This is a genomic window from Streptomyces sp. NPDC051576 (genome assembly GCF_040681835.1).
Taxonomy (GTDB): Bacteria; Actinomycetota; Actinomycetes; order Streptomycetales; family Streptomycetaceae; genus Streptomyces.
On the sequence record NZ_JBFAZO010000007.1, the window covers coordinates 112,892 to 168,949 of the forward strand.

The 56,058-nt window shown below is 70.7% G+C and carries 51 protein-coding genes (2 of these 51 only partly in view); 24 read left to right on the forward strand and 27 right to left on the reverse strand.

What is annotated here, in order from left to right; genetic code table 11:
• Together AB0M63_RS23795 and AB0M63_RS23800 are read right to left on the reverse strand one after the other, a co-directional pair.
• Positions 1 to 737 carry the 5' portion of a hypothetical protein gene (locus AB0M63_RS23795; RefSeq protein ID WP_366020779.1) on the reverse strand. The gene continues 91 nt to the left of window position 1, outside the view, so only the first 737 of its 828 coding nucleotides appear in the window; it begins with the start codon at positions 735 to 737; its stop codon lies off the left edge, out of view.
• 58 nt (positions 738 to 795) lie between these two features.
• On the reverse strand, positions 796 to 1,743 hold the full coding sequence (locus tag AB0M63_RS23800; RefSeq protein WP_366020780.1) for a helix-turn-helix domain-containing protein: 948 nt from the start codon (positions 1,741 to 1,743) through the stop codon (positions 796 to 798).
• Positions 1,744 to 1,814: 71 nt separating this feature from the next.
• On the opposite strand from AB0M63_RS23800, the gene AB0M63_RS23805 reads away from it, so the two are divergent.
• Complete coding sequence (locus AB0M63_RS23805; RefSeq protein ID WP_366020781.1) at positions 1,815 to 2,765, forward strand: NADP-dependent oxidoreductase; 951 nt, start codon at positions 1,815 to 1,817, stop codon at positions 2,763 to 2,765.
• A 67-nt stretch (positions 2,766 to 2,832) separates the two neighbouring features.
• On the opposite strand, the gene AB0M63_RS23810 is transcribed toward AB0M63_RS23805, so the two are convergent.
• Complete coding sequence (locus tag AB0M63_RS23810; RefSeq protein ID WP_366020782.1) at positions 2,833 to 3,939, reverse strand: NAD(P)-dependent alcohol dehydrogenase; 1,107 nt, start codon at positions 3,937 to 3,939, stop codon at positions 2,833 to 2,835.
• 25 nt (positions 3,940 to 3,964) lie between these two features.
• A complete protein-coding gene (locus AB0M63_RS23815; RefSeq protein WP_366020783.1) occupies positions 3,965 to 5,419 on the reverse strand; it encodes an aldehyde dehydrogenase family protein in 1,455 nt (484 codons plus the stop codon).
• Positions 5,420 to 5,534: 115 nt separating this feature from the next.
• Between AB0M63_RS23815 and AB0M63_RS23820 the strand changes: the two genes are divergently transcribed.
• Positions 5,535 to 5,984, forward strand: a complete 450-nt coding sequence (locus tag AB0M63_RS23820) for a MarR family transcriptional regulator (RefSeq protein WP_355911045.1) — start codon at positions 5,535 to 5,537, stop codon at positions 5,982 to 5,984.
• Between the two features lie 81 nt (positions 5,985 to 6,065).
• Positions 6,066 to 6,503, forward strand: a complete 438-nt coding sequence (locus AB0M63_RS23825; protein ID WP_366020784.1) for an anti-sigma factor antagonist — start codon at positions 6,066 to 6,068, stop codon at positions 6,501 to 6,503.
• Here AB0M63_RS23825 and tuf read toward each other — a convergent pair.
• Both tuf and AB0M63_RS23835 read right to left on the reverse strand, forming a co-directional pair.
• Positions 6,496 to 7,689: an elongation factor Tu gene (tuf, locus tag AB0M63_RS23830; RefSeq protein WP_355911038.1), complete on the reverse strand. Its 1,194-nt coding sequence runs from the start codon at positions 7,687 to 7,689 to the stop codon at positions 6,496 to 6,498. The genes AB0M63_RS23825 and tuf overlap by 8 nt on opposite strands.
• Positions 7,690 to 7,744: 55 nt before the next feature.
• Positions 7,745 to 8,698, reverse strand: coding sequence for a ribose-phosphate diphosphokinase (locus tag AB0M63_RS23835; RefSeq protein ID WP_366020785.1), 954 nt, complete (start codon positions 8,696 to 8,698; stop codon positions 7,745 to 7,747).
• Between the two features lie 195 nt (positions 8,699 to 8,893).
• On the opposite strand from AB0M63_RS23835, the gene otr(A) reads away from it, so the two are divergent.
• The 4 genes from otr(A) (at position 8,894) to AB0M63_RS23855 (ending at position 13,682) form a co-directional block, all read left to right on the forward strand.
• Positions 8,894 to 10,753, forward strand: a complete 1,860-nt coding sequence (gene otr(A) / locus AB0M63_RS23840; RefSeq protein WP_366020786.1) for a tetracycline resistance ribosomal protection protein Otr(A) — start codon at positions 8,894 to 8,896, stop codon at positions 10,751 to 10,753.
• Positions 10,754 to 11,019: 266 nt separating this feature from the next.
• Positions 11,020 to 11,682 carry a DUF4230 domain-containing protein gene (locus AB0M63_RS23845; protein WP_366020787.1) on the forward strand — a complete coding sequence of 221 codons (663 nt, stop codon included), beginning with the start codon at positions 11,020 to 11,022 and terminating at the stop codon, positions 11,680 to 11,682.
• A gap of 42 nt (positions 11,683 to 11,724) precedes the next feature.
• Positions 11,725 to 12,318 (forward strand): VanZ family protein, encoded by a 594-nt coding sequence (locus tag AB0M63_RS23850; RefSeq protein ID WP_366020788.1) that lies wholly within the window; start codon positions 11,725 to 11,727, stop codon positions 12,316 to 12,318.
• A gap of 131 nt (positions 12,319 to 12,449) precedes the next feature.
• Entirely contained in the window at positions 12,450 to 13,682 is a 1,233-nt protein-coding gene (locus AB0M63_RS23855; protein ID WP_366020789.1) for a family 16 glycosylhydrolase, read from the forward strand.
• Positions 13,683 to 13,693: 11 nt separating this feature from the next.
• On the opposite strand, the gene AB0M63_RS23860 is transcribed toward AB0M63_RS23855, so the two are convergent.
• A complete protein-coding gene (locus AB0M63_RS23860) occupies positions 13,694 to 13,930 on the reverse strand; it encodes a hypothetical protein (RefSeq protein WP_355911019.1) in 237 nt (78 codons plus the stop codon).
• An 82-nt stretch (positions 13,931 to 14,012) separates the two neighbouring features.
• On the opposite strand from AB0M63_RS23860, the gene AB0M63_RS23865 reads away from it, so the two are divergent.
• Positions 14,013 to 15,035 (forward strand): PHP domain-containing protein, encoded by a 1,023-nt coding sequence (locus AB0M63_RS23865; RefSeq protein WP_355911016.1) that lies wholly within the window; start codon positions 14,013 to 14,015, stop codon positions 15,033 to 15,035.
• A gap of 293 nt (positions 15,036 to 15,328) precedes the next feature.
• Positions 15,329 to 16,291, forward strand: a complete 963-nt coding sequence (locus AB0M63_RS23870) for an SDR family NAD(P)-dependent oxidoreductase (protein ID WP_366020790.1) — start codon at positions 15,329 to 15,331, stop codon at positions 16,289 to 16,291.
• A 14-nt stretch (positions 16,292 to 16,305) separates the two neighbouring features.
• Here the strand turns inward: AB0M63_RS23870 and AB0M63_RS23875 are convergent, their stop codons facing one another.
• The 4 genes from AB0M63_RS23875 to AB0M63_RS23890 all read right to left on the reverse strand — a co-directional run bounded on the left by AB0M63_RS23875 (position 16,306) and on the right by AB0M63_RS23890 (position 22,560).
• A complete protein-coding gene (locus AB0M63_RS23875) occupies positions 16,306 to 16,962 on the reverse strand; it encodes a M15 family metallopeptidase (protein WP_366020791.1) in 657 nt (218 codons plus the stop codon).
• A gap of 37 nt (positions 16,963 to 16,999) precedes the next feature.
• On the reverse strand, positions 17,000 to 18,289 hold the full coding sequence (locus AB0M63_RS23880; RefSeq protein ID WP_366020792.1) for an ROK family transcriptional regulator: 1,290 nt from the start codon (positions 18,287 to 18,289) through the stop codon (positions 17,000 to 17,002).
• Positions 18,290 to 18,402: 113 nt separating this feature from the next.
• Positions 18,403 to 19,368: an aminoglycoside phosphotransferase family protein gene (locus AB0M63_RS23885; RefSeq protein ID WP_366020793.1), complete on the reverse strand. Its 966-nt coding sequence runs from the start codon at positions 19,366 to 19,368 to the stop codon at positions 18,403 to 18,405.
• Between the two features lie 24 nt (positions 19,369 to 19,392).
• A complete protein-coding gene (locus AB0M63_RS23890) occupies positions 19,393 to 22,560 on the reverse strand; it encodes a cytochrome P450 (protein ID WP_366020794.1) in 3,168 nt (1,055 codons plus the stop codon).
• Between the two features lie 192 nt (positions 22,561 to 22,752).
• Between AB0M63_RS23890 and AB0M63_RS23895 the strand changes: the two genes are divergently transcribed.
• Both AB0M63_RS23895 and AB0M63_RS23900 read left to right on the forward strand, forming a co-directional pair.
• Complete coding sequence (locus tag AB0M63_RS23895) at positions 22,753 to 23,184, forward strand: DUF6234 family protein (protein WP_366020795.1); 432 nt, start codon at positions 22,753 to 22,755, stop codon at positions 23,182 to 23,184.
• A gap of 38 nt (positions 23,185 to 23,222) precedes the next feature.
• A complete protein-coding gene (locus AB0M63_RS23900) occupies positions 23,223 to 23,858 on the forward strand; it encodes a PAS domain-containing protein (protein WP_366021016.1) in 636 nt (211 codons plus the stop codon).
• Positions 23,859 to 24,102: 244 nt separating this feature from the next.
• Here AB0M63_RS23900 and AB0M63_RS23905 read toward each other — a convergent pair whose 3' ends face one another.
• A complete protein-coding gene (locus AB0M63_RS23905; protein WP_366020796.1) occupies positions 24,103 to 25,017 on the reverse strand; it encodes a DUF3626 domain-containing protein in 915 nt (304 codons plus the stop codon).
• An 86-nt stretch (positions 25,018 to 25,103) separates the two neighbouring features.
• Between AB0M63_RS23905 and AB0M63_RS23910 the strand changes: the two genes are divergently transcribed.
• Positions 25,104 to 25,598, forward strand: coding sequence for an FBP domain-containing protein (locus tag AB0M63_RS23910; protein ID WP_366020797.1), 495 nt, complete (start codon positions 25,104 to 25,106; stop codon positions 25,596 to 25,598).
• A 2-nt stretch (positions 25,599 to 25,600) separates the two neighbouring features.
• Here AB0M63_RS23910 and AB0M63_RS23915 read toward each other — a convergent pair whose 3' ends face one another.
• Positions 25,601 to 26,602, reverse strand: coding sequence for a zinc-binding dehydrogenase (locus AB0M63_RS23915; protein ID WP_366020798.1), 1,002 nt, complete (start codon positions 26,600 to 26,602; stop codon positions 25,601 to 25,603).
• 151 nt (positions 26,603 to 26,753) lie between these two features.
• Between AB0M63_RS23915 and AB0M63_RS23920 the strand changes: the two genes are divergently transcribed.
• Positions 26,754 to 27,320, forward strand: a complete 567-nt coding sequence (locus AB0M63_RS23920) for a CGNR zinc finger domain-containing protein (protein WP_366020799.1) — start codon at positions 26,754 to 26,756, stop codon at positions 27,318 to 27,320.
• A 24-nt stretch (positions 27,321 to 27,344) separates the two neighbouring features.
• On the opposite strand, the gene AB0M63_RS23925 is transcribed toward AB0M63_RS23920, so the two are convergent.
• The gene (locus tag AB0M63_RS23925; RefSeq protein WP_366020800.1) at positions 27,345 to 27,938 is read right to left on the reverse strand and encodes a TIGR03086 family metal-binding protein; all 594 of its coding nucleotides are present in this window, start codon (positions 27,936 to 27,938) and stop codon (positions 27,345 to 27,347) included.
• A gap of 125 nt (positions 27,939 to 28,063) precedes the next feature.
• Here AB0M63_RS23925 and AB0M63_RS23930 point away from each other — a divergent pair, with 125 nt between their 5' ends.
• From AB0M63_RS23930 to AB0M63_RS23940, 3 genes are all read left to right on the forward strand, one after another.
• Positions 28,064 to 29,317 carry an FUSC family protein gene (locus AB0M63_RS23930; protein WP_366020801.1) on the forward strand — a complete coding sequence of 418 codons (1,254 nt, stop codon included), beginning with the start codon at positions 28,064 to 28,066 and terminating at the stop codon, positions 29,315 to 29,317.
• 29 nt (positions 29,318 to 29,346) lie between these two features.
• Positions 29,347 to 30,384 (forward strand): hypothetical protein, encoded by a 1,038-nt coding sequence (locus AB0M63_RS23935; RefSeq protein WP_366020802.1) that lies wholly within the window; start codon positions 29,347 to 29,349, stop codon positions 30,382 to 30,384.
• Positions 30,385 to 30,498: 114 nt separating this feature from the next.
• Positions 30,499 to 31,707 carry a lactonase family protein gene (locus AB0M63_RS23940; RefSeq protein ID WP_366020803.1) on the forward strand — a complete coding sequence of 403 codons (1,209 nt, stop codon included), beginning with the start codon at positions 30,499 to 30,501 and terminating at the stop codon, positions 31,705 to 31,707.
• On the opposite strand, the gene AB0M63_RS23945 is transcribed toward AB0M63_RS23940, so the two are convergent.
• Together AB0M63_RS23945 and AB0M63_RS23950 are read right to left on the reverse strand one after the other, a co-directional pair.
• Positions 31,675 to 32,400 (reverse strand): DUF2470 domain-containing protein, encoded by a 726-nt coding sequence (locus tag AB0M63_RS23945; protein ID WP_366020804.1) that lies wholly within the window; start codon positions 32,398 to 32,400, stop codon positions 31,675 to 31,677. The genes AB0M63_RS23940 and AB0M63_RS23945 overlap by 33 nt on opposite strands.
• 86 nt (positions 32,401 to 32,486) lie before the next feature.
• Positions 32,487 to 33,095, reverse strand: a complete 609-nt coding sequence (locus AB0M63_RS23950) for a TetR/AcrR family transcriptional regulator (protein ID WP_355910966.1) — start codon at positions 33,093 to 33,095, stop codon at positions 32,487 to 32,489.
• A gap of 108 nt (positions 33,096 to 33,203) precedes the next feature.
• Here AB0M63_RS23950 and AB0M63_RS23955 point away from each other — a divergent pair, with 108 nt between their 5' ends.
• The gene (locus AB0M63_RS23955) at positions 33,204 to 34,730 is read left to right on the forward strand and encodes a cytochrome P450 (protein ID WP_355910963.1); all 1,527 of its coding nucleotides are present in this window, start codon (positions 33,204 to 33,206) and stop codon (positions 34,728 to 34,730) included.
• On the opposite strand, the gene AB0M63_RS23960 is transcribed toward AB0M63_RS23955, so the two are convergent.
• Positions 34,692 to 35,522, reverse strand: a complete 831-nt coding sequence (locus tag AB0M63_RS23960) for a pentapeptide repeat-containing protein (RefSeq protein ID WP_355910960.1) — start codon at positions 35,520 to 35,522, stop codon at positions 34,692 to 34,694. The genes AB0M63_RS23955 and AB0M63_RS23960 overlap by 39 nt on opposite strands.
• A gap of 5 nt (positions 35,523 to 35,527) precedes the next feature.
• Positions 35,528 to 36,433 carry an RNA polymerase sigma factor SigJ gene (sigJ, locus tag AB0M63_RS23965; protein ID WP_355910957.1) on the reverse strand — a complete coding sequence of 302 codons (906 nt, stop codon included), beginning with the start codon at positions 36,431 to 36,433 and terminating at the stop codon, positions 35,528 to 35,530.
• Between the two features lie 136 nt (positions 36,434 to 36,569).
• Between sigJ and AB0M63_RS23970 the strand changes: the two genes are divergently transcribed.
• Positions 36,570 to 38,735 (forward strand): PI-PLC domain-containing protein, encoded by a 2,166-nt coding sequence (locus AB0M63_RS23970; protein WP_366020805.1) that lies wholly within the window; start codon positions 36,570 to 36,572, stop codon positions 38,733 to 38,735.
• Between the two features lie 12 nt (positions 38,736 to 38,747).
• On the opposite strand, the gene AB0M63_RS23975 is transcribed toward AB0M63_RS23970, so the two are convergent.
• From AB0M63_RS23975 to AB0M63_RS24015, 9 genes are all read right to left on the reverse strand, one after another.
• Positions 38,748 to 39,359 (reverse strand): FxLYD domain-containing protein, encoded by a 612-nt coding sequence (locus AB0M63_RS23975; RefSeq protein ID WP_366020806.1) that lies wholly within the window; start codon positions 39,357 to 39,359, stop codon positions 38,748 to 38,750.
• A gap of 77 nt (positions 39,360 to 39,436) precedes the next feature.
• Positions 39,437 to 40,741 (reverse strand): alpha/beta fold hydrolase, encoded by a 1,305-nt coding sequence (locus tag AB0M63_RS23980; protein ID WP_366020807.1) that lies wholly within the window; start codon positions 40,739 to 40,741, stop codon positions 39,437 to 39,439.
• A gap of 102 nt (positions 40,742 to 40,843) precedes the next feature.
• A complete protein-coding gene (locus tag AB0M63_RS23985; RefSeq protein ID WP_366020809.1) occupies positions 40,844 to 41,875 on the reverse strand; it encodes a LacI family DNA-binding transcriptional regulator in 1,032 nt (343 codons plus the stop codon).
• 88 nt (positions 41,876 to 41,963) lie between these two features.
• A complete protein-coding gene (locus tag AB0M63_RS23990) occupies positions 41,964 to 43,325 on the reverse strand; it encodes a BNR repeat-containing protein (RefSeq protein WP_366020810.1) in 1,362 nt (453 codons plus the stop codon).
• On the reverse strand, positions 43,322 to 43,642 hold the full coding sequence (locus AB0M63_RS23995; protein WP_355911338.1) for an L-rhamnose mutarotase: 321 nt from the start codon (positions 43,640 to 43,642) through the stop codon (positions 43,322 to 43,324). The genes AB0M63_RS23990 and AB0M63_RS23995 overlap by 4 nt, the downstream gene beginning before the upstream one ends.
• 32 nt (positions 43,643 to 43,674) lie before the next feature.
• Positions 43,675 to 44,757, reverse strand: a complete 1,083-nt coding sequence (rhaS, locus tag AB0M63_RS24000; protein WP_355910939.1) for a rhamnose ABC transporter substrate-binding protein — start codon at positions 44,755 to 44,757, stop codon at positions 43,675 to 43,677.
• A gap of 80 nt (positions 44,758 to 44,837) precedes the next feature.
• Entirely contained in the window at positions 44,838 to 45,824 is a 987-nt protein-coding gene (locus AB0M63_RS24005) for an ABC transporter permease (RefSeq protein WP_355910936.1), read from the reverse strand.
• Positions 45,817 to 46,857 carry an ABC transporter permease gene (locus AB0M63_RS24010; RefSeq protein WP_366020811.1) on the reverse strand — a complete coding sequence of 347 codons (1,041 nt, stop codon included), beginning with the start codon at positions 46,855 to 46,857 and terminating at the stop codon, positions 45,817 to 45,819. Before AB0M63_RS24010 ends, AB0M63_RS24005 begins: the two co-directional genes overlap by 8 nt.
• Positions 46,854 to 48,371 carry a sugar ABC transporter ATP-binding protein gene (locus tag AB0M63_RS24015; RefSeq protein WP_366020812.1) on the reverse strand — a complete coding sequence of 506 codons (1,518 nt, stop codon included), beginning with the start codon at positions 48,369 to 48,371 and terminating at the stop codon, positions 46,854 to 46,856. Before AB0M63_RS24015 ends, AB0M63_RS24010 begins: the two co-directional genes overlap by 4 nt.
• A gap of 262 nt (positions 48,372 to 48,633) precedes the next feature.
• On the opposite strand from AB0M63_RS24015, the gene rhaI reads away from it, so the two are divergent.
• The 6 genes from rhaI to AB0M63_RS24045 all read left to right on the forward strand — a co-directional run.
• Positions 48,634 to 49,794: an L-rhamnose isomerase gene (gene rhaI / locus AB0M63_RS24020; protein WP_366020813.1), complete on the forward strand. Its 1,161-nt coding sequence runs from the start codon at positions 48,634 to 48,636 to the stop codon at positions 49,792 to 49,794.
• A 135-nt stretch (positions 49,795 to 49,929) separates the two neighbouring features.
• Positions 49,930 to 51,969 carry a bifunctional aldolase/short-chain dehydrogenase gene (locus AB0M63_RS24025; protein ID WP_355910924.1) on the forward strand — a complete coding sequence of 680 codons (2,040 nt, stop codon included), beginning with the start codon at positions 49,930 to 49,932 and terminating at the stop codon, positions 51,967 to 51,969.
• Positions 51,966 to 53,429 carry a rhamnulokinase family protein gene (locus AB0M63_RS24030; RefSeq protein ID WP_366020814.1) on the forward strand — a complete coding sequence of 488 codons (1,464 nt, stop codon included), beginning with the start codon at positions 51,966 to 51,968 and terminating at the stop codon, positions 53,427 to 53,429. Before AB0M63_RS24025 ends, AB0M63_RS24030 begins: the two co-directional genes overlap by 4 nt.
• A 73-nt stretch (positions 53,430 to 53,502) precedes the next feature.
• Positions 53,503 to 54,276: a (Fe-S)-binding protein gene (locus AB0M63_RS24035; RefSeq protein ID WP_366020815.1), complete on the forward strand. Its 774-nt coding sequence runs from the start codon at positions 53,503 to 53,505 to the stop codon at positions 54,274 to 54,276.
• A complete protein-coding gene (locus AB0M63_RS24040; protein WP_366020816.1) occupies positions 54,273 to 55,760 on the forward strand; it encodes a LutB/LldF family L-lactate oxidation iron-sulfur protein in 1,488 nt (495 codons plus the stop codon). Before AB0M63_RS24035 ends, AB0M63_RS24040 begins: the two co-directional genes overlap by 4 nt.
• Positions 55,757 to 56,058, forward strand: partial view of an LUD domain-containing protein gene (locus AB0M63_RS24045; protein WP_366020817.1) — the start only. Its footprint extends 367 nt past the window's final position; only the first 302 of its 669 coding nucleotides appear in the window; the start codon lies at positions 55,757 to 55,759; its stop codon lies off the right edge, out of view. The genes AB0M63_RS24040 and AB0M63_RS24045 overlap by 4 nt, the downstream gene beginning before the upstream one ends.

Genomic DNA, 56,058 nt, shown 5'->3' on the forward strand with positions numbered 1-56,058 from the left:
CACAACTGCCAGTGGCGGTACCGGTATCCGGTGTCGCGGGCCGTCGCGGGCATCGGGACGTCGCCGTCGTAGGGGGCGGTGAGCATGCCGGACGGCAGCACCCCGTCCGGATCGCGGGCGTACAGCCTGCCCTTCTCGCCCTGGCCGGTCTGCAGGAAGTGCGCCTTCTGCCAGTCGCAGTGCGCGGCGCCGACCGAGCTGCTCACCCGGGTGGTCGGCACGCGATGCCCGTCCCGGTCGGTCCAGATCTCGTACCCCTGTGCCTCGGCGAAGCCCGCCGGGAGCTCGGCCGGGTCGCAGGAGGCGCTGCTCTCCGGGCCCCAACCCGGCCTGTTCTTCTGGTCCTTGGCGACCACGACGGCGACCTTCGTACGACCGTCGACGTCGTACGAGAACAGGACGCGCCCGCCCTCTTCACGCTCGACGCGATAGCCGGTGCGCGGCACGTCCGGCTGCTCGATGTCGAAGTACGCCCGCAGGCCGCCCTCGGGGGTCTTGCCGCCGTCGCCCTTGCTCCACGCCTCGGCGCCGTCGCCCGAGTACATCTCGCCGTCGCACTCCAGCGCCCGGCCCGCGGCGCCCCACTCGTCGGAGCCGGTGGCCGGCACGTACAGCGGTCCGGCGTAGGGCGTGGCCGGCGGGGTGCCCGCGACCACGACGTCCGCCCCGTCCTCGGCGCCACATCCCACCGCAGTCGCGGCCACCAGCGCGGCGACCGCCGCGAGTCCTCTGCGCATGACCCACCCCCCTAGCGTGTTGTTCCTACGACGTGCGGGTGGCCCGGAACGTTCGGGATCAGCGGGTTTCCTGGAAGGTACGCCGGTATGCCTGCGGGGACACCCCGATGGCCGCGTGCAGGTGCTGACGCAGGGACGCGCCGGTCGCGAAGCCGACGCGGCCGGCGATCTGGTCGACCGAGAGGTCGCTGGCCTCCAGCAGATCGCGGGCGCGGACGACACGCTGCTGGATCAGCCAGCGGCCGGGGCTGAGGCCCACCTCTTCGTTGAAGCGGCGGGCGAAGGTCCGCAGGCTCATTCCCGCGTGGCGGGCGAGATCGGTCAGCGCGAGGGGTTCGTCGAGGCGGGTGAGGGCCCATTCGCGGGTGGCGGCCGTGCTCGTGGCACCGGACTCGGGCACCGGCTGCCGGATGTACTGGGCCTGGCCGCCGTCCCGGAACGGGGGGACGACGCAGCAGCGGGCCACGAAGTTGGCCAGTTCGCTGCCGTGGTCCGTGCGCACGATGTGCAGGCAGACGTCGACGCCGGAGGCCGCTCCGGCGGAGGTGAGGATCCGGCCGTCGTGGACGAAGAGCACGTCCGGGTCGACCTCGACCTTCGGGTACTCGGCGCGGAGGCGGTCGGCGACATGCCAGTGGGTGGTGGCGCGGCGGCCGTCGAGGAGCCCGGCGGCGGCGAGCACGAAGGCGGCCGTGCAGATCGAGACGATCCGGGCGTCCGGGCGGATCCGGGCGAGGGCGTCGGCGATCTCGGCGGGGAGCCCGGTCGGGATGTGCGAGGTCGCCATGGAGGCCACCACGACCGTGTCCGCCGTTTCGAGGATCTCGGGTCCGTGGTCCACCGCGATCGAGAAGTCGGCGTTGGTGCGCACCGGCCGGCCGTCGACCGTGCAGGTCAGCACCTCGTAGCGGCCACCGGCCGCGCCGAAGATCCGGCTGGGGATGCCCAGTTCGAAGGGGTAGACGCCGTCGAGCGCCAGGACCACGACCCGTTCCACATGCTGCATGGCACGATTCTATCGAAGGTTGGCCATCGTGCCATTTTCTTGCCGTGCGGCGACCGGCAGGCTGGACGACCATGAGCACTGTGAACACGATGCGCGTCATCACTCAGCACGTCCTCGGCGGTCCCGAGGTCCTGGAAGAAGTCGAGGTGGAGCGGCCCGCGCCGCGCCCGAACGAGATCCTGGTCCGGGTGCGGGCCGCCGGGGTCAACCCCACCGACTGGAAGCACCGCGCCACCGGCGGTTTCCTCGGCGAGCCGCCCTTCGTCCTCGGTTGGGACGTCTCCGGTGTCGTCGAGGCGGTGGGCATCGGCGTCGCCCGTTTCTCGCCCGGCGACGAGGTCTTCGGGATGCTGTCCTATCCGTTCGGGCACGGATCGCACGCCGAGTACGTCTCCGCACCCGCCCGCTTCTTCGTCCTCAAGCCGGCCGGGATCGACCACGTCCAGGCGGGCGCGCTCCCTCTGGTCTCGCTGACGGCATGGCAGGCGCTGGTCGAGGCGGCCGAACTGCGTTCGGGACAGCGGGTGTTGATCCATGCGGCGGCCGGCGGGGTCGGGCATGTGGCCGTGCAGATCGCGAAGGCACGGGGCGCGTACGTGATCGGCACGGCGAGCGCGGGCAAGCACGACTTCCTGCGCGAGCTGGGCGTGGACGAGGCGATCGACTACCGGGAGACGGACTTCACCGAGGCCGTGAAGGACGTGGACGTCGTCCTGGACATACTCGGCGGCGACACCTCGCTCCGCTCGCTGCGGGTGCTGCGGCCGGGCGGAGTCGTGGTCTCGATCTCGCCGATCGGCAAGGAGGACTTCTACGAGGAGGCCGAACGGCTCGGGGTACGGGCGGTGCGTATGCTCGTCGACTCCGATCGCGCCCATATGGAGGCCATCGCGGACCTCGTCGAGGCGGGAAAGCTGCGCGCGACGATCGCCGGGACGTTCCCGCTGGCCGAGGCCGCCGAGGCACACGCGCTCGGCGGCACCGGCCGCACCGCGGGCAAGCTGGTGCTGACGGTCGACTGAGCCGGAGAACGGCCGGGCCGGCCCGCCTGTCGTAAACGGCTGCCCCAGTCGGAGGCGGTCGGCCCGGTCAGAAGGTGAGCACGGGCTTGATGGCCTTGCCCGCGCTCATGTCCCGCACCGCCTGGTCGATGTCCGCGAAGGGATAGGTCGTGATCAGGCGGTGCAGCGGGAGCCGCCCCTCCTTCACCAGTCGCACCAGCGCGGGGATGAAGCTCTGTGTCTCGCTGTCGCCGAGGGTGAGACCCTCGATGCGCTTCCCGGGGAGCAACCCGTTGACGTCCAGGGCGACTTCGCTGCCGAACGGCGGCGCCCCCACGACGACCAGCGTGCCCCGGGCGGCGAGCGCGTCGGCGCCCTGGCGGAGGACGGCGACACTACCGGTGGTCTCGACGATGCCGTCGGCACCCTGTCCGTCGGTCAGCACCGCGAGGGTCTCGCCGAGGTCGGCCTCACCGGCGTTGACGGTGTGGGTGGCGCCCAACTCCTTTGCCAGCAGCAGGCGTTCAGCGATCCGGTCGACGGCGATGATGCGGGTGGCGGGGGTGAGGGCGGCGGCCATCACGGCGGAGAGGCCGACCGCCCCGGCGCCGAGCACCACCACCGTGTCGCCGAGTCGCGGCTTGAGCACGTTCCAGACGGCGCCCACTCCCGTCTGAACTCCGCAGCCCAGCGGCGCGATCGACTCCAGCGGCACGTCCGGGTCGACTTTGACGAGGCTGCGCTCGTCGACCAACGCCCGCTCCGCGAAGGAGGATTGGCCGAAGAAGTGGCCGCCGAGGGGCTCCCCGTCCCGGCTGATGGTGCTGCTGCCGTCGGCGCGGCGACCGCCGATGAGGTTCAGCGGCAGCCAGGTCGCGCAGTAGGCGGGGTGGCCGCCCTGGCAGTTGCGGCAGTCGCCGCAGGACGTGAAGGACAGGACGACATGGTCGCCGGGTGCGACACCGGTGACGGCGGAGCCGACCTCCTCGACGACTCCGGCCCCCTCGTGACCGAGAACTCCGGGGAGCGGGAAGGGCAGTCCGCCGCTCGCGACGCCGAGGTCCGTGTGACAGAGGCCTGTTGCGACGACGCGGACGAGTGCCTCGTGCGGGCCGGGCTCGGCCAGCTCGACGTCGGTGAGGGTGAACGGTGCGCCGCCCGACTCGACGACGGCCGCGCGCGTGGTGGTGGACATCGTAGGAACTCCTAGGTGGTGGCGGTCAGTCGAGCGAGACGACGACGGACTTGGTCCGGGTGTACGCGGCGAGGCCCTCGGGGCCGTACTCGCGGCCGAAGCCGGAGTCCTTGACGCCGCCGAAGGGGACGGCGGGGTCGAGCATCGCCCAGTCGTTGACCCAGACGATGCCTGCCTGGAGCCGGTCCGCGATGCGGTGGGCGCGGGCGAGGTTGCCGGTCTGGACGCCCGAAGCCAGGCCGTAGGGCGTGGAGTTGGCGAGTTCGACGGCCTCGTCCTCGGTGTCGAATGGCTGCACGGTGAGAACCGGGCCGAAGATCTCCTCCTGGATGACCCGGGAGTCGCCCGCGAGGTCGGCGATGACGGTGGGCTTGTAGTAGTAGCCGCCGTCCAGATCGAGCCGTTCGCCGCCGCAGACGATGCGCGCGCCTTCCTTGCGGGCGAGGTCGACGTACTCCTCGACCTTCCGCAGGTGCTTCTCCCCCGCCATCGGTCCTACGACGGTCTCGGGCAGCCGGGGGTCGCCGAGCGGTACGCCGGGAACGGCGTCGGCGAGGATGTTGAGGAGGGTGCTGTAGACGGGGCGGGCCACCAGCAGGCGGGGACCGCCCATGCAGAACTGGCCGGTGTTGAAGACGAAGCCCTTGATGACCGCGCCGACGGCCTTCTCCAGGTCGGCGTCCTCGAAGACGATGTGAGCCGCGTTGCCGCCGAGTTCCATGGTCACGGGGGTGAGGTTCTCGCCGGCGACGCTCGCGGCGTGCCGGCCGACGGCGGTGGAGCCGGTGAAGGCGATCTTGTCGACGCCAGGGTGCCGCAGCAGGGCCTCGCCCGCGACCGGTCCGGCGCCGGTGACGACGTTGACGACACCGTCCGGGACGCCCGCCCGCTGGAGCAGTCCGGCCATGTAGAGGGCGCTGAGCGGGGTCTCGTCGGCGGGCTTGTGGACCACCGTGTTGCCGGCCGCGAGCGCGGGCGCGAGCTTCGAACCGGCCAGGATCAGGGGGAAGTTGAAGGGGGTGATCGCGGCGACCACGCCGAGCGGCTCGCGCTTGGTGTAGGCGAGCGCGTTGAGGGGGGTGTCGCGGGTGGCGCCGTCCAGGGAGTACGCGAGGGCGGCGTAGTGCTCGTAGTCGTTGGCCGCGTTGGTCACGTCGACGGCGTGGCACAGGGTGATGGGCTTGCCTACGTCGAGGCTCTCCAGCCGGGCGAGTTCGTCGGCGTTCTCGCGGATGAGTTCGGCGACGCGGTGCAGGATCCGACCGCGCTCGCGGCCGCTGCGCCCGGACCAGTGGCCGCTGTCGAAGGCCTCACGGGCGGCGCGGACGGCCGCGTCCACGTCGGCGGAGCCCGCCTCGGCGACCGTGGTGACGACCCGGCCCCGGGACGGGTCGACCACCTCGGTGCGCGCTCCGTCGGCTGCCTCGCGCCACTGCCCGCCGACGAACAGGCGGCCGGGTTCGATCTCGAAGGCGGTCATCGCCACTCCTCAGCATCGTTGCCAAGATTTCAACCAACAGGATTCCTGTTGGTTGCTCGTCTGGTCCGCAGTCTCATTACAGACAGGTTTCCTGTCAATGCTCTAGGCTGAATCCATGGTCGGCACCCAGGCAACATCCCAGCCAACGAAGGCACCCCCGTCCCTGCTGTACATGGTCAAGCAGGTGGAGCTGGTCGTCCGCTCGCACCTGGACGAGCTGGTCAGGCCGTACGGGATCACCGCACTCCAGTACACCGCGCTCACGGTCCTGGAGCGACACGACGGCCTGTCGGCGGCACAACTGGCCCGGGACTCCTTCGTCACCGCGCAGTCCATCGCCGACCTCGTCCGCTCACTGGAGGGGCGCGGGCTGATCCGCCGGGAGCGCAATCCGCGCAACCGGCGCGAGCTGCTGATCCTGCTGACCGGTGAGGGGCGCGATCTGCTGGCGGGCTGCGCGGAGCCGGTGCGGGAGCTGGAGGGGCGGATGGTGCGCGAACTCACGGCGCACCAGAGCGAGCAGTTCCGCCTGGCGCTGACCAAGGCCTGGCACGCCCTGTCGTAGGCCGGGCGCACGCTGGGGGCGGCCATGCCGCGCACATCACAGAAAGCTCTGGCTCGATTCGAAGACATATGTCAATCGAACATGCTCAAATTCACTCCATCGAGGGTAACTTGCAGGGCGGGGGCTGTTGGAGGGGATGTGGTCGTGCAGCAGGAACCCGCACCGCTCACCCGGTTTCTGCACATTCACCAGGAACGGGGGTTCACGGTGCTGGAGTTACGCGGCGAGATCGACATCGCCGCGGCGATGGAGATCATCCCGCATCTGGACCGGGTGACCGGCAGGCAGGGCGCACGGGTCGTGCTGGACCTGCGGCACGTCGAGTTCTTCGACTGCTCGGGCCTGCGCCTGCTCTTCCGTGCCCGGCTTCGGATGCTCGACCGGGGCGGCAGTCTGTACCTCGTCTGCACCCATCCGCTGACACTGCGCATCCTCCGGATCACCGGACTCGCGCAGCTGCTGCCGCCCCGCCCCACGCTGGACGCGGCCCTGGAGCAGGCGGAGACCACGCCTACCTGACAATGCGGGTGACCTGCCCCGCCCCCACCGTCCGGCCGCCCTCGCGGATCGCGAACTTCAGTCCTTCCTCCATCGCGATCGGCTGGATCAGCTCGACATGCATGGTCGTGTTGTCGCCCGGCATGACCATCTCGGTGCCCTTCGGCAGGGTCACCACACCGGTCACGTCCGTGGTGCGGAAGTAGAACTGCGGGCGGTAGTTGTGGAAGAAGGGCGTGTGCCGGCCGCCCTCGTCCTTGGAGAGGATGTAGGCGCGGGCCTCGAACTCCACGTGCGGGGTCACCGATCCGGGCTTGATGACGACCTGGCCGCGCTCCACGTCCTCGCGCTTGACCCCGCGCAGCAGCAGTCCGACGTTCTCGCCGGCCCGGCCCTCGTCGAGGAGCTTGCGGAACATCTCGATACCGGTGACGGTCGTCCTGGTCTTCTGCTCGTGGATGCCGATGATCTCCACCTCGTTGTTGACCTTCAGCACCCCGCGCTCGATCCGGCCGGTGACGACCGTGCCGCGTCCGGTGATGGTGAAGACGTCCTCGATCGGCAGCAGGAACGGCCGGTCCACGTCCCGTACCGGCTCGGGCACGAACTCGTCGACGGCCGCGAGGAGTTCGAGCACCGAGGCGGTCCACTCGGGGTCCCCTTCGAGGGCCTTGAGCGCGGACACCTTGACCACCGGGACGTCGTCGCCGGGGAACTCGTACTCGGTGAGCAGTTCCCGCACCTCCAGCTCGACCAGTTCCAGGATCTCCTCGTCGTCGACCATGTCCGTCTTGTTGAGGGCGACGACGATGTACGGCACGCCGACCTGCCGGGCCAGCAGCACGTGTTCCTTGGTCTGCGGCATGGGTCCGTCGGTGGCCGCGACGACCAGGATCGCGCCGTCCATCTGGGCGGCGCCGGTGATCATGTTCTTGATGTAGTCGGCGTGCCCGGGGCAGTCGACGTGCGCGTAGTGCCGGTGCTCGGTCTGGTACTCGACATGGGCGATCGAGATCGTGATGCCGCGCTGCCGTTCCTCGGGCGCCTTGTCGATCTGGTCGAACGGCGTGAAGGGGTTGAGGTCGGGATACCGGTCGTGCAGCACCTTCGTGATGGCCGCCGTCAGGGTGGTCTTGCCGTGGTCGATGTGACCGATGGTGCCGACGTTCACATGGGGTTTCGTCCGCTCGAACTTCGCCTTCGCCACGGCGAGTCCTCCTGATCGCCTCGGTGCTGCCGAGCGTTGCTCCGTCCCTTCCTGTCTATTCGTTCGGCGGCGCGTCGAACAGGGCGCTGACGGACTCGCCGTTGTGAATGCGGCGGACAGCCTCGGCGAGCGCCGGGGCGATGGACAGGATGCGCAGCTTCTCCGTGCGCTCCTCCTCGGGCACCGGCACCGTGTTGGTGCAGACGATCTCCAGTACGTCGGGCTGCTCCCCGATCCGCTTCAGCGCGCCCGCCGCGAACAGGCCGTGCGTACAAGCGACTCGGATCGAGCGCGGCCCCAACTCCCGCAGCCGGTCGAGCAGTTCGAGGACCGTGCTGCCCTTGGCGATCTCGTCGTCCAGGACGATGACGTCCCGTCCGGCGATGTCGCCGATGACGGAGCTGATGACGACCCGGTCGTCGGCGTACCGCTGCTTGGCACCGGCCGCCACCTGGGCGCCGATCAGCCGCGCGAACGCGGCGGCCTCCTTGGCGTTGCCGAGGTCCGGGGAGACGACGGTGGTGCGGGAGAGGTCGTACTGCCGGAAGTGGACGGCGAGTTCGCGCAGCGCGTGCAGATGGTCGACCGGCACCGAGAAGAAGCCGTGCACCTGCGGCGAGTGCAGGGTCATGGCCAGCACACGGCTCGCGCCCGCCGCGACCATCAGGTCGGCGACCAGCCGGCCGCCCATCGAGATGCGCGGGGCGTCCTTCTTGTCGGAGCGGGCGTAGGAGTAGTGCGGCATCACGACGGTGATCCGCCCGGCGGAGGCGCCGCGCGCCGCGTCGCACATCAACAGCAGCTCGACCAGGTTCTCCTGGACGGGTTTGACCAGCGGCTGGATCAGGAAGACGTCCCGTTCCCGGCAGTTGGCCTGAAGCTGCACCTCCAGGCAGTCGTTGGCGAACCGGCTGACGCGGGTGGGGCTGAGCGGTACACCGAGATGCGCGCAGACCTCCTTCGCCAACTCGGGGTGGGCACAACCGCTGAACACGGCGATGTCTCGCACGATCTGCTCCTCGCATGATCATTCCCGGCCGTGCCTCATGCTACTGACCCCGAAAACCGGTTGCGGACGCCCCGACGGCGCACGTCATGATGACCGCGTCCGTCCCCGCCCCACGTCAGGAACCCCAGATGCGCCGACTCCTCGGAATCCACCAGCCTTCCCACTGGACGACGGTTCTTGAGGACTCGACCACGCATGCACACCCTGAACATCGGAATCCTGGCCCACGTCGACGCCGGTAAGACCAGCCTCACCGAGCGGCTGCTGTTCGACCACGGCGCGATCGACCGGCTCGGCAGTGTCGACGCCGGTGACACCCGTACGGACGACGGCGCGATCGAGCGGCAGCGCGGGATCACCATCCGCTCGGCCGTCGCCGCCTTCACGTCCGGCGACACCCAGATCAACCTGATCGACACCCCCGGCCACTCGGACTTCGTCGCGGAGGTCGAGCGCGCCCTGGAGGTACTCGACGGCGCGGTCCTGCTGCTGTCCGCCGTGGAGGGCGTCCAGGCTCAGACGCGGGTTCTGATGCGGACCCTGCGCCGGCTACGGCTGCCCACGCTCGTCTTCGTCAACAAGATCGACCGGTCCGGTGCCCGCGCCGACACCCTCCTCACCGACATCCGGCGCCTGCTGACCCCGCACATCGTCCCGCTGACGGACGTGACGGACCTCGGCACACCCGGCGCCCGCGTCCGACCCCGGCCGCCCGGCGACCCGGACCTGGCCGAGGCACTCGCCGACGTCGACCCGGACATCCTCGCGGCCGTCGTCGACGGCCCGCACCCCACCCCGGACGACCTGCGCAAGGCCCTCGCCACCCGCACCGCCGACGGTTCGGTCCACCCACTCCTGTTCGGCTCGGCCCTCGGCGGCCAGGGCGTCCCCGAACTCGTCGAGCACCTGACCCGGCTGATCCCGGCCCCGACCACCGGCCCGGGCACCCCGAGGGGCACGGTCTTCGCGGTCCGTCCCGGCCCGGGCCGCGAACGGACGGCGTATCTGCGGCTCTACGACGGTGAGGTGGCCCCGCAGCAGCGGCTCACGTTCCGCCGGCACGGGGCGGACGGACGGGTCGTGGAGGTCTCCGGGCGGGTCACGCGTCTCGATGTGATCGGCCGGGCCGGCCCGCTCACCGCCGGGAACATCGGCGCGCTGACCGGCCCCAAGGACATCCGGGTCGGCGACCGCCTCGGTGAACTCACGGCACGGGCAACGCAGTTCGCGCCGCCGACCCTGGAGACGGTGGTCCGGGCACGACGGCCCGAGCAGTCGGCGGCCCTGCGCTCGGCCCTGCTGGCGCTGGCCGACCAGGACCCGCTGCTGCACGCGCGGCCGACCGACTCCGGGGAGACCGCGCTGCTCCTGTACGGCGAGGTCCAGAAGGAGGTCCTCGCAGCGACCCTGGTCCAGGACTTCGGCATCGAGGCCGACTTCGAGCCGAGCCGGGTGCGGGTCCTGGAACGCCCGGCCGGGACCGGCGAGGCCAGCGACGAACTGCCGTGGCACGACCACACCCGCTACTGGGCGACGATCGGGCTGCGCGTGGAACCGGGAGCGCGCGGCTCCGGCGGGGTCTTCACGTACGAGACCGAACTCGGCGCACTCCCCCGCGCGTTCCACCAGGCCGTCGAGGACACCGTCCACGCGACCCTGCGCCGCGGGCTGCACGGCGCGCCCGTCACGGACTACCGGGTCACCCTCACCAGGTCCGGGTTCGTCGCCCCGCTCAGCACGGCGGCCGACTTCCGGGGCCTCACCCCGATCGTGCTGCGCCGGGCGCTGCGGCTGGCACGGACGCGGCTGTACGAGCCGTACGTCGCGTTCGAGACAGAGGTACCCCTGAGCGCGCTCGCACCGGTGACCGCACACCTCGCCTCCTGTCGCGCCGAGTTCACGGGCACGACCGGAGGCGTCGACTCCTGGCTGATCACCGGCGAGCTGCCGGCCCGCCGGGTGCGGGAGATGGAACTGGCCCTGCCCGGCCTCACGCACGGTGAGGGAATGTGGTGGTCACGCCCGTCCGGTGACCGTGAACTGCGGTCCCACTGAGGGGTGTTGACCGGTGCGGGCGGGGCATCCGCGGCCAGTGTCACAGGACGGAGCGGACCGGACTCCGGATCGGTCACGGGACGCATGGGGTGACACGGCCGGGAAATGCTGACTGCGGTCATCCGGGTCTCCCGGCGGGCCGGAACTGTGACTTTCCACCCCTGTGCGCCCTCCGTGCTCCCGTCAGGTCGACCGTTCGACCAACAGGTCGGTCTGACAGGGCATTTGGGGGGCATGCGGATACCGAGGAAGGGAGGGCCGTCCCCATGACGACTTCCATCAGCCGTATCAACCGGCGCATGCCGGTCTGGGCGAAGGTGCTCACCGCCGTCGTCGTCGTGATCGCCGTGCTGTTCGCCGGACTCAGGCTCGCCGTGCTCCCGGGCCTGCGCGACATCTTCGGCACCGAGACCCACGACCGTTCGGGACCGGCCCTGCTCAAGTCCATTCAGGACATGAGCCGTTACGACGCGGCCTCCGGCAACTTCCAGGTCGTCGTGGACCTGGAGAAGGACGCCAAGTTCCTGCCCGACGCGATCCGCGGCACCCGCACGCTGTACGTCGGCGCGGGCACCGTGGAGGGCTATGTCGACCTGGGCAAGCTCGGCAAGCAGGACGTGACGGTCAATGACGAACGCACGTCGGCCAGCATCAAGCTGCCCCACGCGACCCTCGGCAAGCCCGCGCTCGACCCGGACCACTCCTACACGGTCTCCAAGCAGCGCGGTCTGCTGGACCGCCTGGGCGACATCTTCTCCGACAACCCCAACAGCGAGCAGGCAGTGCAGAAGCTCGCCTCCAAGCACATCGGGGAGGCGGCGAAGACCAGCGGCCTGACCACGCGCGCCGAGACGAACACCACCAACATGCTCAAGGGCCTGCTCGGCTCGCTCGGCTTCACCGACGTGAAGATCACTTACAGCGCCTGACCGGACACTGCCGGACCATCGACCACACCGGAGGAGCACCGCATGGCCCGTACTGTCCCGCGCCTGCGCACGACCAAGAAGACGGAGCCCGCGTCGACGCCGAGCCGGCCCGACCGCGGAGGCCATCAACTACCCCTCCCCGTACGCCTGTTGGCGATGCTGATCGGGTTCGCCTTCATGGTGGCGTTCGCCGTCGTGCTGGCCAAGCTCACCCTGGAACCGTCGCCCGCGTCCAAGGCGCTCGTGCACACCAACCTGCACCCGGGCCGCTCCCTGAAGGCCTATGTCGATCAGCCCGCCCTGCGGGACGCCGTCAAGCAGATCGGTGGAAACGTGGTCCTCGGTATCCCGTTCGGGGTGCTGATACCCGTGTTCGCGCCCCGGGCGCGCGGCATCCTGAAGGTGCTGCTGCTGACGGCGACCGTGATGCTCCTCGTGGAGTTCGCGCAGGGCGCGCTCATCACCGGGCGGGCCTTCGACATCGACGACGTCATCCTCAACACCTCGGGCGCGCTGATCGGCTGGGTCCTGCTGGGGCGCCGGCTCGGCCGGACGCTGCACGCACGGAAGCCCGTGAAGGCGGCCCGGACGACAAAGACATCGAAGGCGGCCAAAGCGCCGAAGACCACTCCCTGACTTCAACTACTGGTCCGTACCAAGGTATTGACGCTCCCCTTATCTCACTTCTTAAATCAAGAGGCGACGCTTTCACCCCCCACCCCGGTCGGCGTGTCGGTCCCCACGGCCGCCGTACAGAAGGGAATGCCGTGGCCTCCCCACGCATGCTCCGCAGATGTCTTTTCGCCGCTCTGTCCGCCGCACTGGTCGCGTCCGCCGCGATCGGTCCGGCGCGGGCCGACTCCTCCTCGGCAGCACAGGCCGACGCCGTCACGTTCTCCGACACCTTCGACGGGGTGGCCGGCAGTGCCGTCAACTCCTCGAAGTGGACGCAGGAGACCGGCGACAACGTCAACAACCACGAGCGCGAGTACTACACATCGGGCACCAACAACGCGGCCCTGGACGGCCAGGGCCACCTGGTGATCACGGCCAAGAAGGAGAACCCCGCCAACTACCAGTGCTGGTACGGCACTTGCCAGTACACCTCGGCCCGGATGAACACCTCGGGGAAGTTCAACGCGCAGTACGGGCATGTCGAGGCCCGGATGAAGATCCCGCGCGGGCAGGGCATGTGGCCCGCGTTCTGGATGCTCGGCACTCCGGTCAACTGGCCAGCCTCGGGCGAGATCGACGTCATGGAGAACGTCGGCTTCGAGCCCTCCACGGTCCACGGCACCATCCACGGCCCCGGCTACTCCGGCGCCAACGGGATCGGCGCCGCCTACACGCTGGCGAACGGCGCGGCCTTCGCGGACGCCTTCCACACCTTCGCCGTCGACTGGGCACCCAACTCGGTCAAGTGGTCGGTCGACGGTGTCGTCTACGAGACCCGCACGCCCGCCGACGTGGGCGGCAACGCCTGGGTGTTCAACAAGCCGTTCTTCCTGATCCTCAACCTGGCGGTCGGCGGCGACTGGCCGGGCGACCCGAACAGCGCCACGGCCTTCCCGGCCCAGCTGGTGGTGGACTCGGTGTCGGTCACCACGAGCGACACCGCGGCCGGCGTGGCGATCAAGGGCCTGGCCGGCAAGTGCGTGGACGTCAACGGGGCGAACTCCGCCAACGGAACCGCCGTCCAGCTCTACGACTGCAACGGCTCGGCGGCCCAGCAGTGGACCGTGGGCTCCGACGGCACGATCCGCGCCCTCGGCAAGTGCCTGGACGTGGCCAGTGGCGGCACCGCGGACGGCACCAAGGTCCAGCTCTACGACTGCAACGGCTCCGCCGCGCAGAAGTGGGCCGTCAGCTCGGCGAACGACATCGTCAACCCACAGGCCAACAAGTGCCTGGACGTCACCGGCAACAACTCCGCCAACGGCACGCCGCTGCAGATCTGGACCTGCTCCGGCGCCGCCAACCAGAAGTGGACGGTCGGCTGACCCCGTAAGGCCTAGTGCGGCAACCAGGTGAACTTGTCTCCACCGACCCAGCGGACCACATCCGGGTCGTCCAGGTCGCGGACCGTGATGCCGCACACGGCCGCGACCTGGAGGACGTCGGTGATGCCCTCGGCCTCGCAGACCATCTCCCCGTCGATCTGCACGATGCGGAACGGCGGGGTGCCCGGCTGCACCTTGAGCACCATGATCCGCGGGGCGGAGATGTGCGGGCTGGCGATTTCCGTCATGCAATAGAGCCTAGAACGCAATGGGCGGACGCGAGTGGTCCACGGTGCCCGGCCGGGGACCCGCCCGCGGTAGGAGGCGGCGATGGATCCCGTGCGGGCACTGGACCGGATCGCCTTCCTGCTGGAACGGTCCCTGGCCCCGACGTACCGCGTACGCGCCTTCCGTACGGCCGCCAGGGTCCTGGCGGCACTCCCCGAGGGCGAGGTCGCCGAACGCGCGGCGGCCGGGACGCTGGAGTCCCTCAAGGGCATCGGCCCGAAGACCGCGCAGGTGGCCCGCGAGGCCCTGGACGGACAGGTCCCCGCCTACCTGGAGCAACTGGAGGCCGAGGCCCCCGCCCCGGCCGGCCCCGGCGGCGAGAAGCTGCGGGCACTGCTGCGCGGCGACTGCCACCTCCACTCGGACTGGTCGGACGGCGGCAGCCCGATCGAGGAGATGGGCCGTACGGCGGCCCGGCTCGGCCATGAGTGGGCGGTGCTGACCGACCACTCGCCCCGGCTGACCGTGGCCCGCGGGCTGTCCCCGGAGCGGCTGCGCGAGCAGTTGGACGTGGTGGCCTCGCTCAACGAGACCTGGGCGCCGTTCCGGCTGCTGACCGGCATCGAGTGCGACATCCTCGACGACGGTTCGCTGGACCAGGAACCCGAGCTGCTGGAGCGGCTCGACGTGGTGGTGGTCTCCGTGCACTCCAAGCTGCGCATGGAGGCCCGCGCCATGACCCGGCGCATGGTGGCCGCCGTACGGAATCCGCACGCGGACATCCTCGGGCACTGCACCGGCCGGCTGCTCATCGGTCGGAACGGGGGCCGAGCGCGGCCGGAGTCGGAGTTCGACGCGGACGAGGTGTTCGCCGCGTGTGCCGAGTCGGGCACGGCCGTGGAGATCAACAGCCGTCCGGAACGGCTCGATCCGCCGAGGCGGCTGCTGCGCGAGGCCGTCGAGGCGGGCGTCCTGTTCTCGATCGACACCGACGCGCACGCACCCGGCCAGCTCGACTGGCAGCTCAACGGCTGCGCGCGGGCCGAGGAGTGCGGGGTGCCCGCCGAACGGGTACTGACGACCTGGTCCGCGGACGAGCTACTGGACTGGACCAATGGCAAGTGACGCACATCACCGCTCGCCGCGCCCCGCTCAGGAACACTCGTCGGTAGTTTGCCGTTAAACAGACCGTGGGTGCGGAGGGACAGTGTCCCCGGGCCTCAACCTCCGCCCACAGGGACGATCGTTCGGCTGAAGCCCTGTGGAGCCTTTCGCCGCGAGGCGACCGCCTTCCGTGCCCACCACTTGGCCGCCCCGGCCGTGATTCCCCCGTCGCGGTCGGGGCTTCCCCTTGCACGGCTTCCCGTTGACGACTTCCGCTTGACTTCGAGCGCACTTCAATTCGTAGCGTTTCCCCCATGACCACAGCACAGCACAAGATCGGTTCGGGATTCGACGACAGGTCCACCGCCGACGACGTCCTGACGGGCCTCGACCTCGACGGAAAGCTCGCGATCGTCACCGGCGGATACTCGGGCCTCGGCCTGGAGGCCACCCGCGCGCTCACCAAGGCGGGCGCCCAGGTGGTCGTCCCCGCCCGCCGCCCCGACGCGGCCCGGGAGGCCGTGGCCGGCCTGCCCGGCGTCGAGGTCGACGAACTGGACCTCGCCGACCTGGAGAGTGTGCGCGGCTTCGCCGAGCGGTTCCTCGCCTCCGGCCGCTCCGTCGACTTCATGATCGACAACGCCGGCATCATGGCCTGCCCGGAAACCCGCGTCGGACCCGGCTGGGAGGCGCAGTTCGCCACCAACCACCTCGGCCACTTCGCCCTCGTCAACCGGCTCTGGCCGGCCATCGAGCCGGGCGGCGCCCGCGTGGTCTCGGTCTCCTCGCGCGCCCACCACTTCTCCGGGATGCGCTGGGACGACGTCCAGTGGAGCCACGGCTACGACAAGTGGGAGGCGTACGGCCAGGCGAAGACGGCGAACGTCCTGTTCGCCGTCCACCTCGACGCACTCGCCGCCGACCGTGGCGTCCGGGCCTTCTCCCTCCACCCGGGCGGCATCCTGACGCCGCTGCAACGCCACATCCCCAAGGAGGAGATGGTCGAGCGCGGCTGGATCGACGAACAGGGCAACGTGCTGAACCCCGAGGGTTTCAAGACCCCGGAGCAGGGCGCGGCCACCGAGGTGTGGGCGGCGACCTCGCCCCAACTGGCCGGTATGGGCGGCGTCTACCTGGAGGACTGCGACATCGCCGAGCCCGCCGTCGACGGCGACCAGCGCGCCGGCGTCAAAGCATGGGCGACCGACCCGGAGCAGGCGGCACGTCTGTGGAAGCTGTCCGCCGATCTGACCGGCGTGGACGCCTTTGCCGGTTAGTCCCGCGTACAGCTTTACGAAGGGTCCAGGTCCTTCGGTCCGTACAGGGCGGCGGGCGCGCCGGTCGTCAGCGCCCAGTAGCGGTCCCCGTACGACCAATGCCACCACTCCGTCGGGTAGTTGACCAGGCCCGCCGCGCCGAGCGCCTTGCCCAGCACGGCGCGGTGGGCCCGGGCCTCGGCGGTGATGTTGCCCGCGTCCGTGTAGCAGGCGCCGTCGCTCTGCTCCGGGTTGGCGTTCATCGGGGTGCCCAGGTCGAGTTCACGGCCGTCGGCGTCGGCGAGGGTCAGGTCGACGGCCGCGCCGGCGGTGTGCGGGGCGATCTCGGGCGGTGACACATAGCGGCTGGCGGCGGACCGGATCCGGTCGGCGGACCAGTCGGGGTTCGCGGCGCGCAACTCGTCGCCGTAGCCCTCGAAGTAGCGGCGCTGGAGGGCCGGCGGCCGGTATCCCTCGACGAACAGCAGCCGCAGGCCGTCGGGCAGCAGGGCCTGCGCTTCGAGGAGCCGGGCCAATACGCCCCGCCGCAGGTGGAGTTCGGCCCCTCCGGCGTCCTCGTGCTTGCGGTCGTCGACGAGCAGTACGCCGCTGACGTCGACCAGGGGTTCCCCGCACTCCTCGACGGGGACGGCGGCGACGCGGGCGTCGGACATCAGGATGATCTCGTTCATGAGGTGATCATCTCTCGAACTGCCCCTGGCCTGTCCCTCAGTGCGGAGCCCGGTCCTCAAGTGCCGTGCGCCAGGCGGGTGGTGGGCCCTCGGGGGTGGGCTCGGCGCGGCGGCCGCCGCGGGCGAAGAAGTCGGCGAGCGGGAGGATCGCGGCGCCGACGGTGACCGCGTCGGGGCCGAGCAGACCGAGGTCGATGCTCACGCGACCGGCGGGATGGCGCAGCGCGTACGCGGTGGCGTGGTGGCGTACGGCGGGCAGGAAGCGGGTGCCGAGCTGGAGCCCGGCCCAGCCGCCGATGAGGATGCGTTCGGGCTGGAAGAGGTTGATCAGGTCGGACAGGCCGGCGCCGAGGTATTCAGCGGTCTCCTCCAGGACGGCGAGCGCGACGGGGTCGGCGTCGGTGCCCTCCGGCGGGTAGGCGGCGACCAGCAGCGCGGTCATCGCGGTCTCCTCGTCGGTGCCCTCGGGCGGGCGTCCGCCCTGCTCGCGCCAGCGGTCGAGCAGCGACTCGGCGCCCGCGTACGCCTCCAGGCAGCCGAGCGCTCCGCAGCGGCAGCGGCGCCCCCTGACCCGTACGGTCAGATGCCCCCATTCGACGGCCCGGCCGTGCTCCACCTCGGGGGTGACGAGGCAGGCGCCGACGCCGGAGCCGAAGAGGACGACGATCGCGTTGCGCGCGCCGCGACCGCCACCGAACCACATCTCGGCCTGGCCGAGGGTCTTCGCGCCGTTGTCGATGAAGTACGGGACGGTGTCGGGGAGTTGGGAGGTGGAGCGGAGCAGCTCCTCCAGCGGGACCGCGTCCCAGCCAATGGTCTGGCCGTGCACGACGGCGCCGTGGTCCGGGGTGTGCTCGACTATGCCGGGGACGCCTATGCCGACGCCGAGGAGCCGCTCGGGTGCGATCTCGGCGGCGGCGAGGACTTCGGCGATGCCGTCGCGGATGTGGCCGACGATGACCTCGACCTCGTAGCGCTGCTGCTCCAACGGGCGTTCGGCGCGGGCGAGTTCGGTGAGGGTGAGGTCGAACAGCTCGACCCGGACCCGGGTCTCGCCGACGTCGACGCCGATCATGTGACCGCTGTGCGGGGCGACTTGGAGGAGGGTGCGGGGACGGCCGCCGTCGGAGTCGACGCTGCCGGCCTCCTCGACGAGGCCGTCGGCGACGAGGTCCGCGACGACGTTGCTCACCGACCCGGAGCTGAGTCCGGTCGCCGGGCCCAGTTCGAAGCGGCTGAGGGGTCCGTCGAAGTACAGCCGTTGCAGTACGGCCGTGCGGTTGGCCCGCCTGAGGTCGCGTACCGTGCGCCCGTTCCGCCCCGCCATGTGGCTCCCTCCGAACCCTGCCCGACCTGCAAGATACTCCTGCGGTCCCGCCGGGCGCGACTTTCCCCGCCCTCTTAATTCACGCTCTGAACTAAGGGGCGGCGGAATGCACACTACGGGGTGGCGGCCGTCTCGTCGATCTCCCCGAGGGCGGCGAGCAGTTCGGGGGCGACCTTCTCCCGCCGCCAGCGGTTCTCCTCCTCGCCGAACTCCCTGGGGACCACCTCGGCGAGCATGATCAGGTAGAGGTAGCTGCGGTAGAGGGCATGGCGGAGCCGGGCCGGCCGGTCGAACTCGGCCCGTCCGCCCGCCTCCCGGTAGCCCGCGAGGAACGCCTCGTCCTTCCTGATGTCCCCGAGCAGGGCCAGGGACACGAAGTCGGCGAGGGGGTCGCCCCAGAACATGCGCTCGCCGTCGATGAGGCCGCCGATGCGGGGCGTTCCGGAGGTGCGGTCGACCAGGATGTTGCCCTGCCACAGGTCGAAGTGGACGGCGCTCGGGACGGTGACCTCGTCGAGGGCGTCGTGGGCGGAGCGGGCCGTGCGGGCGATGTCGTCGGCGGGGAGGGGCAGCCAGGCGCGGTAGCGGCGGGTGTCGTCGAGGACGGCGTCGTAGAGCGTGGTGAACGCGGTCCGCCAGTCGGGGGCGAGAGGGCCGAGGGCGCCGGAGGGGTAGCCGAAGCCGGGGCCGGTGATCTCGTGCAAACGGGCGACCTGGCGGCCCAACTCGGTGCGCAGGGCGGCCGCTTCGGTGTCCGTGAGGGAGTCGTCCCAGGGTGCGCCCGGGCAGCGCGTCATCAGAAGGGTGTCGCCGTCGAGGGCCACGACGCGCGGTGCCGGCACCCCGGCCTTGGCGGCGGCGCCGTAGAAGTCCGCCTCGGAGATGAGCAGTTGGCGCTCGTGCGCCAGGCCGGGGGCGGTGGGGGCGGTCTTGAGGACGTAGCGGCCGCCGTCGGTGAGGGTGAGTTCCTCGACGGTGTTGTAGGTGCCGCCGCCGAGGGGGCTGAGGTGGGCGAGGTCGCCGGGCGGGATGCCCGCCGCGCCGAGTATCCGTCGGGCTCGCTCCGTGGAGTCCGTCACCGTGCGCCCACCTCTCCGTCCCGGTCAGCCGGCTGCGTACACGTCCTCGACGTAACGGCCGTCCGCCATCAGCGTGTTGAGCCACCGCTCGGCGGCCGTGTCGTCGGCGCCGGGCGTGCGGTCCCGGTACAGGGTACGGAACGCCTCGCGCACGCCCGGTGCCATCCGTGAACCGTCGCCGCAGACGTACACGCGGGCGCCGGCGTCCAGCAGGGCCCACACCTCGTCGGCCTCGGCGGCGATCCGGTGCTGGACGAAGCGGACGTCGCCTTCCGGGGCCGCGCTGAAGGCCGGTCGGAGCGAGACGGCGCCGGCGTTCTCGGCGACGCGGAGTTCGTCGGCGTGGAGGTAGTCGGCGTCGGGCGCGTCGCAGCCGAAGTAGCAGAGCGCCGGGGCGAGTTGGGTGCCGGTGACGAGTGCGGCCGTACGGTCGGCGATGGTGCCGCGGAAGGGGGCGAGGCCGGTGCCCGCCGCGATCATCACGACCGGGGTCGAGTCGTCGATCCGGAAGGCCTCGCGGCACGGCTGGACGCGGGCGAGGACCGTGTCGCCCGGTGCGACGGCGGCGAGGTGGCCGGAGCCGGTTCCCCGGTAGACGCCCTTCCCCGAGCGGGCCGGGGCCTCCAACAGGGAGACCATCAGGTCCACTTGGCCGGGGTCGACGGCGGGCGAGGACGAGATCGAGTAGTGGCGGGGGCGCAGCGGGGTGAGGAGGTCGAGGAGGGTGGGCCAGTCCAGGCGGCCGCGCAGGGCCGGGTGGTCCTCCACGATGTCGACGAGGGTGCGCGGGTCGTCCGTGAGCGCGGCCAGGGCGGTGCGCTCGGGCGGGCAGGGGTTGGCGGCGGCGAGCGCCAGCAGTTGGCCGGGGGTCGGTCGGTCCTGCAACTCGACGTGGTGCGTGAGCAGTTGGCGCACGGTCACGGGCCGGTCGACCGCGAGGCCGTCGCGGCGCGGGCGGGCCGGGCGGATGTCGAGGACGGTGTCGAGGTCGACGCTGAGTGCGGCGGCGGCGCGTTCGACGAGAGCGGGGGCGTTGGCGGGCAGGACGGTGAGGTGGTCGGCGGTCCGGTAGGGGGTGCCATCCGGGAGGGCGACGCGGACGAAGCGCTTGCGGCGCGGGTGGCCGGGCGCGGTGAGGTCGTGGGCCGCGGTGACGGTCATGGGCACGAGGCCGTGCCGTTCGGCGAGGGCGTCCAGGTGACCGCCGGTGAGGGTGCGGACCTCGTAGGCGGCGGCCGACTCGACGGGTGCGGCGTCCGTGGCGTCGGGATCGCCGTAGGTCTCCAGGAGGGCCGTGCGCAGCCGGGCCGTGAACTCCCGTACCGCGCCGGTGAGATCGCCGGAGGCGTCGGCTGCGGCCCGGTCGGTCAGGCGGGTGGCGCCGAGTTCGGCAAGGCGGGCGTCGATGCGGGTCGGCATGTGCTGGTAGGTGGCGGCCCAGTTGCGGTCGCCGACGCCGAGGACGGCGTAGGTCACGCCGACGAGGTCGCGGGTCTCCTCCAGCCGGGCGACGAAGGCGGTGGCGTCGTCGGTGGGGCGGCCGTTGTAGGAGGCGGCGGCGATGACGACGGGGCGGTCGGTGGGCAGGCCGTCGGCGTACGCGTCGAGCGGTGCGACCTCGACTGAGCAGCCCAACACGGCGGCCTCGTCGGCGAGTTGGGCGGCGAATTCGCGGCAGGTGCCGTAGTTGCTGCCGTGCAGGAAGAGGGCGCCGGTGCCGGGGCGGACACGGGCGGGGAGGATGGCGTCCGCCGTGGGAGTCGCGGGGGCCTCGACGACACCGGGCAGCGGCGGGTGCACCCGGTCGGCGGAGGTGCGCTCGGTGAGGGTCAGAGTGAAGGCGTCGGGCTTGAGGGTGAGGGTCTCCTTCACGGTGAGCCGGTAGTCCGCGTGGTCGTGGAGCCGGTAGCGGTGGACGAGCATCGCGAGCAGCATGGTCGCCTCGTGCAGCGCGAACTGCCGTCCGATGCAGGCGCGTTCACCGGTGCCGAACGGCTTGAAGGCGTGCACGGACCGGGCCTCCTCCGCCTCGGGCGTGAAGCGCGAGGGGTCGAACAGCTCCGGGTTGTCACCCCAGCCGGGCTGCCGGTGCAGCATCGGGGCGATCACGGTGACGGCCTGCCCGGCACGGAGCGGAATGCGTCCGCCGAGCAGTGTGTCCTCCAGCGCGTGCCGGCTGAACGCGGCGGCGGTGGGCCACAGCCGTAGCGCCTCGTTGAGCACCTGGCGGGTGTAGGTGAGCCGGCCGATCTCGTCGTACGTCGGCTCCGGGTCCGCCGTGTCGCCCCACAGCGCGTCCACCTCGCGCTGCACCAGTTGGAGCACCGCCGGGTGCTTGGCCAGGTAGTACAGCGCGAACGACATCGCGCCGGAGGTCGTCTCGTGGCCCGCGATCAGGAAGGTGATCACCTGGTTGCGGATGTTGGCGGTGTCGAGCGTCGTGCCGTCGACGGGGTGCTCGGCGCCGAGCATGAGTCCGAGGAGGTCCTCGGCGTCGGTCTGGTCGGTGCCGGTGCGGGCGGCGATGACGTCGTCGACGACCCCGGCGAGGTAGTCGGCGTCGGCCCGGAAGGCGGCGTCGGCCGCCGAGTGGTCCTCGTCCGGGACGCGCGCCAGACTGGTCATGCTCCACTCCAGGCAGCGGACCATGGACTCGACGAAAGGGTGCGGCTCCTCGCGCTCGAACGACCCGAAGTCGTAGTCGAATCCGGCGAGTCCGATGGTGTCGAGGGTCATCCGGGTCATGTCGTCGGGCACGTCGACGGGTTGCCCGGCACGGGCCGCGCGGTCCCAGGCCGCGATCAGCCGGTGGGCGACCTTCAGCATCACGGGGTGGTAGGTGCGCATGGAGCCGAGCGCGAAGGCGGGCATCAAAATGTCGTGCGCCTTGGCCCAGTTGGGCTCGTCGTTGTACGCCGTGAACAGTCCGTCGGCGGCGAAGGCCCGCACGTTCTCCAGCGCGGGCCCGATGTGCTTGGCGAACCGCCGCTCGTCGGCGAGGTCGGTCACCAGGTCGAGATCGCTGACGAACAGCGTGTCCCGCCCGTGCAACCGCCGTACGAACACCGGTCCGTGACGGCGCATCAGATCCATGATCTGCTGCATCGGGGTGCGACCGGGTCCGGTCGCGGTGATGTCGACGACGGGGACACCGGGGAGGGTGTCCGTGGAGAGGGTGTCGGTGGGGGGCATGACGCGACAACTGCCTTTCGCGGTACGGGAGTACTGCGATCCAGCGTGCTCGTCCCGCACCGGCGGACCGTGCCACCGGACTACATGATCGTGTAGCGAGAAGCACCGATGGAGTCTTGCGCGGAGAACTCCGTCCGGCTATTGAGTGCGCGTACTCATGCGTGCCCGTGACCGGCCCGGCAGGGTGGGCCCATGACGCAGGTACTGGCTGAACGGCCGTCTCGGCGCGGCAGACGGCCGTGGTCCCACAGGACCCCGCTCCGCCGGGACATCACCGCCGCCGTCCTCCTGTTCCTCGGCGAGGCCGCCGTCTTCGTCTGGACGATGTTCGGCTACGGCATGACGGTATGGGCCGCGCAGGGCGAGCAGGACAGGATCGACGCGGCGACGCTCGCGAGCATCACCTGGACGGAACACTTCTTCTACGTCGTGCTCGCGCTGGCGGCGCTCGCGGCACTCTCCCGCGCGCCGTGGACGCTGGTCTCGCACCTCCTCACCGCCCTCTTGCTGGCCGCGCTGTTCACGGGCGCCCAGCACGACTGGGACCTGGCCCATCCGGACCCCGCACCCACCCCGAGCGCCCACTACACGCCCTGCCTCAGCGGCAGCGGGGAATGTCACTGAGCGCATGATGGTGTGGGACGGAGTTGCGGGAGGTGCCGGTGGACTGGGCGCGCAAAGAGAGCGTGGTGTGGCGCAACCGTGCCCTGATGCTCTTCGACCGGGTGTCGGTGCCGGTCGCGGTGTGCGATGTGTACGGCTCGGTGCAGGTGGCGAACCCCGCGATGGCGGCCGAGTGCGGTACGACACCGGGGCGGCTGCGCGGCCGTGACGTGCTCGACCTGTTCCGGCCCCAGGAGTCGGACCAGGTGGAGCGGATCGCCCAGGCGCTACGGCTGCGGCACCGCTCGCGCTACCAGGTCTCGGTACGGTGGCGGGCCCCGGACGGCACCGAGCGCCACGGGGAGCTGACGGCCGACCCGGTCAGCGACACCGTGGAGGACACACCGGCACTGCTGGTGATGCTCCGCGTGCAGGGCGAGGGCGAGCCCCGCGAGGACACCCCCACCCAGGTCACCCCGATCGAGGCCCGCATCCTGGCCCTGCTCGCCGCCGGCGCCACCACCGCCCACACGGCCCGCGAAACCGGCCTCACCACGGATGGCGTGACCTATCACCTACGGCGCCTGTCGGCCCGCTGGAACGCGGCGAACCGCACGGAACTGGTCGCCCGCGCCTATGCGTTGGGCGTGCTCGCCACGGGGGTCTGGCCGCCGGCGGTAGCGCGGGAGGGCTGACGTGCCGTCATCTATCTGCCCACTGGAGGCGACGAACCGCACCCAACTGATCGCCTGCGCCCACACGTTGGGCGTACTCGCCACTAGCGTCTGGCCGCCGACGGCCACACGGGAGAGCTGACGCGACGCCCCCGCCCCCTCCGGCCCACGAGATCGCCCTCACCACCCGCCCCCCTGACCCAACCACTACGGCATCCATCGGCCCGCTGGAACTCGGCAGACGCACCCAACTGATCACCCACGCCTACACGTTGGGCGTACTCGCCACAGGCGTCTGGCCGCCGACGTCCGCGCCCCAGCGCTGACGCGCCGTCCCCGCCCCCACCGGCGCCCCGAAACGGGCCAGGGTGTGCCAGACCATCTTCAGGTGCTGGAGTTCGTGGATTCCGGTGCGGGCCGCGTCGCCGATGATCCGGGGGTCGATCACTCCCTTCTCGGCGATGTGGGCTCCGAGGTCGGCGTACTCCTGGCCCCGGTAGTCCGCGTGCCGGTACAGCTCCGGCACGGTGAGTCGGTAGCCGGGGTGCCATTCGACGGGGCAGGGCAGCCGGTGGGCGGCGGTCTCGACGGGGGTGTCGCGGTAGCTCGCGTCCAGGACGAGGGCCTCCGTGTCCCGGGCGAGGTCGACTCCGCCGTGCACCTGTGTCTCGATGTAGTCGTTCAGTGGGTCCTGTTCGTCGGCCTCGGCGAGGGCGATCAGGGACATGCCGACGGCGACACCGAAGTCGGTGGGTTCGGCCGCGCTGTCGGGGTAGCAGAAGGTGGCGCGGGCGAGGGCGGCGGCGGTCAGCCGCAGGTGGGAGGAGCCGAACCTCGGTGCGGCGCCGACCAGTTGGCGTCGGAAGTTCAGTCCGCCGTAGACCGGCCGCTCGGGTGCGGGCGCCTCGTCGTAGGCACCCGCGAAGATCCGGCTCTCCCAGCGCCAGCGGTCGCCGCCGGGGTGGGCGGTGAGGCCGCCGTTGCTGGTGCCGGTGACGAACTGGGAGTGGTACGTGCCGTCCTGGGCCAGTGCTTCGAGGATCGGTCGACCTGCCGCCGTACGGTCGGGATGGAAGTTCAGCGTGATGCGCAGATCCGGATCGACGGCCGGCCCCGCCGAGCGCTCCGCCACATGTCGCAACGCACGGGCCTGTCTCGGCCCGACGCCCCCGAAATCCATTGGCACCTCCACCAGCCGCCTCATTACCCTGGGCCGAAACCTAGACCCTCTAGGTTTCGGAACCGACACCCCCAGGAGCCCCTCCCATGAGATCACTCACCGAGCACGACATCCGCAACTCGTTTGTCAACTGCTCGAAGGGCGAGGCCAAGCGGCTGGCCGTACCCCGCGATCTCGACAGCCGCCCCTGGGACGACCTGGACTTCCTGGGCTGGCGGGATCCCGGGGCGCCCGACCGCAGTTATCTGGTCACCGAGCGGGCGGACGGGCCAGTCGGGGTCACGCTGCGGTTCCCGTCGGCGCAGCGCGGCTTTCTGCACCGCAGCATGTGTTCGCTGTGCGTGACGACCCACCCGGGCGGCGGTGTCTCCCTGATGACCGCGCGCAAAGCCGGTCCGGCGGGCCGTGAGGGCAACTCGGTCGGCCTGTACATGTGCACCGATCTCGCGTGTTCCCTCTATGTGCGCGGCAGGAAGGTCCCCGAGTCGGGCGTCCGCATCGAGGAGAGCCTGACCGTGGAGCAGCAGATCGAGCGGACGGTGGGCAATCTGATCGCGTTCATCGACAAGCTGTACGTCTGACGTCAGTCGCCCGGCACCGCGATCACGATCTTGCCCCGGTTGTCCCGGCGCTCCAGCCGCTCGTGGGCGGCGCGCGCGTCGGCGAGGGGCACGACGGTCTCGATCGGTACGCGGTAGGTGCCGGCGGCCACCCGCTCCGCGAGTTCGCGCAGGTCCGGGCGGGGGTCGTAGCCGCCATGAATCTGGAGGTTGGTGAGCTGGAAGCCGAGGACCGACGCGTTCTTCGGGTAGAAGTCGCGGGTGTCGACGGTGCTGGGCTCCAGGGCGACATTGGCGAGGGCGACGACCCGGCCGCCGTGCCCGATCTCGCGCAGGCTGCGCCCGAAGGCCCGGCCGCCGACGGTGTCCAGGACGATGTCCGCGCCGCGTCCGCCGGTGAGCCGCAGCACCTCGTCGACCTCGGCGTCGTCCGGGTGGGCCGAGGTGTCGAGGGTGGCCTGGGCGCCGAACTCCCCGGCCCAGGCGGCCTTTTCGGGTGATCCGGCGAGCGCGACGACACGGGCGCCGACCTCGGCCGCGATCTGCACGGCCGCGCTGCCGACGCCGCTCGCGGCGGCCTTCACGAGGACGGTGTCGTCCTTGGAGACGCGGGCGAGGTGGCGCAGGCAGTACCAGGCCGACAGCCAGGCGACGGGCAGCGCCGCGGCGTGCGTCAGGTCCACCCCGTCGGGTACGGCGACGACCTGGGTGGCGGGTACGACCGCCAACTCCGCATAGAACCCAGGTGAGTTCACTCCGTCGAGGGCCACGACCCGCTGCCCGACCGTGAATCCGGTGACGCCCTCCCCCAACGCGGCGACGGTACCGGCCCCTTCCACTCCGGGAATCAGCGGCGGATGTCCGGCCCGGTGGTAGTTCCCGGACCTGACCAGGGCGTCCGCGCGGTTCACCCCGGCCGCGGCGACCCTCACCAGCACCTGCCCGGGACCCGCGACCGGGTCGGGCACCTCGACCGGTACCAGCACCTCGGGCCCGCCGAACTCGTCGATCCGTACCGCGCGCATACCGCACCCGCTCCCTGTCGTGGCCGACCCGTCCAGCCGACACCTGTTGAACTGGTGTCACCATGCGACACCCGATGAACTGGTGTCAAGGGCCCTCGACCTCCCTCCCGTACACCGCATGAACCGGTGTACGGGAGGTAAGCTCGCTGCCATGACCCTCCCGCCCGTCTTTCCGTTCATCGGCGGACGCCCGTGCCTGAATTTCGTGGCGACCCTCGGCAAACGGCACGGCACACCCGTCGAGCGGCTCCCCGATCCGGCCGCCCTGGCCGCCTGGATCACGGAGGCCGAGCTGTCGGCGGGCAGCGAACCGGTGCGGGTCACGGCCCGGGATCTGACGGACGCGCGCACTCTGCGCGAGGCGCTCTACCGAGTCGTACGGGACGCGATGGCCGGACGGGAACCGGCGGCGGCCGATGTCGAGCGGGTCAACGAGGCCGCCGCCCGCCCGGACCTGGCGCCCCAACTCGGCGCACAACGCTGGAAGTCGGCACACCCGGCCCGCGCGGCGCTGGCGACGGTGGCCCGCGACGGCGTCCTGCTGGTCGACAGCCCGCTGCTGGAGCGGGTCAAGGAGTGCGAGAACCCGGAGTGCTCTCTCCTCTTCCTGGACGACTCCCAGGCCCGCCGCCGCCGTTGGTGCTCGATGGACCGCTGCGGGAACCTCGCGAAGATCGCGGGTTATCGGTCGCGGAGCCGGGCGGCCGTTTCGCAGTAAAGGCGGGACAGGGCCCGCCACTCCTCAGGACCCGACAGGCGTCCAGTGCGGGTCGCGCCCGAGGAAGGCGAGGAGAGCCTCGGCCCTGTCGTACTCGCCCCTCGCCTCACGCGCCGGGGCGAACACCCGGTACGCGTCGCGGAGTTGGTCGACCAGATGGTCCGCGGCCGGCCAGATGCCCTCGGCGAGGTCCGCGTCCAGTGGCCGGTTCTGGTCGGTCGCCGCGGCGATGTCCCAGGCGTGCACGGCCGCGTCCATGGCGGCTGTGGCCGCCGCGAGGGGGAGAGGCATCGGGCCCAGTGGCGTCGGGATCTCGTCGGTGTCGGCGGGCAGTCGGGTGTAGCCGTCGGCCACAGCGCGGAGCACCTTGTCGAGTTCGGCGGCCGGGTCACCGTCGAGGGAATCGGCGGGGTGGAAGGGGTCGGAGTCGGGCCGGTCGCCGGTGAGGACGAGGCCGTAGGCCTGCTGGTCGATGCGCGCGTGGTTGAGGACCTGGCGTACGGTCCACTCGCTGCACGGCGTCGGCGCGGCCCAGGCGCTCCCGGGCACGGCGGCGACCACCTCGCGCAGGTAGTCGTGCGAGCGGGTCAGCACCTCGATGCCCTGGATGTTCGTCATGAACGGTCCCCTCCCCTTCGTTCCGTGCCGCGATGTCCGATGATGACAATCTAGGAAGCCTTGCGGACAGTTACGGTCCTCAATGGATACGTTCAGGGCATCCGGTGAGAGGGAATAGGCCAAGGATGCGAGATGTCCGTGAGTGGACGGCGCCGCTGGTGCGGTTCGTGGGGCGGCACCGGGACCCGGTGGTCGTCCAGACGCTGCGGTCGGCGACCGCGGCGACGGTCGCGTACGTCGTCGCGCTGCGGCTGAGCCCGGAGCCCGCGCCGCTGACCGCTCCCCTGACCGCGCTCCTCGTCGTCCAGGTCACCCTGTACGCCACCCTCACCAACGGCATCCGCCGGATCGGCGCGGTGGTCGCGGGCGTGCTCGTCGCCATCGCCTTCAGTCTGCTGGTCGGGCTGACCTGGTGGAGCCTGGCGCTGCTGATCGTGGCCGCGCTTGCGGTCGGGCGGGTGGTGCGGGTCGAGGAGTACGTGCCCGAGGTGGCGATCAGCGCGATGCTGGTCCTCGGCGTGACCGCGGTCGGGGACACGGCCTGGGCACGCGTGGTGGAGACGCTGATCGGCGCGGTCGTGGGGCTCGGCTGCAATCTGCTGCTGGCTCCCCCGGTGTGGGTGGACGAGGCCGGTGAGTCGATCGAGGGGCTGGCCCGTCGGCTGCGGCGGCTGATGCGGCGCATGGGCGAGGAGGCGGCCGGCCGCACCCCGGTCGACCACGCCACCGCGCGGCTGCACGAGGCACGCCGGCTCGACCACGACATCGTCGAGGTGGACGCGGCCCTGAGACAGGCCGAGGACAGTCTGCGGCTCAATCCTCGCGTGCGGGAGGGGCTGCTGCACCGGGTCGTACTGCGGACCGGTCTGGACACGCTGGAGATCTGCACGGTCGTACTGCGTGTCCTCGCGCGCACCTTCACCGACCTGGCGAAACAGCGCGACCCCGAGCCGCTGTTCGCGCCGTCCACGGGTGCCGCCGTGGAGCAGTTGCTGTCGGAGATCGGCGACGCCGTGGTCAGTTTCGCGGTGCTGGTGACCACCGACGTGAGTGTGAGCGCCGAGTCCGCGGAGTCGCGGCTCACCGCCGAGCTGCACACCGCCGCCGCGACCCGCGACAAGCTGGCGCAACTGCTCCTGGAGGAGGTCCAGCGCGACGCCGCCCAGTGGCAGTTGCTGGGTGCCGTGCTGACCGAGGTCAACCGCATGCTGGACGAGCTGGACACCGAGCACCGCTCGCGCCGGCTGCTGGAGGAACTCGACCGCTGCACCAGCGAGCAGCGCGCCCGTATGCCCCGGCTGACCTGGGTGCGGGAGCGCGTGGGGGTGCCGGAGCGACTGCGCAGGAACCGGGACACGGGCGCCGGTCGTTCTAGGTGATGCAGTGGGGCGACGGAGGGGGCGGGCGTATGAAGGACAGCAGCGTGCGGATCGACGGGAACACCTTGCGGTTGCCCGGCGGGGTGGCGGTGCGGTTCGTCCGCACCCTGCGGTTGCCGGAGACGGGTACGCACGCGTTGCCGCCGGGGCTGGGTGAGTTCCCGGTCCGGCGGGTCGCGGATTTCCCGGACACGGTGCCCGAGCAGTGGCGGGCGCGCGGTGGCGTGATGCTGCCGGTGTATCTGCGCGAGGCGATGTGGCTGAGCTTCGCGGGCACGCGCAAGCCGGCGGCGCTCCAGGTCGGGGTGGGCAAGGTGTGCGCGGTCTCGGGCAAGCCGTGGAGCGACCGGCTGTCCCGGCACCCGCAGAACTACCTGGTGCTGCCCCGCCAGCCGTGGCTCGACGGCATCAACTCCGGCCGGGGGACGGTCCGTCAGTTCGTGGCGGTCCCGCTGGGCCTGGGTGCGACGGTCGAGGGCCAGGTCACGGGCGAGGAGGTGTGGGGCGGCATACAGCTCCAGTCCTTCCCGCTCACCGAGCGGGAGTTGGCCAGATGGCGCGAGAAGGAGCGCCACCGCTCGAAGCGAACGCGCGCGACCACCATGCCGTCCGGGGGCTACGGCATGCCCGCCATGCCGATGGCCGCTCCGGCACCGGGCGCTCCGGCGGCCCCGTCCCGGTCCGCCGTTGCCATGGGGCTCGGTGTCGGCGGTTCGATGCGCCAGGAGGTCTACGAGGACGGCCGGCCGCTGGAGGCCTGGGCCGAGAAACCCGCCGGGCGGGTGTTCGTCCACCTGGTGACACCGCCGGAGTGGCGCCGCATCACCGGCGAGGAGCCGCCGCCGTCGCCGGTGGACCGCGCCGCGTACACCCGGGCGGGGCTCCCGTGGTTCGACTACTACGACCAGGACGCCGAGGATCTCGCCCCCACCGACACCCTGGGCGCGGTGCAGCCGGTGGGCGACTGGCTGGGCGACGACCACGAACCCTGGCAGCAGCCCGCGCCCGGCCAGGTGCAACCCCTCAAGGACGCGCAGGGCAAACCGGTGGAGGACGGCGACTGGTAGACCACACACCTATTGCATCCTCCGCAACGACCGTTGCCGGTCTTGCGCTCGACCGGTCGTCCACGCCAAGGTGGCTGTGACGACCGGGGCGAGCGACGACCTGAGGGTGTGGGTATGAGCAGTGGTGCGGAGGCGTCACGCGGAGGCTGGGGCAGGCGCCGTTTCCTCGGCGCCCTGGCGGGAACCGCGGCGGTGGTAGCGGTCCCCGCACCGGCCTCACCACCGGCGGACCCCGAATCCACTCCTACGACCGCCCAGGCGCCGCGCGCGCACCGCACCGGCAAGGCCGCCGGCCCCCGCCCCCTCTACCTCGGCACATACACCTCGGTCGACGGCGGCGGCACGGGCATCGGCCTGGCCACCTACGACACGTCGACCGGCCGGATCACCGGCGCGGGCACGATCACCGGGGTCGCCGACCCCTCGTACCTCGCCGCGCACCCCGACGGCCGCACGCTGTACGCAGTCGACGAGCAGACGGCCGGCGCGGTGACCGCCGTACGTCTGGCGGACCGCAAGATCCTCGGCGCGCGGAGCACCGGTGGTGCGGGCCCCTGTCATCTGTCCGTGCACCCGACCGGACGCTGGCTGCTCAGCGCCAACTACACGTCCGGCAGCGTGGCCGTGCACCCGATCGACACCTCGGGCGCGCTCGGCGAACGCACCGCCCTGATCAAGCACTCGACCCCGCAGCCGGGCCCGGGCCAGGACGGCCCGCACGCGCACCAGTTCGTCACCAGCCCCGACGGCGGCCATGTCCTCGCCGTCGACCTGGGCACGGACACGGTCTACACCTACCGGCTGGACACCACGAAGGGCACGCTCACCGAGGTCTCCCAGGCACACGCCCGGGCGGGCGCGGGCCCGCGCCACCTCACGTTCCACCCCGGCGGCCGGTACGCCTACCTGGCCAACGAGGTCGACGACACCATCGCGGTCTGCGCCTACGACCCGAGCACGGGCGCCCTGTCGATCGGCGCCCCGCAGCCGTCGGGCAGCACCGGCACCGCCACCAACTACCCGGCGCAGATCCTGGTGACGTCGAACGGCGCGTACGCGTTTCTCGCCAACCGTGGTGACAACACTCTGGCGCGGTACGCCGTCGAGGCCGACGGCGCCCGGCTCAGGCTGCTCGGGACCGTACCGGTGAGCGGTGACTTCCCGCGGCAGATCGCGTTCTCGCCGGACGGGACGCTGCTGTTCGCGGCGAACCAGAAGTCGGGGACGGTGAGCGTGTTCGGCGTGGACGACACGAGCGGTGAACTGCGGCTCACGGGCGAGCCGTTCGCCTCACCGGTCGCCGTCTGTGCGCTGCCGCTGTAGGGGACGTGGACAGGATGCGGCGCTGGCCTGGGTGAGCAGCACATGCATGCGCTCGGTGAGCTGGTCCACTGTGTCGGCGGGCGCGTGAAACGGCAGCCGTACGTCGCCCTGGGCGCGGGCGCGCTCGATGCGCAGGGTCAGGCCGTGCCGGTCGACGGCGAGGGGCTGGACGCGAACCGCGCCGTGCAGGCTGTCCGGCTCGACGAGGCGGGTGAGCCGCTCGACCGCGTCAGAGTGGCAGTCGGCGAGGTGGGTCAGCAGTTGGGCCTCGGCGAGGGCCAGCGGGTCGGGTTCGGCGGTGGCGAACTCCTCGAGGTCGACGACCACCGCGCCGGACGGCGGGCGCAGCACCACGCGCGTTGCCCGGAAGGCCAGTTGACCCTCCTCGGGCACGAACCAGCCGGCCAGCCACAGCCTGGCCCGGATGCGGTTGCGCACCGGGACGGGCGCGACGTCCGCGAACTCCAGGACCGCGGACGGCTCTCCGCGCGGCGCGCAGATCGCGGCCGCGAGCAGGGCGCTGTCCTCGGGCACTCGCAGCAGCACCCGGCCCTCGTCGTCCACGCTGTGCGCGCCGACGAACTCCTCGCGACCGCCCTCCGCGGTCACCGCGCAGGACCATGCGGCGGCGAGCACCGAGCGGGCCCGCTCGGCCGCGGCAGGCGCGGCCGTCCACGATTGGCTGTCACCCATCCCTGACCTCCTTAGGTAAGCCTTGCCTAACTTACCGAAGATCGGGGCGCGCGCCAACCACGCCACGCAATCTCTTCACCGCTCGGTCAGGGCGAGATGACGCCCAACAGCGCCCGCGCGCACAGATCCCGCACCTGTTCCCGGCTCAACTCCGGGCCCCGCAGCCACTCCAGACAGACCGCGGTGGTGAAGGCCAGCCACCCGCGCACCGCGAGCTTCACATCGGCCCGCTCCCCCACGGCCCGCCCGAACTCGGGGTCCGCGGCCAGCGCGGCGAGGATCTGCCGCTCCTGCGCAGCCAACGCCCGCTGATAGACCCGCCGTACGGTCTGGTCCCCGGCCGCGTCGGCGCGGTGGAAGGCGCGATAGCCGTGCGCGTGCGCGTGGACGTACTCCAGATAGGTGTCGAGGGCGGCGGCGAGCTGCTCTCGGGCCGGCAGGCCCGGTACTGCCGCCGTCATCCGCAGCATCCGCTCGCTCTCGCGCTCGACGACGGCCGCGAAGAAGTCCCGCTTCGTCGGGAAGTAGTGGTACAGCAGCCCGCGGGAAACCCCGGCGATCTCGGCGACCTGCTCGATCCACACGTCGTCGTACGGATTCTCCGAGAACAACCGCGCGCCCACCGTGAGGAGTTGCTCCCGGCGCTCCTCGGTGCTGAGCCGGCGGCGCGTGCGCTCACCCTGGTTCGCGGCCATTCCCGCACTTTACTTGACGTCGGTTCAACGACGGGATCACACTGAAACCCGCTATTGAACCCACGTACAACAGGCTCAACCTGCCGATGACCCAAGGGAGATCGCGTCATGGCGGAGACGACGACGGCCACGCCCACCGCGCTGCCGAAGGGATTCCGGGACGCCGAGCAGGGCTGGCCCCGTCTCGACCTCATCCCGCATCCCCCGCGCCGGGTCCCGCTGCTCGGCGACATCATCGGCGCCGACCGGCGCACCCCCCTTCAGGACTCGCTCCGCTACGCCCGCCAACTGGGCCCGATCTTCCGGCGAAAGGCCTTCGGCAAGGAGTTCGTGTTCGTGTGGGGCGCCGACCTGGTCGCCGACATGGCGGACGAGTCGCGCTTCGCCAAGCACGTGGGACTGGGCGTCGCCAACCTGCGGCCGGTCGCCGGGGACGGGCTCTTCACGGCGTACAACCACGAACCGAACTGGCAGTTGGCGCACGACGTCCTCGCCCCCGGTTTCAGCCGCGAGGCGATGGAGGGCTACCACCCGATGATGCTGTCCGTGGCCGAGCGGCTCACGGACCGCTGGGACCGCGAACTGGCCGCCGGGCGAGCGGTGGACGTGCCCGGCGACATGACCAAGCTGACGCTGGAGACGATCGCACGCACCGGCTTCGGCCACGACTTCGGCTCCTTCGAACGCGACCGCCCGCACCCCTTCGTGACATCGATGGTGGGCACGCTCAGCTACGCGCAGCGCCTCAACTCCGTGCCCGCACCGCTGGCCCCGCTCCTGCTGCGCACCGCGACCCGCCGCAACGAGGCCGACATCGCCTACCTCAACCGCACGGTCGACGACCTGGTGCGGACCCGCCGTACGGCGAGCGGCGACGGTGACCTGCTCGACCGGATGCTGGACACCGCCCACCCGGAGACCGGCGAGCGGCTCTCCGCCGAGAACGTCCGCCGTCAGGTCATCACCTTCCTGGTCGCCGGCCACGAGACCACCTCGGGTTCCCTGTCCTTCGCCCTGCACTACCTCGCCCGCCACCCGGACGTCGCGGCCCGCGCCCGCGCCGAGATCGACCAGGTCTGGGGCGACACCGAGGTCCCGGCCTACGACCAGGTCGCCAAGCTGCGGTACGTCCGCCGGGTCCTCGACGAGTCGCTACGGCTCTGGCCGACGGCGCCCGCCTACGCCCGTGAGGCCACCCGGGACACCGAGGTCGCCGGGGTCCACCCGGTGCGGCGCGGCGCCTGGGCGCTGATCCTGACGCCGATGCTGCACCGCGACCCCGAGGTGTGGGGCGCGGACGCCGAGGAGTTCGACCCCGACCGCTTCGACGCCAAGGCCGTACGCTCCCGCGCCCCGCACACCTTCAAGCCGTGGGGGACGGGGGCGCGGGCCTGCATCGGCCGCCAGTTCGCCCTGCACGAGGCGACGCTGGTCCTCGGACTGCTGCTGCGACGCTACGAGTTGCGCCCCGACCCGGCGTACCGGCTGCGCGTCACCGAACGCCTGACCCTGATGCCCGAAGGACTGCGGCTGCACCTGGACCGACGCACGGCACCCACGACGACGGCACCGGTCGTGGTCGCGGACGAAAGTCCCTCAGAGGCCCGCTGTCCAGTGCACAGGGCGGACGACTGACCCCGGCAGCCTGGTGCCCGCGCTCCCCCGGGCCGCCGCGACCTGGGGCTGGGTGAGGAAGAACGCGCCGGTCAGATCGGCGTCCGTGAGGTCGGCGTCCCGCAGATCGGCGCCGATCAGATCCGCGCCGCGCAGATCGGCCCCGGTGAGATCGGCGGCGATGAGGTAGGCACCGCGCAGATCGGCCCGGCTCAGATCGGCGCCCTTGAGCCGGGCGCCCATGAGGTCGGCGCCGCGACGGTCCTTCTTCTTGCCCCTCGCTCCGGCCCTCATCAGCTCACTGGTCCGCAGCAGCAGCACGTTGACCTCCTGCCGGTACGCGCCCACGTCGAGCGCGCCGAGTTCTTCCGGTGTGCCGCGCGTGAGCGCCTCGGTCCTGGACAGCGCCCCGCGCACCTCGGTGTGGATCGACTCGGCCGGTCGCAGGGTCAGTGCTTCGGTCAAGTACCAGAGCAGTTCGTGGAGTTGGCGTACGACGGGGAACACGTCGAACATCCGGCGGGCCTGGTCCTTCGGCCCCGTACGCCAGTCCTGTCCGCCGAAGGTGACCTGTGAGACCTGCTGCCCGGCGCCGAAGCAGTCGTAGACCGTGCAGCCGCTGAAGCCCGTCCGCCGGAGCTTCGCGTGGATTCCGCAGCGGTGATCAGCCTGGAGGTTGGTGCACGGCGTCCCCGCGGCCTTGTCGATCGCGAAGTCCGTCCCGGCGGTGAAGGGCAGCGCCACACAGCACAGCCCGAAACACCGCTCGCAGTCACCGCGCAGGCCGGGCCGGTCCGCTATGTGATCTTCCATGTCGTTCAGCGTACTGACCCGGTCGCGCGGAGGCGGGCCAGCCGGTCGGGGTCGGACAGGATGTACATCTCGGTGATCCGGCCGTCCGTGATGGTGATGCCCATGACCGAGAGCAGTTGTCCTTCCGGTTCGTTGACAATGCCCACCGAGCCGTTGACCAGGGCGAGTCGGGCGTCGTGGGTGTACGGAGCGAACATGAGGGCCTGTTCGGCGATGGCGTGGGCGCCGCGCATCGCCTTGGAGGCGGCCGCGCCCCGTACCAGCGCACCGGAGTCGGCGCGCAGGGCCACGTCCGGGTGGAGGAGGGCCACGAGCGCGTCGAAGTCGCCCTCACGGGCGGCGGCGAGGAAGGCCTCGACGATCTCGCGCTGCCGGCCGAGGTCGGGGTCGGCGGATGGGGCCGCGCCCTGGACCCGGCGGCGGGCCCGGCTGGCCAGTTGGCGGGTCGCGGCCGGTGTGCGTTCCACGATCGGGGCAATGTCGTCGAAGGGCACCGCGAACATGTCGTGCAGGACGAACGTGAGGCGTTCGGCGGGTTCCAGGGTCTCCAGGACGATGAGGAGGGCGAGGCCCACCGAGTCGGCCTGGAGGACTTCCGCCTCGGGGTCGAGGTCCGTCAGCGGCCTGATCAGCGGGTCGGGGACGAAGGTCTCGGAGAGGGTCTCGTCGATGGGTTCCTCGCGGCGCTTGGTGCGGGAGCGCAGGAGATCGAGGCAGACCCGGCCGACGACCGTGGTGAGCCAGCCACCGAGGTTCCTGATGTCGTCCGCGTCGGTGCGGCTGAGCTTCAGCCAGGTCTCCTGGACGGCGTCCTCCGCCTCCGGCAGCGAGCCGAGCATGCGATAGGCCACCGCGCGCAGCCGGCCGCGGTGCTCCTCGAAGCGGTCCGCCAGCAGTTCCGTCGTGTCCATGCCGTCCCCCGTCGTGGAATCCGTGGTCATACGCAAGCCCGGGTGATCCAATCACGCCCGCCGCCGCCACGGCCATGCCCCTTCCGCCGTCCTGCCGTCCGTTTGCGGGGCCGGTGGGGCGGGACGACGATGAATCATGGACCCGGTCGGCGTCGCGTCCCGCAGGTGGTCGCGTATCGCGGCCATGGTCCTCGCCGTCCTCGCCACGGCCGTCCTCACTCTCACGGCCACGGCCCGCTCCACCGTGGTCTCTCCAGGTTTCTACCGCTCGGCGCTGGACGAACAGAAGGCCTACGACCGGCTCTACAACCAGGTGCTGGTCGATCCGCGCACGGCGGCCGTCACGCGCGGGCTGCTGGCCCGGCTGCCCGTTCCGGAGGCCCAGGTCACCTCCAATCTCAAGCTGGTGCTGCCGCCGGAGACGGTCCGGGACCTCACCCAGCGGCAGATCGACGCCGTGGTGGGCTACCTGGGCGGCGAGCGCGACTCGCTGGACCTCACGGTCGATCTGCGGCCCGTGCTGGCCAACCTCAACGACCTGGCGCAGATCTACTTCGGCGATCTCGTCGCCTCGGTCCAGAACCGCACCGAACCCGACTTCGACCGCTTCTCGGCCGACCTGTCCACCGCCCTGGGCACCGTGACCGCAGGGCACATCCCGACCGGGCTGCCCGCGCTTCCCTTGACCGAGGCACAGGCGGACCAGGCGGCCGCGACGCTGGTGAGCGGTCTGCCCGCCGCGGACCGGGACGCCCTGCGTCCGACGGTCGAGACGGCGCTGCGGGACGGCGATGTCGCGACCGCGCTCGCAACCGTCGCCCCCGCCGTCGTCTCTGACCGGACCCGGACAGCCGCCACTCAACTACGGACGACCTTCGACGGCGGGATCTGGAACCTCACGGACACCCTCGCCGCATCCGGCAACGACCTGGCTCCCCTCCACCGCGCCCGTGCCTACACCGCCGTCGGACTCGGCCTCACGGAGGCCCTCGCCTCGGCGCTCCTCGTCGTCGCGCTGACCGTGCTGTGGGTCTACGGCGGCCCGACGGCTCCGGGCCGCCAACTCCTCCCCCTGGGCTGGTCACTCGCGGCCGGTGGAGTGCTGGCCGGGCTCGTCGCCGTTGTGTTCCGGCTGGTCAGCGGTGGGCGGGTGATCGATCCGCCGGGTTCCTGGCCGCCGAGCCTGGCCCGGCTGGTAGACGATGTGCAGCGCACGGCCGTGGACCGGATCACGGCCACCGCCCTGACGACCGCTCTGGTCCCGGTGCTGGCCGGTGCCCTCCTGACCGCCGTGGGCTGGGCCCTCCAGGTCCGGCCGCACGTCCCCGCAGTGCCCCGGCTGCGGTGGCTGGCCCTGGCCACGGGCGGCGTCGCCGTCGCCGGAGTCCTGCTGGTGCCGTACGCCATCACGCCCACCACGTCCCGCAGTTGCGAGGGCAGCGCCAAGTTGTGCGACCGTCCCTACGACGAGGTCGCCTACCTCACCTCGCACAACGCGATGTCGACGACCGTCGACCGGTTCATCGGGCCGCTCCAGGACCCGGGAATCACCGCCCAGTTGGACGACGGGGTGCGCGCCCTCCAGATCGACACCTATCACTGGGAGCGCCCGGACGAGATCACCGCGCGGCTCGCCGAGTCCGACTTCACCCCGGAGCAACGGGAGTTCATCGCCTCGGCCGTGAACCGGGTCAACCCGCCGCGCGAGGGGCTGTGGCTGTGCCACTCCGTGTGCCGGGCCGGTGCCGTCGCCCTGGTGCCCGCGCTGCGTGAGATCGGCGACTGGATGCGCGCCCATCCGACCGAAGTCGTCACGCTGATCGTGCAGGACGCGATCAGCGGCGAGGACACCGAACAGGCCTTCGCGCAGGCCGGGTTGAGCGACCTGGTCCACACCCCGGACCCCGATCCCTCGAAGCCCTGGCCGACCCTGGGCGACATGGTCGACAGCGGGCGCCGACTCGTCGTCTTCGCGGAGAAGGCCGACGGTCCGGCGCCCTGGTACCGCAACTTCTACGACTACGGCATGGAGACCCCGTTCGCGTTCCGCACGCCGCAGGAGATGAGTTGCGTGCCGCATCGCGGTGGCAGCGACAAACGCCTGTTCCTGCTCAACCACTTCATCACCATCGACGGCGGCAGCCGCCTGGACGCGGGCGAGGTCAACGCCCGCCGGTACGTGCTCGACCGCGTCCACCGCTGTGAGCGGGAACGCGGTCGGCCGGTGAACTTCGTCGCCGTGGACTACACGACGATCGGGGACGCTGGCGGGGCCGTGGACGCGCTCAACTCACAGCGCTGACCGTCCTGTTGCTCAATAGCGTTGCGCCTTGGCCAGTTTGGGGGTCAGCACCGGCTCCGGCGGCTTCGTGCTGATGGCGACCGGCTGGGCCTTCGCGCCGGGCGCGAGGTTCTCGGCGCCGACGTACCGGCTTTCCACCACCTTCCCCGAGGAGTCGAGGAAGTCGACCTGGACGGCGTAGGACGCCTTCTTGTCGGTCTTGTTGGTGATGGTGACGACGACGGCGAGCAGTCCGCCGGTCTGGGCGCGCGGTTTGCCGGTCATGGTGACGTCCGCCATCGCGTTGCCCTGGCCCGTGACGTCTTTGAGTTCGTTCTGGGCGTCCTTGCTCGCGCGGGCAACCTCGGCCGATACCGAGGCCTCGAAGGAGGACGCGGCGGCCGAGGCGGAGGATGCGGCGGCGGAGGCCCGGGCGCTCGCCGAGGCGACCGCCGAGGAGGCGGCCGACTTCAGGGCAGACGGTGTCATGCCCGAGAAGGAGGCCGTGTCCGGGATCGAGGCCTGCGAACTGCTGCCGGAGCTGTTGTTGTCGTCGCCGCAGGACACCAGCGCGACCGTGCTCGCCGCGACGACGGCGAGGACCAGGGCGGCCGGGCGGGCCCGGCGGAGTGACTTGGTATTCATCGAAATGAACCTTATGTCGGAAATTTCGATGCGGCATGTCCTTGTCGGCCACCCGGTGAGGCCCCGCCCGGACTACCTCACGCCTCATCTCGCGTCAGCGCGATCAGCCGGTCCAGGACGCGTGGGCCGCCGGCCCGCACGCCGTCGTGCTCGAACTCGTCCGTGACCCAGGTACGCAGGCCGCGGATCGAGCGGGCGGTCTGCAGGGAGTGGGTCGCGTCGACGTACATGTCGTCGTGGTAGACGGCCGCGGCGACCGGCACCTCGTTGGCGGCCAGGCGCGCCGGGTCGTAGAGCGGCTGCCAGTCGGTGCGGGCGGCGAGGAGTTCGGCGGTGTCGCGGAGCGGGCGCAGGGCGGGGTCGCAGTCGAACATCCAGGGGTGGATCGACTCGCCCGTGAAGAGGAGGGGGCCGTCGCCGGCGAGCGTCTTGGCGGCGTCGAACTGCGGGAACTCGGCGCGCACCCGCTCCGCCGACCAGGCGGTGGGGCGGCTGCCCTGGCCGTAGCACGCCTCGTGGACCAGCGCGTAGAGGGGATGGCCGGCGTACGAGAGGAGGTTCTGGACCTCTTCCTGGAAGGCGTCGGAGAGTTCGTGACCCTGCGGGGTGCGGACGAAGGCGTTCTCCAGGAGGAAGTGGAGGCGGTGGCTGCCCTCACTGCCGCCGAGCATGATGCCGAGGGACTGGAAGGCCTCGGCAGTGAGCCGGTAGCCGCCCGGGAGGACCCGCTCGTGGCACAGCAGGTGTTCGGCGATGCGGCGGGCCCGCGCCACGTCCTGCGGGTAGCGGTCGTAGTGGGCGGCGACCTTGCGCTCGATGCGCGGGTAGGCCGCCCGGTAGACGTCGTCGGCGTGGGCGTCGAGGGACGGCAGACCGCCGGTGACGACTGCGGCACGGAGGCCTTCGGGGGCGGTGGACAGGTAGTTCACCGTGCAGAAGCCGCCGAAGCTCTGGCCGAGGACGGTCCAGGGGACGCCGCCGGTGAGAGCCGGGCGGATGGTCTCGCAGTCCCGGACGATCGAGTCGGCGCGGAAGCGGGTGAGGTGGTCGGCCTGTTCGGCGGGGCCGCCGCGCAGTGGGAGCGTCTGGCGGGTGAGCGGGGTGGAGTGGCCGGTGCCGCGCTGGTCGAGGAGGAGCACGCGGTACTCGTCGAGGGCCCGGTCGAGCCAGGCCTGCCGCCCGACGAAACGATTCGCCCCGAAGCCCGGTCCGCCCTGGAGATAGACCAGCCAGGGCAGGTCCTCCCGGTCCGCCTTGTCGCTCGCGACGACCTCACGGGCGTAGAGCTCGATGGTCTCGCCCGTGGGGTCCTCGTGGTCGAGGGGCACGGTGAAGCGGCGGTCGGTGAGGACGACGCCGGGCTGGCGGTAGCTGACGGACAACGGGGCTCCTGGGACGGACGGGATGACGGGCCGCGTCACAGTTCAGCACATGCGCGTCCGATATCCGACCCCCTGGATCATGAAATCGTACTGACCGGCGGGTCAGCGGGCGGCGAGGCTGGAGCGGCGCACCACCAGTTCCGGCTGGAGCACGACCCGCCGGTGCTCGTGCGGGCGAGCGCTGGTCGCCGCCTCCGCCTCGGTCTCCTCCAGGAGCAGTTCGGCGGCGAGGGCGCCCATCGTGACGGCGGGCTGGCGGACAGAGGTGAGCGGTACGGCGGCGGCAGCGGCGAACTCGATGTCGTCGTAGCCGACGATCGCGAGGTCGTCGGGGACGCCGACCCCGGCCGCGTACATGGCCTGGAGCACACCGAGGGCGAGGAGGTCGTTGGCGCAGAAGACGGCGGTGGGCCGCTCGGCGAGACCGAGCAGGCGGGCACCCGCGTCCCGTCCGGCGGCCACGTCGAGCCGGTCGGTGGGCAGCTCGCGCAGCGCGTCCGGGTCGAGACCGGCTTCGGTGAGCGCCTTCTTCGCGCCCGTACGACGGTCACGCACCTGGTTGAAGCCTGGCGGGCCGCTGACGTACGCGATCGAGCGGTGCCCGGCGTCGATGAGGTGTCGCACGGCGAGCGCGCCGCCCGCGACGTCGTCGACGGAGACCGAGCACTCGGTGGTGCCCTCGGCGACGCGGTCGACGAGCACGAATGGGATGCCGTGCCGGCGGAACGAGTCGATGTTGCGTCCGGTCGCGTCGGCCGGGGTCAACAGCACGCCCCGCACCCGCTGTTCGGCGAAGAGCGACAGGTACTCGGCCTCCTCGCCGGGACTCTGCGCGCTGTTGCAGACCATGACCCCGAGCCCGGCCTCGCGCGCGGCCCGCTCGGCGCCGCGGGCCACGTCCACGAAGAACGGGTTGCCCATGTCGAGGACGAGCAGCCCCATGATCCGGCTGCGGCCCGCCCGCAGTTGGCGCGCGGACTCGCTGCGGACATAGCCGAGGCGGTCGATCGCGGACAGCACGCGGGCCCGGGTCTCCGTGGCGACGGTGTCCGGGCGGTTGATGACGTTCGAGACCGTGCCGACGGAGACTCCGGCGGCGCGGGCGACGTCCTTGATACCCACCGGCTGGGCCATCAGGCGGAGACCTCCAGGGTGACGTGGGGCGGCGGGAAGACCTTCACATTACCGTCATGACCTTCGACGACTCCGGCGGCCGTCCCGGTCACGCCGGCAGGGCGAAGTCGACGACGTGGAGTGGCGAGGGGGTCGTACCGCTCGACTTCTCCTGGTACATGATCGACAGCACGTTGTCCGCCCGCACCCGCAGCTCGTCCACGACCACCTCGCCGAACGCGTTCAGATCGCTCGCGTCGTACAGCAGCGCCCAATCGGTGTACCCGGAGGCCTTCGAGGCGCCTGCGATACGGCCGTAGGGCAGGACCGCGTAGGCGTTGTCGTACTTGTCCAGGACCAGCCTGGTGCGCTGGCTGGAAGCGAGGGGGATCGGGATCTCGGTCTTCTGCCAGGCGCCGGTGGAGTTCTTGCGGAGGTGGAAGGCGCGGCCGTTGGCCGTGCGGTCGGCGACGTAGTCGGTGGTGCACTGGCCGAAGCGGCCGGGGACGTAGCTGATGATCGCGTGCGGGAGGCCGGCGGAGTCGGTGGTCTGGCTCTCCTGGTTCATCAGTGAGTGGTCCGGGTTCAGGGAGTCCACGACCAGTCCGCTGTCCGTGACGGCCACGGTGTCCGAACTGCCTGTTGTTCCTACGGTCGTTCCGGCGTCGTTGCGCCAACTGCGGCCCCGGTCCGTGGAGTACACGTAGCCGGTGTCGTGGTTGGTGAGACCACCGCTGTCGCACATCACGGCGGCGGACTGCTCACGCCAGGTGAACAGGGCGTGCAGGCGGCCGTTCACGTCGTAGTCGATGCCGTGGAGGTACATGTTGCGGACGGTGCTGGAGCCGTGCGTGCTGGTGTAGGTGCCGGTCGAGGCGCTCCACTCCCCCAGCGCGGTCCAGCCCGAACCGTCGTACTCCGCGAGGGCGTTGCGGCCGTTGCCGGAGATCCCGACGCGGTAGCTGAGCTGGAGTCTGCCCTCGGGGGTGGCGATGAACTGGGGGTAGGTGAACTGGGTGGTGAGGGCGACCCCGTCGAGTGTGGTCTGTACGGCACCGAGGACGGCCGGAGTCCAGGCGGTGGACGCCGGATTGTCGAGCAGACCGGCGATCGACTTGACGTAGAAGAAGCCGTCGCTGTGGGAGTCCATGTTCAGGTGCAGGCGGCCGTCGACCCTGGAGACGCCCATGGAGATGACGTTGTGGGAGTCGTCGCTCTTCAGGGTGTGGGAGAGGGTGATCCTCGACCAGTTGGTGGCGCCGAGGGCGCGGCGGGCGACGACCGCGTCGCGGGTGGAGGTGTACCAGGCCGCGTACTGGTAGCCCTTGTAGGTCAACAGGCCGTTCTTCTGGAACGAGTTGTTGTTGACCAGGCCGTCGTACGAGACGAAGTAGACAGCGGTGGCGTCCAGTTGGGTGCGGCCCAGCAGGGTGACGGCAGGGGCGGCGAGTCCGCTTCCGGCGGCGGTCATGAGAGGTGGAACACCTCCGTGAGGGGCTTCATCGCCTCGTCGGGACGGGCGCCGTCCAGTGACTCGAAGAACGGCGCCATCTCCGCCTGCCAGCGGGCGTTGATGTCGGTGGCCTCCATGCCGGCCTGGGCGGCGGCGAAGTCCTCGGTCTCCAAGTAGCCGACCAGCAGGCCGTCTTCGCGCAGGAAGAGCGAGTAGTTGTGCCAGCCGGTGGCCGAGAGTGCGTCGAGCATCTCGGGCCACACGGCGGCATGCCGCTCGCGGTACTCGTCGAGGCGGTCCGCCCGGACCTTCAGCAGGAAGCACACGCGCTGCATCAACACCCCATAGTTGTAGAGGACTTCAGGGACTAGAAGTTGAACTGGTCGATGTTCTTCGCGTCGAACACGGTCGGCTTGCCGAGGTTGATCACGCCGTCCTTGCCGATGGTGAACGAGCCCATGTCGCCGGCCTTGAAGGTCTCGCCCTCCTTGCCGGTGATCTGCCCCGACACCAGCGCCACGGCGGTCCGCGCGGCCAGCTCGCCGAGCTTCGCCGGGTCCCACAGCTCGAAGCCGTCGACGGTGCCGTTCTTGACGTACTTGCGCATGTCGTTCGGGGTGCCGAGGCCGGTCAGCTTGACCTTGCCCTTGTACTTGGAGCCGGAGAGGTACTGGGCGGCGGCCTTGATGCCGACCGTGGTCGGGGAGATGATCCCCTTCAGGTTCGGGTACTGCTGGAGCAGACCCTGGGTCTGCTGGAAGGACTGCTGCGCGTCGTCGTTGCCGTAGGCGACCTTGACCAGCTTGATGTTCTTGTACTTCGGGTCCTTCAGCTCCTCCTTCATGAAACCGATCCAGGTGTTCTGGTTCGTCGCGGTCTGCGCGGCCGACAGGATCGCGATCTCGCCCTTGTAGCCGATCTGTTGGGCGAGCAGTTGTACCTCGGTGCGGCCGAGGTCCTCGGCGCTGGCCTGCGAGACGAAGGCGTTGCGGCAGTCGGGGTTGGTGTCGGAGTCGTAGGTGACGACCTTGATCTTGTTGCTCATGGCCTGCTTGAGCGCGGTGCACAGGGCGCCCGGGTCCTGCGCTGACACGGCCATGGCGTTGACCTGCTGCTGGGTGAGCGTGTTGACGTAACTCACCTGTCCCGCCGTGTCGGTGGCGCTGGTCGGGCCCACCTCCTTGTACTTCTCGCCCAGTTCGGTGAGGGCCTTCTCGCCGCCCTTGTCGGAGGAGGTGAAGTACGGGTTGTTGACCTGCTTGGGCAGGAAGCCGACGGTGAGGCCCTTCTTGAGGGCGGCGTTCGGGTCGGCCTTGCCCGCGGAAGCGGCGGAGGTGTCGCTGTCCTTCACATCGTTCTTGGTGGTGCCGCCACAGGCGGTGGCGGCGAGGGCGACGGAGGTCACGGCGGCGAGGGCCGCACAGGCACGGCGGAGGGATGACTTGCGCATGGCTTGGGGTCCTTTGTTACGAAGGTGACGGAGACGGAACCGCGCGGCCGGCCACAACCGGCCCGCAGCCGACGAACGGCCTATCCGGCGGCGCGCGCAGCCGCCCTGGCATTGACAATCTGGCGTGCGACACGCGGCCCGAGCACGGAGACCACCAGCAGCACACCCGTGACGACGATCTGGGACTGCGCCGAGACGTTGAGCAGACTCATCACGTTCTGCAGCGCCCCGAGCAGGAAGACACCCGCGATCGCGCCTCCCAACGTCCCCTTTCCGCCGTCGAAGTCGATACCGCCGAGCAACACCGCGGCCACGACGGACAGTTCGAGCCCGGTGGCGTTGTCATAGCGGGCGCTGGCGTAGTGCAGCGCCCAGAACACACCGGTGAGCGAGGCCATCAGCCCGGTCACCGTGAACAGGATCAGCTTCTGCCGCTTGACGCGGATACCGGCGAACCGCGCCGCCTCCTCGTTGGCTCCGATCGCGAACAACGACCGCCCGAACGGGGTGGCGTGCAGGACGACCACGGCGATGGCCAGCAGGACGAGGAAGGGCAGGAAGGCCTGCGGCAGGAACGTGGTGCCGAGCCGTCCGGCCGCGAAGTCCAGGTACTGCGTGGGGAAGTCGGTCACCGCGTTGGAGCCGAGCACGATCTGCGCGATACCGCGATAGGCGGCGAGGGTGCCGATGGTGACGGCCAGGGACGGCAGGCCGAGCCGGGTCACGAGGAGCCCGTTGACCAAGCCGCAGGCCACGCCCAGCAGCAGGCAGATCGGGATGATCGTCTCGATGGCCATGCCGTCGTTCCACAGCTTGCCCATCACGGCGCCCGACAGGCCGGCCGTGGAGGCGACCGACAGATCGATCTCGCCGGCGACGACCAGGAGGGTCATCGGGAGGGCGATCAGGGCGATGGGAAGGGTGTTGCCGATCAGGAAGGACAGGTTCAGCGCGTTGCCGAAGCCGTCCACGGAGGAGAAGGAGAACAGGAGCAGGACGATCAGGAGGGCGCCGACGACCGTGTCCCAGCGGATCGCGCGGGTCGCCCACGACATGGACTCAGGCATGGCGGGCGTTCCTCTTCTTCAGTGCGGTGGCCACGCGCAGGGCGACCACCCGGTCGACGGCGATGGCGAGGATGAGCAGGATGCCGTTGATGGCCAGCACCCAGACGCTGCTGACGCCGAGGGCGGGCAGCACACTGTTGATGGAGGTCAGCAGAAGGGCGCCGAGGGCCGCGCCGTAGACGCTGCCGGAGCCGCCGGTGAAGACCACTCCGCCGACAACCACCGCGCTGACGACGGTGAGTTCATAGCCGGTGCCGGTGCCGGAGTCGACGTTGCCGAAGCGGGCCAGGTACATCGCGCCGGCGAGTCCGGCGAGTCCGCCGCAGAAGGTGTACGCGGCGAGGATCCGCTTGCGGACGGGGATGCCGGCGAGCCGGGCGGCCTCGGGGTTGGAGCCGAGGGCGTACAACTCCCGTCCGCTGCCGAAGTGTTTGAGGTAGTAGGCGGTGGCGACCAGGACGGCGAGCGCGATCAGCGCGAGCCAGGGCACGGCGGACAGACCGCCGGAACCGAAGTCCACGAATCCGCCCGGGAGATCGGCGGCGGTGATCTGCCGCGAGCCGACCCAGATGGAGTCGACGCCCCGGATGATGTAGAGCGTGCCGAGCGTGACGACCAGGGCCGGTACCTGACCGAGGCTGACGAGCAGCCCGTTGACCAGGCCGAGACCGATGCCGAGCAGCACGGCGAGGAGGATCGCGACGACCGCGTTGCCGCCACCCTGGAGGTAGGTCCCGGTGGCGAAGGCGGTGATGCCGAGGGTCGAGCCGACCGACAGGTCGACATTGCGGGTGATGACGACCAGCGACTGCCCGGTGGCGACGAGGACCAGGATGGTCGCGTTCAGGAGCAGGTCCTTGATGCCCTGCTCGGACAGGAACTCGCTGTTGCCCGCCTGGGTGATGCCGATCATCACCAGGAAGACGACCAGGATGGCGAGTTCGCGCATCTTGAAGACACGGTCGACCAGCCGGGTGCTGCTCGACTCGGGCACCTCGGCGGGGGGCGCGGGATTGGGAGCCGTGACCGTCATACGGCGGCCCTCCCGGTGGCTGCGGCCATCACGGTTTCCTCGGTGGCTTCGGAGCGGGGGATCTCGGCGGTGAGGCGGCCCTCGTGCATCACCAGCACGCGGTCGGCCATGCCGAGGATCTCGGGCAGATCGGAGGAGATCATCAGGACCGCGACCCCGTCGGCGGCCAACTCGCTGAGCAGCCGGTGGACTTCGGCCTTGGTGCCGACATCGATGCCACGGGTCGGCTCGTCGACGATCAGCACCTTGGGGCCGGTGGCCAGCCACTTGGCGAGGACGACCTTCTGCTGGTTGCCGCCGGAGAGGGTGTTCACGGTGTCGGCGATCCGCGCGTACTTGACGTGCAGCTTCACCGCCCAGTCGAGCGAACGGCTGCGCTCGGCGCCGCGGTCGACGAGGCCCGCCTTCGTGGTCGTACGCAGGCCGGTGAGCCCGATGTTGCGCTCGATCGACATGTCCATCACCAGGCCCTGGGCCCGCCGGTCCTCGGGGACCAGGGCGAGCCCCGCGGCCATCGCGGTGGAGGGGGCGCCGTTCGTCAGCGCCCTGCCATCGACCTCGACCCCGCCGGCGTCCCACCGGTCGATGCCGAAGACGGCTCGCGCCACCTCGGTACGGCCGGCGCCGACGAGCCCGGCGAGGCCGACGATCTCGCCGCGCCGCACGTCGAAGGACACGTCGGTGAAGACGCCCTCGCGGGTCAACCGCTTGACACTCAGGGCGACTTCGCCGGCTTCGACGTCCTGCTTGGGATACAGCTCGTCGAGATCGCGGCCGACCATGCGCCGTACGAGGTCGTCCTCGGTCATCCCGTCGAGGGGTTCGCTGGAGATCAGGGCGCCGTCCCGCAGCGTGGTGACCTGCTGGCAGATCCGGAAGATCTCCTCCAGGCGGTGCGAGATGAACAGGATGGCCGCACCCTGTTCGCGCAGGGTGCGGACGACGCCGAAGAGGCGGGCCACCTCACTGCCGGTGAGGGCGGCCGTCGGCTCGTCCATGATGAGGACGCGGGCGTCGAAGGAGAGCGCCTTGGCGATCTCCACGATCTGCTGGTCGGCGATGGAGAGGCCACGGGCCGGCCGGTCCGGGTCCAACTCGACGCCGAGCCGCTTCATCAGGTCGGCGGTCGCCGCGTACGTGGCCTTGTGGTCGATCCGGCCCAGCGCGCGGCGCGGCTGGCGGCCCATGAAGATGTTCTCGGCGATCGACAGGTCGGGGAAGAGGGTCGGTTCCTGGTAGATCACGGCGATGCCCGCGTCACGGGCGTCACCGGGGCCGTGGAAGAGGACGGGTTCGCCGTCGAGCAGCACCTGGCCGGCGTCGGGCCGGTGCACACCGGCGAGGGTCTTGATGAGGGTGGACTTGCCCGCGCCGTTCTCACCGGCGAGTGCGTGCACCTCACCGGGGAACAATGCGAGGGACACGTCCCGCAGGGCGCGCACCGCGCCGAAGGACTTGGAGATGCCCTTGAGCGCGAGCACCGGGGCCGGACCCGCGTCTGACGGGTGGGTCATGAGGGGCTCCTCGACGACGCCGGCGGGTGGGCCCTCACAGCGTCGTGAAAGGTTTCAACTTGGTTGCCGGGACGTTAGGCGCGCCAGGCTTGTCACGTCAATGGGTCCGGGTCGAAAAACTTTCGATAGTCAAAGGTCACATTGGAGTCACGGAGTGCAGGGTTCGCCGTAGGGCTTGACACCCCTTCGGGAGGCTCATAGCTTCCCTCTCTGAATCGTTTCATACATACGTCGTTCCGTCGCACGTCACAGGAGCCCTCAAGTGACCGATCTCGCCGCGGTGAAGGCCGCTCTCAGGACCCAGGCAGTCGAGACGCCGTCATGGGCGTACGGGAACTCCGGGACCCGGTTCAAGGTGTTCGCCCAGCAGGGCGTGCCCCGCACCCCGCAGGAGAAGCTGGAGGACGCCGCCAAGGTCCACGAGTTCACCGGCGTGGCTCCTACGGTGGCCCTGCACATCCCCTGGGACCGGGTCGACGACTTCGGGGCGCTGGCCAAGTTCGCGGACGACCACGGGCTGAAGCTCGGTGCGATCAACTCCAACACCTTCCAGGACGACGACTACCGCCTCGGCAGCGTCTGCCACCCCGAGGCGGCGGTGCGGCGCAAGGCGCTCGACCATCTGCTGGAGTGCGTCGACATCATGGACGCGACGGGCTCCGCCGACCTGAAGCTGTGGTTCGCGGACGGTACGAACTATCCCGGGCAGGACGACCTCTCGGCCCGGCAGGACCGACTGGCGGAGGCGCTCGCCGCGGTGTACGAGCGGCTCGGGGACGGGCAGCGGATGCTGCTGGAGTACAAGTTCTTCGAGCCGGCGTTCTACGCCACGGACGTGCCCGACTGGGGGACGGCGTACGCACACTGCCTCAAGCTCGGGCCCAAGGCGCAGGTCGTGGTCGACACGGGGCACCACGCCCCCGGCACCAACATCGAGTTCATCGTCGCGACGCTGCTGCGGGAGGGGAAGCTCGGGGCGTTCGACTTCAACTCGAGGTTCTACGCGGACGACGATCTGATGGTGGGGGCGGCGGATCCCTTCCAGTTGTTCCGGATCATGTACGAGGTGATCCGGGGTGGCGGGTTCACCGCCGATGTCGCCTTCATGCTCGACCAGTGTCACAACATCGAGGCGAAGATTCCGGCGATCATCCGGTCGGTGATGAATGTGCAGGAAGCGACCGCGAAGGCGTTGCTTGTGGATTCGGTGGCGTTGGGGGCGGCGCAGCGGGCGGGGGACGTGTTGGAGGCCAATGCGGTGTTGATGGACGCGTACAACACTGATGTGCGGCCGTTGTTGGCGGAGGTTCGGGAGGATATGGGGCTTGATGCCGATCCCGTGCGGGCGTATCGGGGTAGTGGGTGGCAGGAGCGGATTGTTGCTGAGCGGGTGGGGGGACAGCAGGCCGGTTGGGGAGCGTAAGTGTGTGACCGGATCGCTTGTTTGCGGGTGCTGGTCCGTTGTTGCTGGCCGCGCCCACGCGGCGGAGCCGCATATCGATACAGCCCCGCGCCCCCAAAAAATAACTCACCCCTCTCTTGTAAGGACTGAATGTTCATGGCACCGCACCCCCAAGCCGCCTCTCTCCTCGCCCGATCTCATCGGCTCGGCGCTGATCCCCGGAACACCAATTACGCCGGGGGGAATGCGTCCGCCAAGGGAAGCGACATCGATCCCGTGACGGGGGGTGATGTCGAGTTGATGTGGGTGAAGGGGTCCGGAGGGGATCTGGGGACGCTCACTGAGGGTGGGCTTGCTGTGTTGCGGTTGGATCGGATGCGGGCGTTGGTCGATGTGTATCCGGGGGTTGAGCGCGAGGACGAGATGGTGGGGGCGTTCGACTACTGCCTGCATGGGAAGGGGGGTGCGGCGCCCTCAATCGACACCGCCATGCACGGGCTCGTGGACGCGGCGCATGTCGATCATCTGCATCCCGACTCGGGGATCGCGCTGGCCTGTGCGGCCGACGGGGAGAAGCTGACCGCCGAGTGTTTCGGTGACACGGTGGTGTGGGTGCCGTGGCGGCGGCCCGGGTTCCAGTTGGGGCTGGACATCGCCGCCGTCAAGGAGGCCAATCCGCAGGCCGTGGGGTGTGTGCTCGGGGGGCATGGGATCACGGCTTGGGGGGACAGCTCCGAGGAGTGTGAGCGCAACTCGCTGCACATCATCCGTACCGCCGAGGCGTTCCTCGCCGAGCACGGGAGGCCTGAGCCCTTCGGGCCCGTTGTCGAGGGGTACGGTGCGCTGGCCGACGGCGAGCGACGGGAGCGGGCCGCCGCCCTCGCGCCGTATGTCCGTGCCGTCGCTTCTCAAGACCGGCCACAGGTGGGGCACTTCACCGATTCCGATGTCGTCCTTGATTTCCTCGCGCGGGCCGAGCATCCCCGGCTCGCCGCGCTCGGTACCTCCTGCCCCGACCACTTCCTGCGCACCAAGGTCAGGCCGCTGGTTCTCGATCTGCCGCCCACCGCTCCGCTGGACGAGGCGATCGCGCGGCTGAAGGAGCTGCACGCCGCCTATCGCGAGGAGTACGCCGCCTATTACGAGCGGCACGCGCTGCCCGACTCCCCCGCCATGCGCGGTGCCGACCCGGCGATCGTGCTGATCCCGGGTGTGGGCATGTTCTCCTTCGGCAAGGACAAGCAGACCGCGCGGGTGGCCGGCGAGTTCTACGTCAACGCCATCAACGTGATGCACGGGGCCGAGGCCGTGTCGGCGTACGCGCCGATCGAGGAGTCGGAGAAGTTCCGTATCGAGTACTGGGCCCTGGAAGAGGCCAAGTTGCGGCGGATGCCGAAGGCCAAGCCGCTCGCCACCCGGGTCGCGCTCGTGACCGGTGCCGGGAGTGGGATCGGGAAGGCCATCGCCCGGCGGCTGGTCGACGAAGGCGCGTGCGTCGTTGTCGCGGATCTCAACTCCGAGAGTGCGCAGGCCGTTTCGGAGGAGTTGGGCGGGCCCGACAAGGCCGTCGCCGTCACCGTGGACGTGACGGACGAGGGGCAGATCGCCGAGGCTTTCAAGGCTGCTCTGCTCGCCTTCGGCGGGGTCGATCTCGTCGTCAACAACGCGGGGATCTCCATCTCCAAGCCCCTGCTGGAGACTTCGGCCAAGGACTGGGATCTCCAGCACGACATCATGGCCCGCGGCTCGTTCCTCGTCTCGCGTGAGGCGGCCCGGGCGATGATCGCGCAGGGACTCGGCGGCGACATCCTCTACATCGCGTCGAAGAACGCCGTGTTCGCCGGTCCCAACAACATCGCCTACTCCGCGACCAAGGCCGACCAGGCCCATCAAGTACGGTTGCTGGCGGCCGAGTTGGGCGAGCACGGCATCCGGGTCAACGGGATCAACCCGGACGGTGTCGTGCGCGGTTCCGGCATCTTCGCGGGCGGCTGGGGTGCGCAGCGGGCGGCGACGTACGGGATCGAGGAGGAGAAGCTCGGTGAGTTCTACGCCCAGCGCACCATCCTCAAGCGGGAGGTGCTGCCGGAGCATGTCGCGAACGCCGTCTTCGCCCTCACCGGTGGGGACTTGACGCACACCACCGGGCTGCACGTCCCGGTCGACGCCGGCGTTGCGGCCGCCTTCCTTCGATGAGCGCCGACGTGAAGGCGTACGCCGCGGTCGACCTCGGCGCGTCCAGCGGGCGGGTCATGGTAGGCCATGTCGGGCTCGATTCCCTGGAGTTGACGGAGGCCCACCGCTTTCCCAACCGGCCCGTCCGCACCCCCGAGGGGCTGCGGTGGGACATTCTCGCGCTGTACGCGGGTGTCCTCGACGGGCTCCGGGCGGTGGGCGCGGCCACCGGTGGCCGGGTCGACTCCGTCGGTATCGACAGTTGGGCCGTCGACTACGGCCTGTTGGACGCGGACGGGGCCTTGCTGGGTAATCCCGTGCACTATCGGGACGCCCGCACCGAGGGGGTCGCCGAGAAGGTGTGGGCGACCGTGCCCGCGACCGAGCTGTATGCGGCGACCGGGCTCCAGTACGCGCCCTTCAACACGCTGTATCAGCTCACGGCGGCCCGCGACTCGCCTCAACTGACCTGTGCCGAGCGGTTGTTGCTCGTCCCGGATCTGCTGTCCTACTGGCTCACCGGCGAGCAGGGCACCGAGCTGACGAACGCCTCGACCACCCAGCTCATCGATCCCCGGACGCGCGACTGGTCGTACGACATCGCCTCGCGGCTCGGCATCGACCTGGAGCTGTTCGCACCGCTTCGGCGGCCGGGGGATCGGGCAGGTGTGCTGCGGGCCGAGGTGCTGGAGGAGACGGGGCTGCGGGGGCCCGTGCCGGTGACGGCGGTCGGGTCGCACGACACCGCGTCCGCCGTCGCCGCCGTTCCGGCCGTGGCGGAGCGGTTCGCCTATATCTGTACCGGCACCTGGTCCCTGGCCGGGCTGGAGCTGGACGCGCCCGTGCTCACCGAGGCGAGCCGTGCCGCGAACTTCACCAACGAGCTGGGGCTCGACGGCACGGTCCGCTATCTGCGCAACATCATGGGGCTGTGGCTGCTTCAGGAGTGTGTACGGGCCTGGGGAGAGCCGGAGTTGGGCGAGTTGCTGCGCGGGGCGGCGCGGGTGCCGGCGCTGCGGTCGGTCGTGGACGCGGGGGACGCGGCGTTTCTGGCGCCGGGCCGGATGCCGGAGCGGATCGCGGACGCCTGCCGCCGCTCCGGGCAGCCGGTGCCGGAGTCCCGGGCGGAGATCACGCGCTGCATTCTCGACTCGCTCGCGCTCGCCCATCGGCGTGCGGTCGACGACGCCCAGGTCCTCGCCGACCATCCGGTGGACGTCGTGCACATCGTCGGGGGCGGTACCCGCAACGCGCTGCTGTGCCAACTGACCGCCGACGCCTGCGGGTTGCCGGTGGTGGCGGGTCCCACGGAGGCCGCCGCGCTGGGCAATGTGCTGGTCCAGGCGCGGGCCCACGGGCTCGTCGGCGATCTGGCCGGCATGCGGGAGCTCCTCGCCAGGACCCAGCCGTCGACCCGCTACGAACCGCGCGGCGACACCGCCCGCTGGCGGGCCGCGGAGGCCCGGCTCGCCGCGCGGTGAGCCTGGGACTCCCCCAGCGGGCGACCTCCGACTACGCTGCACCCATCCGATGATCGACCACTAAGGAGCCGCGATGCGTGTCGCCCTGTTCCTGACTTGCGTCAACGACACGCTGTATCCGGACACCGGGCGCGCCGTGGTGAAACTCCTGACCAGGCTGGGCGTCGAGGTCGACTTCCCGATGGCACAGACCTGCTGCGGGCAGGCGCACTACAACACCGGCTACCGCCATGAGGCCGAACCGCTCGCCCGGCATTTCTCCGATGTCTTCGGGGAGTACGAGGCGATCGTCACGCCGTCCGGGTCGTGCGGGGCGATGGTGCGGGAGCTGTATCCGCGGATGGGCGAGAGGGCCCAGGCGGAGGGGCGGGGTGACAGCCTCGCGGCCACTCTGGCGCCGGTGGTGCCGAAGACGTATGAGCTGACCGAGTTCCTCGTCGACGTGCTCAAGGTGACGGACGTCGGCGCCTACTACCCGCACACGGTGACCTATCACCCCACCTGCCACGGGCTGCGCAGCCTGGGGCTCGGCGACCGGCCGCGCCAACTGCTCCAGGCCGTCAAGGGGCTGGAGCTGGTCGAGTTGCCCGGTGCCGACGAGTGCTGTGGCTTCGGCGGGACGTTCGCCGTGAAGAACGCCGACGTCTCGGCGGCCATGGGTGCCGACAAGGTGCGCAACGCCGAGTCGACGGGTGCCGAGGTGCTGTGCGCGGCGGACAACTCCTGTCTGATGCACATCGGCGGGACGATGGCCCGGCTCCACACGGAGCTGCGGCCGGTGCACATCGCCGAGATCCTGGCCGCCACGGAAACGGACACGGACACAGGAGAGGGGCCGAGCGCATGAGCGGCACGTTCGTCGGTATGCCCGCGTTTCCGGCCTTCCCCGTGGCCGCGCACGAGGCCGTCAACAACGAGACCCTGCGCGGCAATCTGCGGCACGCCACCCACACGATCCGCGCGAAACGCGCCAAGGCCGTGGCGGAGGTGTCCGATTGGGCCGCGCTGCGCGAGGCCGGCAAGCAGATCAAGGACCACACGCTGCGCCATCTCGACCGCTATCTGGTCCAGTTGGAGGAGTCGGTGACGGCGGCCGGCGGCATCGTCCACTGGGCCGCCGACGCGGACGAGGCCAACCGGATCGTCGTCCAACTCGTCAAGGGGACGGGCGAGTCGGAGGTCGTGAAGGTCAAGTCGATGGCCACGCAGGAGATCGGGCTCAACGAGGCCCTGGAGGCGGAGGGCATCCGCGCCTACGAGACCGATCTCGCCGAGCTGATCGTGCAGTTGGGCAAGGACCGGCCCTCGCACATCCTGGTCCCGGCGATCCATCGCAACCGCGGGGAGATCCGGGAGATCTTCGCCCGCGAGATGAGCGAGTGGGGCCGCCCGGCCCCGGACGGGCTGACCGACACACCCGCCGAACTCGCCGAGGCCGCCCGACTGCACCTCCGCGAGAAGTTCCTGCGCGCCAAGGTCGGCATCTCCGGCGCCAACTTCATGGTCGCCGACACCGGCACCCTCGTCGTCGTCGAGTCCGAGGGCAACGGCCGGATGTGCCTGACCCTCCCCGAGACGCTGATCTCGGTCGTCGGTATCGAGAAGATCGTGCCCACCTGGCAGGACCTGGAGGTGTTCCTGCAGACCCTCCCCCGCTCCTCGACCGCCGAGCGCATGAATCCCTACACCTCCACCTGGACCGGCACCACCGACGGCGACGGCCCGCGCGCCTTCCACCTGGTCCTGCTCGACAACGGCCGCAGCGACACCCTCGCCGACGAGGTCGGCCGCCAGGCCCTGCGCTGCATCCGCTGCTCGGCCTGCCTGAACGTCTGCCCGGTGTACGAGCGGGCCGGCGGCCACGCCTACGGCTCGGTCTACCCGGGCCCGATCGGCGCGATCCTCAGCCCTCAACTCCGAGGCACGGCAAGCGAGATCGACGCCTCACTGCCCTACGCCTCCTCGCTGTGCGGTGCCTGCTACGAGGTGTGCCCGGTCGCCATCGACATCCCCGAGGTGCTGGTGCATCTGCGGGAACGGGTCGTGGAGGGCGGGCCGGTGACCCGTGAGGGCAACAAGGTGGTGCTGCGGCCCGCGAAGGGGCACGCCGCCGAGCGGGCGGCCATGCGGGCGGCGCGCTGGACCTTCGCCCGGCCGGGCGCCCTGCGCACCGGCCAGCGGCTCGCCTCGCGCACCCGCCGCTTCCATCCCCGGACCCTGCCAGGACCCGGCCGGGCGTGGAGCGGCACCCGGGAGCTGCCCGCCGTGCCCGCGGAGCCGTTCCGCGACTGGTGGCAGCGCACGCACGGTGGAAAGGACAGCGCCAAGTGAGCAGCAGGGAACGGATTCTGGGCCGTGTGGAGCGGGCTCTCGCGGATGTGCCACGGGACGACACGCCTTACGACCAGGCCGTCGAGCGCACCTATCTGCGCGAGCACGGCAACCGGAGTGTCGCCGAGACAGTGGACCTGCTCGCCGAGAACCTGGCCGACTACCGGGCGATCGTGCACCGCTGCGTGGAGGCCGAACTGCCCGCCACGATCGCCGAGTTGCTCGCGGAGCGCGGTTCCAGGACGGTCGTCGTACCGTCGGGCCTGGAGCCGTCCTGGCTCGCGGTGGCCGACGTCGA

Coding starts and splice junctions, on each gene's coding strand:
- AB0M63_RS23925 (WP_366020800.1), bottom strand. CDS start 27,938: ATGACGAACATCCAGGGCATCGAGGTGCTGACCCGCTCGCACGACTAC.
- AB0M63_RS24015 (WP_366020812.1), bottom strand. CDS start 48,371: ATGACCCACCCGTCAGACGCGGGTCCGGCCCCGGTGCTCGCGCTCAAG.
- AB0M63_RS23895 (WP_366020795.1), top strand. CDS start 22,753: ATGACGCAGGTACTGGCTGAACGGCCGTCTCGGCGCGGCAGACGGCCG.
- AB0M63_RS23960 (WP_355910960.1), bottom strand. CDS start 35,522: ATGGAAGATCACATAGCGGACCGGCCCGGCCTGCGCGGTGACTGCGAG.
- AB0M63_RS23955 (WP_355910963.1), top strand. CDS start 33,204: ATGGCGGAGACGACGACGGCCACGCCCACCGCGCTGCCGAAGGGATTC.
- AB0M63_RS23845 (WP_366020787.1), top strand. CDS start 11,020: ATGACGACTTCCATCAGCCGTATCAACCGGCGCATGCCGGTCTGGGCG.
- AB0M63_RS23800 (WP_366020780.1), bottom strand. CDS start 1,743: ATGCAGCATGTGGAACGGGTCGTGGTCCTGGCGCTCGACGGCGTCTAC.
- AB0M63_RS23940 (WP_366020803.1), top strand. CDS start 30,499: ATGAGCAGTGGTGCGGAGGCGTCACGCGGAGGCTGGGGCAGGCGCCGT.
- AB0M63_RS23990 (WP_366020810.1), bottom strand. CDS start 43,325: ATGACCGCCGCCGGAAGCGGACTCGCCGCCCCTGCCGTCACCCTGCTG.
- AB0M63_RS23810 (WP_366020782.1), bottom strand. CDS start 3,939: ATGTCCACCACCACGCGCGCGGCCGTCGTCGAGTCGGGCGGCGCACCG.
- AB0M63_RS23935 (WP_366020802.1), top strand. CDS start 29,347: ATGAAGGACAGCAGCGTGCGGATCGACGGGAACACCTTGCGGTTGCCC.
- AB0M63_RS23930 (WP_366020801.1), top strand. CDS start 28,064: ATGCGAGATGTCCGTGAGTGGACGGCGCCGCTGGTGCGGTTCGTGGGG.
- AB0M63_RS23905 (WP_366020796.1), bottom strand. CDS start 25,017: ATGGATTTCGGGGGCGTCGGGCCGAGACAGGCCCGTGCGTTGCGACAT.
- AB0M63_RS24010 (WP_366020811.1), bottom strand. CDS start 46,857: ATGACGGTCACGGCTCCCAATCCCGCGCCCCCCGCCGAGGTGCCCGAG.
- AB0M63_RS23820 (WP_355911045.1), top strand. CDS start 5,535: ATGGTCGGCACCCAGGCAACATCCCAGCCAACGAAGGCACCCCCGTCC.
- AB0M63_RS23890 (WP_366020794.1), bottom strand. CDS start 22,560: ATGCCCCCCACCGACACCCTCTCCACGGACACCCTCCCCGGTGTCCCC.
- AB0M63_RS23985 (WP_366020809.1), bottom strand. CDS start 41,875: ATGGCCCAGCCGGTGGGTATCAAGGACGTCGCCCGCGCCGCCGGAGTC.
- AB0M63_RS23865 (WP_355911016.1), top strand. CDS start 14,013: ATGGATCCCGTGCGGGCACTGGACCGGATCGCCTTCCTGCTGGAACGG.
- AB0M63_RS23880 (WP_366020792.1), bottom strand. CDS start 18,289: ATGGCGGGGCGGAACGGGCGCACGGTACGCGACCTCAGGCGGGCCAAC.
- AB0M63_RS23920 (WP_366020799.1), top strand. CDS start 26,754: ATGACCCTCCCGCCCGTCTTTCCGTTCATCGGCGGACGCCCGTGCCTG.
- AB0M63_RS23815 (WP_366020783.1), bottom strand. CDS start 5,419: ATGACCGCCTTCGAGATCGAACCCGGCCGCCTGTTCGTCGGCGGGCAG.
- AB0M63_RS23975 (WP_366020806.1), bottom strand. CDS start 39,359: ATGAATACCAAGTCACTCCGCCGGGCCCGCCCGGCCGCCCTGGTCCTC.
- rhaS (WP_355910939.1), bottom strand. CDS start 44,757: ATGCGCAAGTCATCCCTCCGCCGTGCCTGTGCGGCCCTCGCCGCCGTG.
- AB0M63_RS23850 (WP_366020788.1), top strand. CDS start 11,725: ATGGCCCGTACTGTCCCGCGCCTGCGCACGACCAAGAAGACGGAGCCC.
- sigJ (WP_355910957.1), bottom strand. CDS start 36,433: ATGGACACGACGGAACTGCTGGCGGACCGCTTCGAGGAGCACCGCGGC.
- AB0M63_RS23945 (WP_366020804.1), bottom strand. CDS start 32,400: ATGGGTGACAGCCAATCGTGGACGGCCGCGCCTGCCGCGGCCGAGCGG.
- AB0M63_RS23860 (WP_355911019.1), bottom strand. CDS start 13,930: ATGACGGAAATCGCCAGCCCGCACATCTCCGCCCCGCGGATCATGGTG.
- AB0M63_RS23995 (WP_355911338.1), bottom strand. CDS start 43,642: ATGCAGCGCGTGTGCTTCCTGCTGAAGGTCCGGGCGGACCGCCTCGAC.
- AB0M63_RS24025 (WP_355910924.1), top strand. CDS start 49,930: ATGGCACCGCACCCCCAAGCCGCCTCTCTCCTCGCCCGATCTCATCGG.
- AB0M63_RS23910 (WP_366020797.1), top strand. CDS start 25,104: ATGAGATCACTCACCGAGCACGACATCCGCAACTCGTTTGTCAACTGC.
- AB0M63_RS24030 (WP_366020814.1), top strand. CDS start 51,966: ATGAGCGCCGACGTGAAGGCGTACGCCGCGGTCGACCTCGGCGCGTCC.
- AB0M63_RS24005 (WP_355910936.1), bottom strand. CDS start 45,824: ATGCCTGAGTCCATGTCGTGGGCGACCCGCGCGATCCGCTGGGACACG.
- AB0M63_RS23915 (WP_366020798.1), bottom strand. CDS start 26,602: ATGCGCGCGGTACGGATCGACGAGTTCGGCGGGCCCGAGGTGCTGGTA.
- AB0M63_RS23950 (WP_355910966.1), bottom strand. CDS start 33,095: ATGGCCGCGAACCAGGGTGAGCGCACGCGCCGCCGGCTCAGCACCGAG.
- AB0M63_RS23825 (WP_366020784.1), top strand. CDS start 6,066: ATGCTCAAATTCACTCCATCGAGGGTAACTTGCAGGGCGGGGGCTGTT.
- AB0M63_RS23970 (WP_366020805.1), top strand. CDS start 36,570: ATGGACCCGGTCGGCGTCGCGTCCCGCAGGTGGTCGCGTATCGCGGCC.
- AB0M63_RS23875 (WP_366020791.1), bottom strand. CDS start 16,962: ATGAACGAGATCATCCTGATGTCCGACGCCCGCGTCGCCGCCGTCCCC.
- AB0M63_RS24040 (WP_366020816.1), top strand. CDS start 54,273: ATGAGCGGCACGTTCGTCGGTATGCCCGCGTTTCCGGCCTTCCCCGTG.
- AB0M63_RS23805 (WP_366020781.1), top strand. CDS start 1,815: ATGAGCACTGTGAACACGATGCGCGTCATCACTCAGCACGTCCTCGGC.
- AB0M63_RS23870 (WP_366020790.1), top strand. CDS start 15,329: ATGACCACAGCACAGCACAAGATCGGTTCGGGATTCGACGACAGGTCC.
- AB0M63_RS24035 (WP_366020815.1), top strand. CDS start 53,503: ATGCGTGTCGCCCTGTTCCTGACTTGCGTCAACGACACGCTGTATCCG.